This window comes from Mucilaginibacter sp. L3T2-6 (genome assembly GCF_030519355.1).
Taxonomy (GTDB): Bacteria; Bacteroidota; Bacteroidia; order Sphingobacteriales; family Sphingobacteriaceae; genus Mucilaginibacter.
On the sequence record NZ_JAUMKC010000005.1, the window covers coordinates 57,672 to 115,342 of the forward strand.

The following is a 57,671-nucleotide window of genomic DNA, read 5'->3' on the forward strand; positions in this document are numbered from 1 at the left end:
AAACCGGACACTGCGCCAGGATAATTGGGGTCAGAAAATCCTGTGCAAAGTTAAATAAACGGTTTAAACTTATAAATTGTATACGCGGTTTATCTCCCTTATTTTCTTAGACTATAGTTGGCAGAAAAAGTAAAGTCTATAAAAAAATAAAAGCCCCCCACACTTGCTGCGGGGGACTTTCAACCTAAACCTTATCACAATTGAACTGGTGAGTGCCAGTCCCGATAGTAACTAATCAATCGCCGTGCCAAATCTTTGAGATACTCCGTAAATTTTCTTTAAACTATTATATTTCCTATTAAGCAACCCTGCCAAAACCCAAAATGTGTATCAAACAGTAAATACTGTGTTTTATTTTTTAGACAGTAATTGACCTGCATTCTTACGGCGAAGGTATTTATCAAACAGGTATAACCCTAAAACCACATCGAAAAACATAAATCCCTCTACCAGCGGTTTGGAGATATGAGTGTTTACTTGTGGTAATTTAACATTCACGGATACTTTTGACACAATGTCAGGAACCTTTGCTGACGAAATGTCCATTTGGGATAGCGCATATACCAGGAACCCGGTAAGGCTTACCACAAAAAACAGTACTATCCCTAAAATTATACGTTTGTTTACCCTGGTTTTTAATGGCACCATGGCTTCCTGGGTGCGAATAGCCTCAATTACGTTATAAGTAAACGCCATTGACGGCTCGTCCAGTTCCATCGCAGCAAATTCTTTGTCAAAGGCCAGCAACTCCTGGTATTTTAAGCGCACCGATTCATCGCTTGCGATGAGCCTGCTGATATTCTGCATGTCTTCCGGCGTGCATGTCCCATCTATGTAACTCCAAAGTTTTTCCTCAATCGTATTCATATCAGTTCCTTTGCTTCATGTTTTAAATTACGCTCCAGCTTTTCTTTTAAACGCTGGCGCGCCCTGAATAATTTTACCTTCACCGTATTCGCCTCCATTCCCAGCGCCTGCGCAATTTCCTCCAGCGATTGCTCTCCTTTATAAAAAAGGGTAATTATAGCGGCATCGTCCGGCAGAAGCTGCTCAATAGCCTGGCTAAGGTAAAACGACCGCGATTTATTTTCGGCATTATTTACGTCATAAACCGATGCCTGGCTTTCTACCTGTATAAAAGTGCCTTCGTCGTCTATCGAGTCTGTATCCACCCTCTTTTTCCTTAAAAACGTCATGGCTGTAGTATATACTATACTGTACAGCCATGTAGTAAACTTGGCATGCCCCTGGAATGATGCCAACGACCGGTAGACTTTCACAAAGCAATCCTGCGCTATTTCTTCAGCGTCTTCACGGCTTTTCGCATAGCGCATCGCCAGCGTAAATACAAATCGCTGGTGCCGCTTAACCAAATCGGCATACGCCGCCTGATTGCCCGCCAGTACCTGTTCAATCAATTCGATATCTGAAAGCTTGCTTTGCATCTTCTAACCCTTCTGACTACACTTCTTCCCCGCAGGTTACAGCTGTATATAAAGATAGTTGTTCAAAATTAATTGTAGTGTTGTGCCGGCCGTAAAAAGTTATATCAATTTAAAAAAAGGCCATCTAACAATACAACTTCCCAACTTTAAAACATTTCAACTCCACGCTTGCTATCCATTATATAATAATTATTTTTGCAGCATAACATTCTCTGTATCATGAAACATCACGAAGAAGAAAAAAATATCGATTCATTATACTACCTTATCGGCATGCTTGCCGGCCTTGCAAGCGGTGTGGTTATCGATAAAACCTTAATACTGATACCTATATTAGGCGTTGTGGGCCTGCTTTTTGCCGGGTTTTTCCTGAACGTTTTTGTAAGGGGCCGTGGCAGCAAAGCCTGATCCCGAACTGCCATCGTTCATACGCAGCTGGAACCAGTTTTATGGCATTGTAGCCGGCTGGCTGGTTTTTCTAATCCTTATTTTTTCGCTCATTACCTTTTACCTTGAATGAGCTTAACCGACTGGATAGTTCTTGGCGCTACCTTGCTTACCATCATCATATACGGTGTATGGAAAAGCGGCAGCAATAAAAATATCGACCAGTTTTTAATGGGTGGCCGCTCGCTCAAGTGGTACCACGTCGGGCTTTCTGTTATGGCCACGCAGGCCAGCGCCATTACTTTCCTGTCGGCTCCGGGCCAGGCTTATTCTGACGGGATGCGGTTTGTGCAGTTTTATTTCGGCCTGCCCCTGGCCATGATTGTGCTGTGCATAACATTTGTGCCCATTTTCCATAAACTGAAGGTCTATACCGCTTACGAGTTTTTGGAAAACCGCTTCGATCTGAAAACACGGGCGCTTACTTCGTTTTTATTTCTGGTACAACGCGGCTTGTCAACGGGTATTACCATCTATGCACCTTCAATCATATTATCAACCATCCTCAACATCAATACCGTTTATACCACGCTGTTTATCGGCGGATTGGTGATATTTTATACTGTTTATGGCGGTACAAGGGCTGTTTCGTACACCCAGACATTGCAAATGAGCATCATTTTCCTGGGAATGTTTTTTGCCGGAGTGTTGGTAGTTCATTTGTTACCTGATGGGGTTGGCTTTGTTAAAGCAGTAAAACTGGCCGGCAAAATGGGCAAGATGAATGTGGTGGATTGGAAATTCGATCCGAACAACCGCTACAACATCTGGAGCGGGCTGATAGGCGGCTTCTTCCTGCAGCTTTCTTACTTTGGTACCGACCAAAGCCAGGTTGGCCGCTACCTTACCGGAAGCTCGGTTGGCCAAAGCCGGATGGGTTTGATTATGAACGGTTTGCTTAAAATACCGATGCAGTTTTTAATCCTGCTGATAGGTATCCTGGTTTTTGCCTTTTACCAGTTTAACCGGGCGCCTATGTTCTTTAACCGTTACGAGGTTGAACAGGTGAAACAAAGCAGCTACGCAGGACAGTACAATGAACTGGAAAACCAATACAACGCTGCCTTTCAAGAACGTAAAAACAAAACCGGCGATTTAATCAAGGCTTTCGACAGCCATAGCCCCGAACAAATAGCCCGCGCAAAAGATGCGCTGAAACTGGCAGATAAGCAATCCGCTGATATCCGTGCCGAGGCTATCGGCGTAATGAAAAAGAACAATGCCAAAGCCAACGAAGATGACACCAACTATGTGTTTTTGAATTTTGTTACCCATTACCTGCCGCGTGGGTTAATTGGGTTGCTGGTAGCTATTGTATTTCTCGCCTCCATGGGCTCTACGGCAAGCGCGCTTAATTCGCTTGCCTCCACCAGCGTCGTTGATATTTATAAACGCATAATCAATCCCGGCGCCAATGAGCAGAATTACCTGCTGGCGTCGCGTTTAGCTACAATATTCTGGGGCGTAGTGTGCGTGGCCATGGCGCTTTATGCAAGCAAAGTTGGTAACTTGCTGGAGTATGTAAACAAGCTGGGGTCTTTTATTTATGGCACCATACTCGGTGTTTTTATAGTAGCCTTTTATCTCAAAAAGATAAGAGGGGCCGCGGTATTTACAGCTGCTGTAATAACAGAGGCTATCATCTGCATACTGGGTTTTACTGATAAGGTAGCTTACTTGTGGCTGAACGCGATTGGGTGCATATTGGTGATTTTTATAGCGGCGTTGCTAAATCCCTTTATGTCAAAACCCAAACCAGTATTAAGGGCCCCGGAGAATTAGGATATGTTATAAACCTTTTTTCTCAAATAGAGATAATGGTATCTCGGTCTTAAAACGCTCTTTTCTCCATCCACGACTGCAGCAGGATCACCGCCGAAACTGTATCCACCAGCTCTTTATTTCTTCTGTCCATTTTTTTTACTCCGCCCTGTAAAATGGCTGCCGATGCCATTTTTGAGGTAAAGCGCTCATCCAGCATCTCTACAGGAATATCAGGGAAAGTCTTGTTTAACAGGTTTACAAAACCTTTTACATGTATGGCCGATTGGGAGGGAGTATTGTCCATTTGCTTGGGCTCGCCTACAATAAAGCGCTCCACCTGTTCGGTTTGGAAGTATTTTTTAAGGTAATCGATAATTTTGTTCGGATGGATGGTATCCAACCCGGTAGCTATGATTTGCATCGGGTCGGTAACGGCAATGCCGATGCGCTTGGTGCCATAATCGAAGGCCATGATTCTCATGCGTTATTAGAGATTAAAGACCAGAGATCAGAAATTGGTTTTTGCATGATGAATAGCATTCGCATGGCCAAAGATACTGCAAACAGTTTAATTCATGTTATCGTCCCATCGTCAGACTTTTCAAATTCAACGCATAATTGTAAAAAATGCGTTTGATTTCGGGTCTCATGTCTCAAATCTTATATCTCGCATCTAAATTCTCGTATCTATTCCCTAATTTGCACCAATGCAGTTTAAGCACATAGTAGGACAGGATGCAATAAAGCAACGCTTGATAACTTCGGTAAAAGAAAACCGGGTTAGCCACGCGCAGCTGTTTTTGGGCCCCGGCGGCTCGGGAAGTCTGCCGCTGGCGGTGGCTTATGCGCAATATTTATCGTGCGAGAACAGGCTGGAAGATGATTCCTGCGGCGAATGTGCGTCATGCCGCAAGTATCAAAAACTGATGCACCCCGATCTGCATTTTTCGTACCCGTTCTTTGCCAAACATAAGGAAGACACCGCTATTACATTTATTGAGCAATGGCGCGAGGCCTTTACAACCAACCCCTATTTAAATCTGGATACCTGGCGCGATTACCTGGATGCCGAAAATAAGCAGGCCAATATTAATATTGCAGAGTGCCACCAGATCATCAAGAAATTAAGCTTTAAGCCCTTTGAGTCTGCTTATAAAATATTAATTCTCTGGCTCCCCGAATACCTGGACAAAGAAGGTAATGCACTGCTGAAAATTATTGAAGAACCCCAACCTAATACGCTGTTTATTTTGGTGGCTCAAAACCAGGACCAAATACTGAACACCATCCTGAGCCGTACGCAGCTGATGAAAATTCCGCCACTTGAGATGGAGGAAATAAAGGCACACCTGGTTCAGCAGCATAACCAAACGGAGGACTCCGCTGCCGAAATAGCGTATTTAAGCAACGGCAGCCTTACCGACGCCATCAGCATGCTGCAGCTGGACAACAGGGGCTATCATACACAATTTGTACAATGGCTGCGGCTTTGCTTTGCCAACAAGGGGCTGGAAGTGATGAATTTTGCGGATCAGATTGCCAAAATGGGGCGTGAAAACCAAAAGAACTTTTTAAGATACGGAATAAGCTTTTTACGGGAGTGCTGCCTGCTGCTGTCAGGCGCCGGCAGCCTGGTACACCTGCCGGCAGCAGAGCTGGATACTGCCGAAAAAATGACCAAAGTGATGATTGTTGAGGAGGCGGAGGCCATTGTTGCAGAGCTGGAAAAAGCACACTATCACGTGGAAAGGAACGGTAACCCCAAAATATTATTTTTAGATGTATCTTTACAGATTATAAAAATACTAAGTTTTAAAACGATCCGCCAGGAGCGGGCCCAATATATGCCAAATTAATTATGGGATGCGGAAGTTGTTCAACGGGGGGCGGATGTACGCCTGCCGGCTGCAAAAGTAATGGCTCTTGCCTTACCAATGGTTGCAGTAAATTAGATGTTTACGATTGGCTGTCGCACATGGACATGCCGACAAATTATAAGCCCTTCGGTATAGTAGAAGTAAAATTTAAAGGTTCGCGTAAGGAGTTTTACCATAACCCGGATAACATCTACCTGGAAGCAGGCGAGCTGGTGGTGGTTGAAGCGGCTACCGGCGGTTACGATGTGGGGCATGTTTCCATAACCGGCGAACTGGTGCGGATGCAGATGGTAAAACGCAGGGTAAGGGAAGAGGATGTGGCTAAAAAAATCTACCGCAAAGCTACCGTTGCTGATGTAGAGAAATGGAAGGCAGCCAAAGACCTTGAATGGGAAACCATGCACAAATCGCGTACGCTGGCGCTGGAACTTAACCTTAGCATGAAACTGAGCGATGTTGACTACCAGGGCGATAAAACCAAAGCCACTTTTTATTATACAGCCGAGGGTCGCGTGGATTTCCGCGAACTGATCAAGAAAATGGCTGAGGCTTTCCGTATCCGTATCGAGATGCGTCAGATCGGCATGCGCCAGGAAGCAAGCCGCCTGGGTGGCATTGGTTCATGCGGGCGCGAGCTTTGCTGCTCAACCTGGCTTACTGATTTCAAAACAGTATCTACAGCTGCGGCGCGTTACCAGAATCTTTCACTCAACACCCTGAAGCTGGCCGGCCAGTGCGGCAAGCTGAAATGCTGCCTTAATTACGAGCTGGATACTTATATGGATGCGCTTAAGCACATCCCCGATAATGTAAATGTTTTAAAAACCCAGCGCGGTGATGCCCGCCTGCAGAAAACCGACATCTTTAAAAAAATGATGTGGTTCAGCTATCCGGGTGAAGAATCATGGATACCGCTGCCGATTGCACGTGTAAAAGAATTACAGCAAATGAACCGCGACGGCGTAATTCCGCCGGATCTGGGTGTTATCGTTGAAGCTGAAACCAAGCCGGTTAAAGTGCTCGATTATGAAAACGTGGTTGGGCAAGATAGTCTCACCCGCCTTGACGAGCGCCGCAACCAGAACAAAAAGAAAAACAAGAACAAAAACCGTAACCAGCGCGATGGTCAGGGAGCCGGCAATAACGCGCCGCGCCCGGATGCACAACAGGCTGGCTCAAATCAAAATAAAGGGCAGCAACAACGGCAGCAGCAGGGCAACAGGCCCGACAGCAACCGTGGAGAGACGAACAGGCCCCAGGGTAACAAGCCTAATGATGGTAACCGGACTGATGGCAGCGCCAACAAGCCACAGGGCAACAAACCCGAGGGCGACGGGAACCAGCAAAACCGCCACAAAAAATTTCGCCCGAACAAAAACAAGAACCGCAACCCCGACGGGAAAAGAGAGGGTGGCCAGCCAGGGAATAATGCATGAAAAATAAGCTGATTTTATGCTGTTCGATATTGTTGGGTTGCATAGCCCTGCTGCCAGGATGCACGGATAAAAATGCAATTATCGACCAAAATACTGAAATTCCAAATCATAACTGGACGTATAGCAACAGCGCAAAATTTTCATTTAAAATTGATGATGAAAAGCTGCCTTACAACCTGTATATGAATTTAAGGGTAACCGGCGACTATAAATACTCCAATATTTTCGTGCTGATATCACAGTCGGGCCCCGGCATAAAAAATGCGTCTAAGCGCTTCGAGCTGCGCCTTGCTGATAAAGAAGGCAAATGGCTTGGCAAAGGCTCAGGTAATCTGTACAGCTACCAGGAACCCTTCCTGGTGAATCACATGTTTCCGGCCAAGGGAACTTACACCTTTATTATAGAACAGAACATGAGAGACAACCCGTTACGAGAAGTAAGCGACATAGGCTTAAGGGTTGAGAAAGCTGGGCACTAAGTAACGGATGAAAGGGTTGTTCCTGGTTTTAAGTGGAAGAAATTTGATTTGGGCCAAAAAGCGTACGATTGTGGCAGCGAACGGTTAGTTACGCGGCTAACTAAAAATCATACCCGATACGTTTAAAATAAATCCCATTTGGTTTAATTGGTTAGCCATGACAGGCGGCAACCGCGAGTTTAGCATCAAAAAAAGATGCAGAAGAAAGACTTCCTCCTACTGGTAATCATCCTTTTTACCGGCAGGGTTTATGCTCAAACCATCCGGCCTGGGGATAATACAATTGATTATAACGTTATCCGCCCCTCGCACCAGTTTTATAAAAACGTTACCTGGGATACATCAGGGAATATAAAATATGAGTTCATGATGGAAAACGTTATAAAAATCGATTCTTCAAAACAGCGGATTACATTTTCGAGGTCCAGGCAGGTTCCCGTTGGTTTTATGTCCGCCGACACTTCGGTAACTGATTTTTCGTTTCGGCCTGTAAGTATGCATGAAGTACACATTCAGCAAAAAAGAACTTACGAGATGTCGTTTTCGGCTACGGCAGCTACTGTACGAAAGGAATTTAAAGGAGCGGTTACCAACAAGACTTATCCAATGAATGCGGGCTATTTCGAGGATAATATGATAGAATATATCTTCGGCTATCTAAAAATAAAAAGAGGAGTAACCTATACACTCAATAATTTTAATGAAGCCAGGGGCGGGAATGACCCTTATACCATCAAATACGTCTTCGACGACAGCCTGGACCTTCCGGGTTATCACCAGCTTAATTGTTCGGTACTCGCCTTTACGCACGGCGGAACCACGGGTTTGATCTGGATCGGTAAAAATACGCGTGAGATGATCAAGCAGCTTGGCCAGTTTAAGGGAGGAACTTATGTAGTAGTTAAATTATAACGTTTTCGCCTGGTAATATATGTGCATTACGCTCTGGCGGTTAACAATTCTATCAAAAAGCCGCTATTTATGAAGCAATTAATAGCCGCTTACTACTTTGGCAAGATTTGTGCTAATACATGGAAAATTACAATTATCATGAAAAAATTAGTTCAATCATTATTAGCCGTTACAGTAATAGCCATCGTATTAACCGCATGTTCTTCATCAAAAAATGCCGTTACAGGCGCCAGCAATGTATCCCGCGGTAAATTTACCGGTACGTGGACCATTAGCAGCGTAAATTATGAGGGCATTGTACAGCAAGCCGTACAGAATGTGTTCGACCAGGCGCCACCACAAGACTTTGTGGGCAGCACCTGGAAACTTACAAATAGCGGCAATGGCATATATACGCTGCCAAACGGTACGTCGCAAACCATATTCTGGTCGGTAAATAATACCGATGGCGGCGCTAACCAGTTATTCCAGTTTAAAAAGCTTTACCAGGGAGATAAAGCCCAAAAAGTTACGGAAGGTTATCAATTGGTTGTAGCCGCTAACGATGGCAGCTCAATGACACTAAAATCGCCGGTGGACCTGGGTGGTAAAACGGCATACGTGGTTTATACGTTCGCCAAGCAGTAAAAAAGCTTAAAGCGAAAGGCTAAAGCACAACGTTTATAACAGAAAGACCAAAGCTATCAGATAGCTTTGGTCTTTCTGGTTTTAGCTTTAAGCTTATTCAGCTGATGTGAATTTTAAACAAACAGGGTTCCCAACCTCTATTGCACCTTGTACCGGAGAAAGCTTACCGGTAGCTTTGTTTATTTTATATATCAGCAAATTGTCGCTATCCTGGTTGGCAACCACCAGGAAATTTCCATTTGGCTCAATGGCAAAATCGCGCGGATTTTTGCCGAAAGTTGATATCTGGTCTACCTGGGTAAGTTCGCCGGTTTCTTCGTTTATGGCAAATGCGGTTATGTTGTTTGTCTCCAAACGGTTTGATGCGTATAGAAACTTCCCATCCGGCGAAATATGAACTGCTGCGCCGGCGGTTTGTCCTTTAAAGCCCGGCGCTAAAAATGATATCTTTTGCTTTTCGGTAAGCTTACCATCGTCGTAGTCAAACACGTGAATGTTCGAGCCCATTTCTGTCAACAGGTATAAGTGCTTTTTATCGTTCGAAAAAACCATGTGGCGCGGACCATCGCCCGGCGTAATACTTACAAAAGGTGTTTTAGCGCCGGAAAGCGGGCTCTCCTTGCCGGGTTTGTAGCGATTTACAAATATTTTGTCGTTGCCCAAATCGGTATAAAGCAGGTATTTTTCATCAGGCGACAAAAGGGCCATATGCGCGTGCGGGCCTTCCTGGCGTTCGGCGTTGGGGCCTTTGCCCTCGTGGCGGATAGTCTCCGTCCCATTCGCCAGCGAGCCGTCTTTGTTTATAGGCATCACCGCTACGTTACCGCTGCTGTAATTGGCAACGAAAGCATTTTTCCGGTCTTTATCAACCGAGATGTAGCATGGATCGGCGCCAAGCGATGACTGTTTGTTAATAAATTCCAGTTTGCCCAGTCTGGCGTCAAACTTAAAGGCGCTCACTTCGCCCTGCTTGCCGTTCTCATTCACTGCGTAAACAAACTTATTATCGTCAGACACCGTAAGGTATGATGGATTGCTTACATCATCGATTTCATTCAGATACTCCAGCCGCCCTTTTTCGGCATAAAAGCGGTACACATAAATACCCTTGCTTTTTCCCTTGGTATAGGTACCGATAAGGAGGTCATATGTTGTGGGCGGCCCTTTCTTTTTTTGTGCGTACATAAATACAGGGCAGAGCGTCAAAACTAATACCAGAAATTTTTTCATCACAGGATAATTTGGTTAACAAGATGCAAGGTAGTGATTGGAGGTGAAAGGTAAAAGGCAAAAACAATGCATTTCTACAATAAAAAAGGCGAAACATTATCAATGACAAACTTTCGCCTTTATGTTTATCCTTTCGTCTTCACTACACCAAATGCTTCAGCTGGATCACTTCCTTTTCGTCAAGGTAACGCCAGCGGCCGCGGGGAAGATCTTTTTTGGTAAGATTGGCATAAACGGCACGATCGAGCTTTACCACTTCGTAGCCTAAATGCTCAAATATGCGGCGAACAATGCGGTTTTTGCCGCTATGGATCTGGATGCCGACTTCCCTTTTTGAGCCGCCGGCCACGTAGGATACAGAATCCGGTTTTATTAAGCCGTCTTCCAGTTCGAGCCCGAAACTGATTTTATTTAAATCGCCCTGCGTGAGGCCTTTATTCAGCTCGACATGATATAATTTAACGATATTATTGCGCGGATGCGAGAGTTTGTCGGCCAGATCACCGTCGTTAGTCATCAATAACAGCCCGGTTGTATTCCTGTCAAGGCGGCCGACAGGGTAGATGCGTTCGCGGCTTGCTTTTTCAACCAGATGCATTACGGTGCGGCGTTCCTGCGGGTCTTCGGTAGTGGTAATATAGTCTTTAGGTTTATTCAATAGCACATAAACCATTTTTTCGCGCTTCAGCAATTCGCCATTATAGCGCACCTGGTCTTTCACCGGATCAACCTTATAGCCTAACTCACTGATCACTTCGCCGTTAACAGAAACTACCCCCGCGGTTATCAGTTCATCGGCTTTACGGCGGGAACAAATTCCGGAGTTCGATATATAGCGATTCAGCCTGATGAGGCCGTCGTCTTTAGGTTCTGCTGTTTTCTTACGGCCGCGCATTGTTTTTGCAGGCGCTTCAAATTCCGGCGAAGCAAAGTCTGTTCGTGTGCGTTTTGGCCGGTCGGTGGAATATGGCTTATCGCTGAATGGCTTTTTAAAACCGCCGCGGGCTGCCGGTTTGTCGCCGAACTTTTTATCACCAAACTTTTTATCGCCAAAACCGCCCGATTTGCCACGTGATGAAAAAGGCTTTTTGTCTCCTTCGCCGGTGCGGCCGCTATAAGGCTTGCTTTTGACGAATGGCTTACCTTCCGGTTCTCCGGCAGTGCGGCCGGTGTATGGCTTGCTTTTAGGGGAAAATGTTTTTTTGTCGCCGGCGCCTTCCGTGAAACTGCTTTTGCCGCGCGAAAATGACTTTTTCTCGCCGGTAGTTTCGGTGTTATACTTTCTCGAAGGCCGTGCGTTGTTTGACGTATCGGAGTTGGGGGTTGATTTGCCTCTTGCCGGGCTTGCTTTTTTTGGCCTGTCACCGCCATTAGCGGGGCGGTTTGATGATATGTTCGACTTGCCGTCTCGGCCGTTACCCGGTCTGTTAAATGCCATAGTTTTTTCGTTAGCGCTTTCGCAGCGTGAGGGGTCAAAGTTACGGTTTTTCGGGAGATTTTTGGATTTTTTTTAACACAAACAAAATCGCGCTTTAAGCGTTTTAAAGCAGGTTTTTAGACTGAAAACCGCGTTGTAAAAAACGTGCCGCAAAGGTAAGTGTTTGATAATCTGACTTATATAACGTACCTTTGCAGCACATTCTACCAAATGTATTGATTATGGATAAAAAAGAAATGACGAAAAGACATCTGATTACGTGCTCCGTAATTGTGCTGCTGGTTATCATTTCCGTGTTCAATATTTGTGGTACAAAGGCCGTGCCAACCACCAGTATGAACAACCCGAAGGCTTCAGTGATCGCAAAGAAAGCTACTGAATCTGCTCCCCGCATTACAACTTTTATTTACAAAAGTCCGGATGCCGACGAGGACTACAGTTTTGCAAATGAAGCCATGCCAACAAGGAACAAAAGTGTAACCCGCAAACTGATGCTGTCGATAAAAAAGCACAGTTTTAAATGCGTGCAATCCAACATTTTGCATAGTAAAGCAGACAAATGGTTTCCCATTATCGAGCCTATTTTGAAAGCTTACGGCATCCCTGACGACTTTAAGTATATTCCTTTAGTGGAATCGGGGTTTTGTGAAAGCACCTCTCCAAAAGGCGCCAGGGGGATCTGGCAATTTATGCCCGGAACTGCCCGTACTTACGGGCTTAAAGTTGGACACGGGGTTGATGAAAGAATGAACCTCACCAAATCAACAGTTGCCGCATGTAAGTACATAAAGGAGCTTTATGGCTTGTTTAATAGCTGGACCCTTGCCGCTGCTGCTTACAACAATGGCGAGATCAAGCTGGAAAAGGCAATAAACAGGCAAAACGAGGATAATTACTTCCGCATGCACCTCAACCGCGAAACAGGTGCATATGTTTACAACCTGATTGCCATGAAAGCCATCATTACCCAGCCGAAAAAATATGGCTATGATTATTACGCGGTTAAAGATTTGAGCGCCGGAAGCTTTGAGCTGCTGGCCGTTAACTAATACGCGGAACATTATCCGCCAAATGTAAATTAATATTACGGAGCACTTTAAGGCCGGTTTCCCAGGGGGATGACCGGCCTTTTTTGCGTATATTTGTGGTTTGTAGAATAGTTGATCGGGTTGATTAAGAGCGGGGTTGATCAAGTTAAAAGAAGACCAGGCTAATGAACTCAATTTAACGCGACCGATTAATCAAGTTATGCAATATGCTAATTTTTTTAGCTAGTTTTGCGTGCCGTTAGTGCAGGATATCTCTTAATCGCTAGCTCACTAATTCACTAATTATGACAAAACCACATGTCGACCTGGGGGAACAAAACGAAGTTGAAGTGTATGGCGCCCGGGTGCATAATTTAAAAAACATCGATGTATCATTTCCGCGTAATCAGCTGGTTGTTGTTACCGGGCTGAGCGGCAGCGGCAAGTCGTCGCTGGCTTTCGATACCATTTATGCTGAGGGGCAGCGCCGTTATATGGAGACATTTTCGGCATACTCGCGGCAATTTATGGGTGGCATGGAGCGCCCCGATGTAGATAAGGTGTCGGGCCTAAGCCCTGTTATCGCTATCGAGCAAAAAACTACCAGCAAAAACCCGCGATCTACCGTAGGCACTATTACCGAGATATATGATTTTATGCGCCTGCTCTTTGCCCGCACGGGCGAGGCTTACTCTTATGTAAGCGGCGAAAAGATGGAGCGCATGTCTGAAGATCAGATACTTAAAACTATTCACGAGAAATTTGACGGCCAGCCGGTAAACATTCTTGCGCCGGTGGTTAAAGCCAGGAAAGGGCATTACCGCGAACTGTTTGAGCAGATACGCAAGCAGGGCTTCCTGAAAGTTTGGATTGACGGCGCCATTGCGGATGTTGAGCCTAAAATGCAGGTTGACCGTTATAAAATACACGATATAGATATTGTTGTAGATCGCTTGGTTGTTAGCGAGGCAGATAGTAAGCGTTTATATACTTCGGTGCAATCGGCGCTGAAGATCGCCAAAGGCATTATCAGGATAGCTGATAAGGATGGCAACGTTTATTACTACAGCAAGTACCTGATGGACCCGGTTTCGGGCATATCATATGATGAGCCGCAGCCCAATACGTTTTCGTTCAACTCGCCTTACGGGGCTTGCGAAAAATGTACCGGCTTAGGTTATATTTTCGAGGTTGATGAGGCTTCTGTTATACCGAACCCCAAACTAAGTATTTTAAATGGCGGGCTGGCCCCGATAGGAGAATACCGCGAAACCTGGATATTCCAGGTATTGAAGGCGCTTGCCAAAAAGTACGAATTTTCGCTGTCGACGCCTATAGAAAAACTTTCGCGTGAGCACCTGGATATCATCCTGAATGGCGCCAGCGACATGATAACCGTGGCCGTTGAGTACAATAAATGGAATGTACAAAGTTACCAGGTAGCTTTCGACGGTGTTATCCGTATGCTGGAAGAACAGCAGGAACGCCGCGGCGAAGAAGGCATGGACGATATGGAGAACTATCGTGTGCTGCGTACCTGCCCGGTTTGCGGGGGTGCAAGATTGAAAAAAGAGTCGCTGCATTTTAAGGTTGACGGTAAAAACATATTTGAACTGGCTTGCATGGATATCCGCAATCTGCAGGAGTGGTTTGCCAACCTGGAAGACCGGCTGACCGAGCGTCAGAATGTTATCGCCAAAGAAATATTAAAAGAGATAAGGGCAAGAATAGTGTTTTTGCTGGATGTTGGTTTGAATTATTTAACACTTGACCGTACAGCCAAAACCCTTTCAGGCGGCGAGGCCCAGCGTATCAGGCTGGCTACCCAAATCGGCTCGCAGCTGATGAATGTAATGTACATCCTGGATGAGCCCAGCATTGGCCTGCATCAGCGCGATAATGAGCGCCTGATAAATGCCCTTAAAGATTTGCGCGATTTGGGTAACACGGTATTGGTAGTTGAGCATGATAAGGACATGATCCTTCATGCCGACCACGTTATTGATATGGGCCCTGCCGCAGGCGTGCATGGCGGCGAGATTGTGGCCCAGGGAACGCCCGATGAATTGATGAAGGCGCATACGTTAACCACATCCTACATAAACGGCGAGCGCGAAATTGCTATCCCTAAGAAAAGAAGGGCCGGTAGCGGGAAGGTGCTGAAACTGAAAAAGGCAATAGGGCATAACCTGAAAAACGTGTCGGTGGATTTTCCGCTCGGTAAGCTTATTGGTATTACCGGCGTATCAGGCAGCGGTAAATCGAGCCTGATCACAGAAACATTGTACCCCATTCTGAACCATCACTTTTTCAGGGCCAAGAAACACCCGCTGCCTTACGAAAAAATTGAAGGCTTAGAGCATATAGATAAGGTGATTGAAATTGATCAGACGCCTATAGGCCGTACCCCGCGCTCGAACCCGGCAACTTATACCGGCGTATTCTCGGATATCCGTAACCTTTACGTGCAATTGCCGGAGGCCCGGATAAGGGGCTATAAGCCTGGCCGTTTCTCATTCAACGTAAAGGGAGGCCGCTGCGAGACCTGCCAGGGGGCCGGTCAGAAAGTTATCGAGATGAACTTTTTGCCGGATGTGCAAGTTCCATGTGAGGAGTGCGGCGGCAGGCGGTATAACCGCGAAACACTCGAAGTGCGTTACCGTGGTAAATCCATCAGCGATGTTTTGGATATGAGCATTGAGGATGCCACGGCATTTTTTGAGCATATACCATCCATCTATCGCAAAGTAAAAACCCTGCTGGATGTTGGACTGGGCTATATTACGCTGGGGCAGTCATCAACTACCCTGTCTGGGGGGGAGGCGCAACGCGTTAAGCTGGCAACCGAATTATCAAAAAAAGATACCGGCAACACCTTTTATATTCTCGATGAGCCTACCACAGGCTTGCATTTCGAAGATATTAATGTGTTGCTTGGGGTATTGCAGCAATTGGTTGACAAAGGCAATACCGTATTGGTAATTGAGCATAACCTGGATGTTATAAAAGTAGCCGACCATGTAATAGACCTGGGTCCTGAAGGAGGCTCTGGTGGCGGTACCATTTTGTTTAGTGGCACACCCGAGGGTTTGTGTAAGGTTAAGGAAAGCTTTACGGGGCAGTTTTTGAAGAAGGAGATGGGGATAAAATAAGCCGCCTATGTACGAGCAATTGAAGAAATATCTGCGGCACAACATCACTGTTGACGGCGATATCTTAAACGAAATTGTGCATAGCTTTAAGCCGGTCCATTTTAAAAAGAATTCCATTTTACTGTCCAACGGAGACGTATGCGACACCTTCTATTTTGTAAATAAAGGCTGTATGCGCACCTACTATCTTACTTTAAATGGCAGTGAAAAGACACGATACATTGCTTTGGAGGGTATGGTAATAACGGCGCTTAATAGTTTTATCGCCCAGACACCCTCGTTCGAGTTTATTGATACCCTGGACGATGTTGAAGCACTTTGTATTAGCCGTACTGCATTTTACGGTCTTGCAAAGAGGTTTTCAGAATGGAGGAAATTCTATATCAGATTGCTTGAATTTGCCTACATCTATCAAAATAAAAAGATCGAAGAGCTGGTGACGCTATCAGCCGGCGAACGGTATGCATTATTAATGAGGGAACATCCGGACTATATCAAACGGCTCCCGAATAAAATATTAGCTTCTTATCTCGATGTCACACAGGAAACATTGAGCCGGCTGAAATCGCGGTAGCATTATTTGATTTACATCAATGTTTTGCAAATTGCAGCTCCATAGTTTTACGGTCACCAACAAAATTCAAAGATGCAATTCGACCCAAACAATAGCGTAGTAAAACTATGCGCGGAAGGCATGCAAGCCGAGGCGGAAGGAAATATTGAGCACGCCCACGGCCTCTTTCAACAAGCCTGGGATATTGCTGAAAATGACTTTGAAGCCTTTACTGCCGCACACTACCTGGCACGCAATCAAAAAAATCCTGAAGATGTTTTAAAATGGAACCTTGAGGCGCTGGAAAGAGCAAAAAAACTACCCGACGATACAGTAAATGCCAGTTACCCGTCTCTGTACCTGAATGTAGGTAAATCATATGAACAGCTGAATGATTTAAGACAAGCCAACACATATTATCAATTTGCGGCCGACTCCGCCGGCTTTTTGCCCGCAGGCAGATATAGCGACATGATACGTTCGGGCATCGGCGAGGCTTTGAAACGCACCGGTACCGTTAAATTTGCCAATACAGTTTTGGATGGTATGATCAACACGTGGTGCGAAAACAAAAACCTGAGAGCATTAGCCCTGGTGCTGCCCGCTTATGTTGGTAATTTAGGAACTGAAAATGATATTAATAAGCTGATATCAGCCTTGAGTTATTTAAGTGCGACGCAATGGCTGGATGAGGGGGAACAAGTTCTGTTGGATGGGGTGGTGAGGGAGCTGGCAGCCCCAACGCACGAATAGTGAGTTTTGACCAGGCCTAAAAGTTTCAAAAACTTCGTCTTGCACTGCGGCAAACAAAACCAAACAATCGTAACTTTAACCTATATGCTGCCATTGTTAACCTCACCCCAGATCCGTGAAGCGGATGCCTATACCATAGCTAATGAACCCATAAGCCCGGTTGATTTAATGGAGCGCGCCTCCAGGGCTTTTGTAAGCTGGTTTTGCAACCATTTCCCGGACAAAAAGAATGGGATAACGGTGTATTGCGGCACCGGCAACAATGGCGGCGATGGGCTGGCCATCGCCAGGATGCTAAATGAACACGCCTATAAAAGTATAAGCGTTGTTATAGCCCGGTTTTCAGACAGAGCGTCTGACGATTTTAATGCCAACCTTAAAAGATTACAGCAAAGCAGTATCCCGGTAACAGAATTGAAGCCTGGCGAAAATCCTCCGGATGAAAATAGCCCGGTGATTATAGATGCATTGCTTGGCACAGGCTTAAACAAACCGCTGGAAGGTGATTTTAAACGGCTGGCTAATTACATCAACAGCTTGCAAAGAACAGTTGTTGCGGTGGATGTGCCGACAGGCTTATTTTCAGAAGGAGAAATACCTGCGGATGCTGTCGCGGTAAAGGCGGACCTGGTAATTACCTTTCAACAACCTAAAATTAACTTCCTGCTGCCAGACTCCGCACGATATATCGATTGCTGGGAAGCGGTTAATATCGGCATCGAAGAGAATTTTGTGCGATCGCTCAACTCACCTTACCAGGCCGTAGAGGACAAGGATGTGCGTAAAATGCTAAAACCGCGGCATCGCTTTAGCAACAAAGGCACTTACGGGCACGCATTAATTGTAGCCGGACAGGAGGAAACCATGGGAGCTGCCTTATTGAGTGCATCGGCCTGTGCATATTCGGGTTCAGGATTAACCACAGCGTGCATTCCAAAAAGCGGCCTCACAGCTCTTAATGCTTCCATGCCCGAATTGATGGCTATCCCACGAAACAGTGCGGAAGTGCCTGCAATTGAGTGGGATAAATTTAGCGCAATAGGTGTTGGCCCCGGCCTTGGGAAGGGCGAGGACGCTAAGGCCTTACTGGCAGATATTTTGACTAATTATGAACAGCCTGTTGTATTAGACGCTGATGCCCTCAACCTTTTATCGGCAAACAGGGAGTTCTGGCTTGAGCTGCCTGAAAACAGTATCCTTACGCCGCACATGAAAGAGTTCGACAGACTTTTCGGTGAGCATAAAAGCTGGTGGACGCGCGTGCAAACCGGAATTGAAAAAGCAAAAGAATATAAGGTGAATATCCTCCTGAAAAACGATTATACCATCATCATCAGCCCTGATGGAAAAGTTTATTTCAATACAACAAGCAACCCCGCTATGGCTTCGGGTGGAATGGGCGATGTGCTTACCGGCATCATAACATCATTGCTTGCTCAAAAGTATTCGCCGGAAGAAGCTTGTGTCATCGGCGCCTACATTCACGGAAAGGCCGGAGATGAACTGGCGCTGCCCGGCAGGCTTAATGTAGTGCTGCCTTCGCAGGTTGCGGCGCGGCTGCCGCTTACCATGGCCAAATTAATGACATAAAAAAAGCGGTCGTAAGTATCGTACAACCGCTTTCTACTATTAACTGATCTTATAAAGAACAAAATACTCAATGGGGTGGTTGAACTTGTTCTCACTCATCTTCGTCTCATTTTCGCTTTCAAGTTCATCTTATATTTATAAGACGTTTTCACTATTTATATAGTTACAAAAAAACGGGCAATTATTTTTTTTATTGCCGACGGCCTATAATGAGAATAGTAACAACTTGATTACAGTATTGTTTGAAGGCGATTCAGAAAAAACTGCAAACCAAAATCTTTAGCTGCAACCCGCACACTAAATCTTCTGCTGCTATTTAACAGGCATTTTCCTCAACAGCTGCCTTAAAGAGTTATATAGCCAGGAACACAAAGCTTTTTATAAAAAATTTCACATCTTCAACAAAAATAGCGCTAACTTGTACTTCAATAAACACACCTGCTATGGAAGACGAAAGAGCGCATATTTTGCCCGAAGCTGACTCCGGGACAAGCGAGAATTCACGCCGCAATTTCTTAAAACAGAGTACGCTTTTAACCGCCATTGCGTTAACCCCCGCAACCGCCGTTAAAGCAGCAGAGGCGCATGTGGATGAGAAAATTGCCGGGGCATTTGAAAAAATGCCCGTAAAACTGGAGGTGAATGGTATTAATCATAGCCTGTCTGTTGAGCCACGCGCTACTTTACTGGATATTTTACGCGAGCAATTAGACCTTACCGGTACCAAAAAGGGTTGCGACCACGGCCAGTGCGGTGCATGTACTGTGCACGTGGATGGCAGGCGCGTGAACAGCTGCTTAACGCTTGGCGTAATGGTTAACGGTAAAAAGATAACCACTATTGAAGGGCTTGCCAAAGGAGATGAACTGCACCCTATGCAGGAAGCATTTATTAAACACGATGGCTTTCAGTGCGGGTATTGCACACCGGGCCAAATCATGTCGGCAGTGGCTTGTATCCGCGAAGGGCATGCGAATTCGGAAATGGAAATTCGTGAGTATATGAGCGGAAACATCTGCCGCTGCGGAGCTTATCCGAACATTGTGAATGCTATACAGGAGGTAAAGGAAGGAGGCTTTAAGGTATGAAGCCATTTCAATATACAAAAGCTGTAACCCAGCAAAGCGCTATAGAGGCCATTGCCAAACCGGGAGTAAAGATTATTGCGGGCGGCACCAATCTTGTCGACCTAATGAAACGGGGAGTGACTGCGCCCGATAAACTGGTGGATATTAATAATCTGCCCCTAAAAAGTATCAGCCTTGATAAGGCGGGCCAGCTGCATATTGGGGCATTGGCCTTAAACAGCACGGTATCCGAAAGTCCGTTAGTGCTTGAACAGCAACCTTTACTGGCCATGGCGCTCAAAGCAGGGGCATCGCCGCAACTGCGCAATATGGCTACCGTTGGTGGTAATATGATGCAGCGCACACGTTGCGCTTACTTTTACGACACCACGATGCCCTGCAATAAACGCCAGCCCGGAAGCGGGTGCGGTGCATTAGAAGGATATAACCGGATGCATGCCATTTTTGGCACAAGCAACAAATGCATTGCCGTTCATCCGAGCGATATGTGTGTGGCGTTGGCAGCGCTCGGGGCCGAGGTAACCGTCAGCAGCCGCAAAGGCTCACGGGTAATTCCTTTTACGGACTTCCATCGCTTGCCGGGTGATCACCCTGAAAAAGACAACACGCTGGCCGATGGCGAGCTGATAACCGGTGTTGTCATCAGCAATAACAAATTCGCCAAAAACAGCTATTATTTGAAGATACGCGACAGGCAATCGTATGCCTTTGCGCTGGTATCTGTAGCTGCCGCCCTGGAAATAAATAACGGAACAATTAAAGAGGCGCGTTTAGCTATGGGTGGCGTGGCGCATAAACCATGGCGTTTATATGATGCCGAGAAGGCCTTAGCAGGCAAACCTGCAAACGAAGAAAGCTTTAACCAGGCCGCTCAAATTGCGATGCAGGGCGCAAAGGGGTACCAATTTAATTCGTTTAAGCTGAAGCTCGCGCCGGCAGCTATTACTGAGGCGTTGAAGCATGCGGCCGGTATAGCGTAAATGATGCATGGCCCCAATTGATATAATGGAAGCAACCGGCCCTAGGGGCCAAATATTGGCAGAATAGAACAACGAAGCACTCACCGCCCGATAGATGCGGCGTTCATGCATAATATCATGTTGCGCACCGGCGCCCGGATATCGTTAATTGCGTTTTGCTAATACCAATATTGAGGCTCCTAACGGAGCCAAAAATGTACACTTAACGGAATGACATCAAATGACAAATAACCAATCAACCAAAGGCTTAAGCCGCATCGATGGCCGCCTGAAAGTTACCGGCGCTGCACGTTATTCCGCGGAATTTGCGCCAGCCGGGATGGTTTATGGCGTATTGGTGGGCAGCACCATTACTAAAGGGACAATCAAGTCGATCGACAGCAAGGCGGCTGAAAGGGCGCCGGGAGTTTTATCAGTGATTACTCATCAAAACTGCCCGAGAATCGCAGGATACCAGGTTGAGCCCGGAAAAAAAGAACCGGAAAAGGGCACTTACAAGCTTTTTTATAACAATAAGATTTTATTTAACGGGCAGCCTATCGCTATTGTAATTGCTGATACGTTCGAGCGGGCGCTGTATGCGGCATCATTGGTAAAGGCGCAATATAACGCAGCGGAACATAACACCCGTTTAATTGACCAGAAGCACGAGGCTTTTGCACCGGAAGGCGATGGTACCAGTAAGCGCGGGGAAGCCGACGCCTGGAAGACGGCGCCATTTAAACTGGAGCAGGAATACATTATTCCATCAGAAGTCCACAGCCCGATGGAACTGCATGCCATAATAGCCAAGTGGGATGCCGCGGACAGGCTGACGGTATGGACGAAAACACAGGGCGTGCAGGACACCCGCGACGGCATTGCCAGTATATTTAAGCTGCCCAGGGAAAACATACAGGTGAACTCCAAATTTGTGGGTGGCGCTTTCGGCAGCGCATTACAGGTATGGCCCCATGAAGTGGCAGCGATCGTTGCAGCAAAATTGGTTAAGCGACCGGTAAAATTAGTGCTTGGCAGGGCCGACATGTTTACATCGGTTGGCTATCGTCCGCATACCTGGCAAAAAATAGGTATTGGCGCTACAGCTGATGGTAAACTGGTTGGAATAACCCATGAAGCCATTGGACAAACCTCTGCTTACGAAGATTTTAATGAAGGGCCGATTGGTGTTAGCCGCGCAACCTACGCGTGTGCAAACGTAAATACCCTTTATAAATTAAGCGCACTGGATATTGGCTCGCCCACCTGGATGCGCGGTCCGGGCGAAGCAACGGGCGCATTTGCCCTGGAGTCGGCCCTGGATGAATTGTCTTACCAATTAAATATTGATCCGGTTGAATTGCGTATCATCAACCATGCGGATACCGACCCGGAAAGCGGGAAGCCATTTTCGAGCAAATATTTAAAGGAGGCTTATAAATTAGGAGCAGACGCTATCGGGTGGAGCGACCGGAAAACTAAACCGGGCGCGACCGCCCAGAACGGCTGGCTGGTTGGTTATGGCATGGGAGGCGGCATGTTCGGCGCTTACCGCGATAAGGCGGCAGCCCGGGTGGTGATGAAGGACGACGGCACTTTGCTGATACAAACGGCGGTAAGCGATATAGGCCCGGGAACAGGTACGATGATTGTGACAATAGCATCAGAGGAGATGGGCCTGCCGGCGGAAAAGATTAAGTTTGACCTGGGCGATTCATCGCTTCCGCTGGCGCCAAGCCAGGGCGGCTCGGGCACCACGGCAACAGTAGGATCTGCAGTTTACCAGGCTTGTACCGACCTGAAGGAAAATTTTCAAAAACTGGCAGGTAATGGCGGCACCGACAAGCCTGACTATGCTGCCATATTGAAACGCAATAACCTGCAAAAGCTGGAAGTTACCAGCACCACGAACGGTGGACCGGAACGCGATAAGTACGCCATGTACGCGTGGTCGGTCCATTTTGTGAAGGTTTTGGTACACCCGGCAACCGGTGTGGTTAAAATAGATAAAGCCGTATGCGTGGCGGATTGCGGCCATGTAGTTAGCCCTAAGACTGCGCGAAGCCAGCTAATAGGAGGCGCCATCGGCGGCATAGGCATGGCGTTGATGGAGGAAGTGGTAATAGACCACCGTTATGGCAGGCTGGTTAACAATAACTTTGCTGACTACCATGTGCCGGTTAATGCGGACATCCCGCAAATAGAGGCCATTTTTGTGAACAAACCGGACCCTTATATCAACCCAATGGGTGCTAAAGGCATGGCCGAAATAGCCTTAATTGGTATGGCGCCGGCTGTTGCTAATGCTGTGTATAACGCTACAGGCAAGAGGGTTAGGGAATTACCGATTACACCTGATAAGTTGTTAGGCAAAGATGGTGCGATGGAAAGTTGAACTGTTGTAATGTTAGAATGTTATGAAAGTTAAAGAGACGGCAATACCTGGAAACCATAACTTAATGCCCGATGACAGGACAGGGAAGTCTGCCCTAAGCCGTGTTGACGGCAGACTAAAAGTTACCGGCAAAGCCAAATATTCTGCAGAATACAATGTTAAAGATTTGGTATATGGAGTGATGGTTGGCAGTTCTGTCACCAAAGGAACCATTAAATCCATCGACACAAAAAAAGCAGAAAATGCGCCGGGTGTGCTTTCTGTGCTTACTTACCTTAACGCGCCTAAAATTCCGGGGTACCAGGCGGATAACCCTTCGCCAAAAGGCCCGCTCAAGATATTTTACAATAACCAGGTTTATTTTAATGGCCAGCCCATTGCGCTGGTAGTAGCCGATACGTTTGAGCGGGCGCTCTTTGCATCGACCCTGGTCACCGCGACTTACGATACCGAGGCCCACCAAACTAACCTGCTCACCAATCTCGACAAAGGGGTTTCTACCCGCCGGGAAGATAAAGACTTTGTTAAGGGGCAGGCAAACGCGTGGCAGTCGGCGCCGGTGAAGGTGGATGCAGAGTATATCATCCCGACAGAGGTGCACAACCCCATGGAGCTGCATGCTATAATTGCCCGGTGGGATGCGGGTGATAAGGTGAGCGTTTATACTAAAACCCAGGGCGTTAAATCTTCGCAAAGAAGCATTGCGCAGGCATTTAAGCTGCCACCAGATAACGTACAGGTTACCGCGCCATTTGTCGGCGGAGCATTTGGTTCGGCCTTACGGACCTGGCCTCATGAGATAGCTGCTGTACTGGCATCAAAGGTAGTGGGTAAACCTGTTAAGCTGGTGCTGAGCCGCGCTGATATGTTTACGTCAGTAGGCTATCGCCCGTTTACCTGGCAAAAGGTTAGTTTAGGTGCGGGCGCGGATGGTAAACTTACCGGCATTACGCATGAGGCTACCGGGCAATCATCCGTTTATGAAGATTTTACGGAAGGAGTGGTGAATATCAGTCAGCTGATGTATGCCTGTCCGAATATCAATACCCGGTACAGGCTCGTATCGCTCAATGTAAATACTCCGACGCCGATGCGCGGGCCGGGCGAGGCCACGGGCGCCTTTGCGCTGGAATCGGCGATGGATGAATTATCGTATGCCTTAAACATCGACCCCATTGAGCTGCGCATGCGCAATTACGCCGAAACCGACCCATCAAACAACAAGCCTTATTCGAGCAAATTCCTGGCAGAGGCCTACAAAATAGGGGCAGAGAAAATTGGCTGGACCGAACGCAGCCAAAAGCCGGGTACAATATTGCAAAATGGCTGGCACATAGGCTATGGAATGGCGGCAGGCATGTTTGGTGCACATCGCAGCTCATCAACCGTTACTGCAAAAATGCAGGCCGACGGAACGCTGGTTTTACAAACAGCAGTTACAGATATCGGGCCTGGTACGGGAACTGCAATGGCCTCGGTAGCAACCGGGGTAATGGATATTCCCGCTGACAAAATTAAGATCGTGCTGGGCGACTCGTCACTGCCTCCTTCGCCTACGCAGGGCGGCTCGCAGATTGCTGCCACAGTGGGTTCGGCCGTGCACGATGCCTGCACTGAACTTAAAGAGAAATTTAAATCGATGGCCGGTAATACCGACCCGGCTGACTATATAAAGATACTAAAGCAGCAGGGGCTGGACCACCTGGAAGTTACCACCACTTCGAAAAGCGGACCGGAGCAGGGGAAATATTCCATGTATTCCTGGTCGGTTCATTTTATGCGTGTTTTGGTGCACCCGGCTACCGGGGTCGTTAAAATCGATAAGGCGATTTCTGTAGCTGATGCCGGACAAATATTAAGCCCTAAAACCGCCCGCAGCCAGATGATCGGCGGTACTATTATGGGTATAGGCATGGCGCTGATGGAAGAAGCTGTTATAGACCACCGCTACGGCCGCCTGGTAAACAACAACTTTGCCGATTACCATGTGCCTGTACAAGCTGATATTCCCCAGGTGGAAGCCTACTTCGTTAATAAGGCCGATAATATACTAAACCCCATCGGGGCCAAAGGCATGGGCGAGATTGCGACCATCGGCGTTGCGGCAGCTGTGGCTAATGCCGTTTATAATGCTACCGGAAAACGGGTGCGGGAACTGCCAATTACGCCGGATAAGCTGTTGTGAACAGGACTAAATTCCCAATATCCCAACTCCAGGAATAAGTATCGTTTTTAAGTATTATATCCGGCGGTATTGGGCTTACCGTAACTAGCAACTTTTACTTATCACTCAGCATTATCGGGTTATTTTTTCCGCCGATGATAATTACCTTGGTATTTGGTGACAATGCTATTTCCTTTTGCGCCTTGATGCTCTCGTACATCAATTGCTTGTCTGACAACCCGGTTGAAAGTATCTTCTGATAGTCGGCTATACCCTGGGCCTCTACGCGTTTGCGGTCGGCCTCCTGGCGCTCTTTCTGAAGCACGAACTGCATTTTTTGCGCATCCTGCTCAGCCTGTATCTTCGACTCAATGCTGGCGCGAACAGTAGCTGGCAAACTGATATTGCGCACTAAAACCTGTTGCACCAGCAGACCGTTTCGTGCAAAATTATCTATAATGGTTTTGTTGATCCTGGCCTGAAACTCGCCGCGCTTGGTTGAATATAAGTCGACCGCAACATAGTTCACGGCATTATCGCGGATGGCGGTACGGGTAATGGGGCGCACAATTTTATCCTCGTAGTTTGCGCCGATATTTTGCAGGATGAATGGCGCTTTAGCGGAATTTATTTTATATAGAACAGAAAGGTCGATGGTTACCTCAAGCCCGTCGGAAGAAAGCACCCGGATGGCATCGTCGCCCGGTTGCTGTCCTTCATTCTCTTTGGCGCTCATGGTATAATTTTCCGTTTGAACGCTAAAAGTTGTTACTTCTACAAAAGGGTTAATTATGTGCAGGCCGCTTTCAAGCACACCATCCTGCACCTTGCCGAAAAGCACCTGTACGCCAACTTTACCAGGATCAATGATCTTTATGCTGGATACCAGTATTCCTAAAAGGATAACCAAAACAGCTATTCTGTTAATTGTACCGGCAAAGCGGCTTCCCGGCTCGGGGGAACGTTTGAGTACTATGCCCACTATAAGGGCAATAACTCCTAAAATTGCAATAAGCATGGCGTTAGTGCTAAGGTTTTTTCTGAGCGTTTTTTACATCTTTTAAAAGCCTCACCTTTAGCACTACTAATATAACAATAATTGCAGCGGCCGGGAGCAAATAAATATAATGCCCCTGGGCTATGCCGTAGTTATACCCGGCTATAATACAAAGGAATATGCCGATGGTGTACAGCACATTCAAAAACATTTTTAACGCCATGGCTTAATACACGTTGATGGTTGGGTCAATCTGGTCGGCCCAGGCTAAAATGCCGCCCTGCAGGTTATACAAGTTGGTATATCCCTTCTGTTCAAGCTGCATAATGGCCGCGGCACTGCGTTTACCGCTGCGGCACATTACCACTACCGGCTTATCCTTTGAGATCTTTTCTGCTTCAATTAAAATCCCCCCCAACGGAATCGACAGCCCGCCAAGGTTGCTCATTTCATACTCGAAATCCTCGCGCACATCAATCAGCTGAAAATCCTCGCCGCTGTCTTTTTTATCTTTTAATTCCTGTACTGTAATTTCTTTCATGTCTTTACGATGTAATAAATGTCAAAGGTAGCTGTTATCATTCAAATATTTAAGTCTGTTGTTTGTAACATTCAATCCCTTATGGCGTTTCATATTAAATTGTATTTAAGATAATACTAATGAAGAAGGTTACGCGCTTTTTCTGGTTCTGTTCCGGAGCACATATAGGCACTTTAAAGAAATATCCCCTCGAGCATAATAAATACGTTGGAATTGGCGCTACTATATTTTTTACGGCATTGTTTGCCTCCTTATCCGGCGGGTACGCTATGTACTTTGTTTTTGCAGGAAACCACGCCGCCTGGGTTTTCGCTATTTTATTCGGTTTGTTATGGGGAACAGCTATTTTTAATTTAGACAGGTATATTGTATCCAGCATTGATAAAACCGGGACAACCAATCAGCAGATCTTACAGGCGTCGCCCCGTATCCTGCTGGCGATAATGATAGGTATTGTAATATCCCGTCCCCTGGAATTGAAAATATTCGATAAGGAAATTCGCCAGAAGCTAAAGACCGCCTACCTTAAAGGCCAGCATCGCCGGATTGATACCCTGACAAAAACATACAACGACAAGTATGCCATGGAGCTGCGTAAGAGCGCTGAGCTAAAGCGTGAAAAAGACTCACTCGAAAACGACATTAATAACTCGCGCGTGCAGCTTAACCAGGAAGTTTTCGGCGAGAAAAACGACCAGACCTCGGGCATTGTGGGTTATGGCACTTATGCCAAACAAAAGCAGCAGGTGTTACAGGAAAAAGAAGACCGCCTGAAAACCGTAATGGAAGACCAGGGAAAAATGGAAGACTACCTTAGCCGGCGGAAAGATTTTGAGGGCGTAACCAATACCCGCCTGTTTACCGAACATCAATTGGACAGCCTTTCGAACGTTGCGGGTTTCAGCGACCGCAACTGGGCCCTGGGGCAGCTGTCGTACAACGAAAACGGCACGCGTGATTTAGACACCTTCCTGGCCGAATCGTTTATTAGCTGGCTGTTTATTTTGTTCGAGTGTTTGCCGGTGTTTGTTAAGCTGATGTCGCCACGGGGTGCGTATGATATTGCTGTAGCCAAAATTGGCGAAGCGGACATTCACTACGCTGAGCGGGATAAAGAACGGCACATAAGGGTGACAGACGAAGTTTATGACCACCGCCTGGAGCGCGATATAGATAAAGAGAAAAAGATTATTTCAGCACAGTCTGATTATGATTTTGAGCGGCACCGGTACGATTGATGGCGGAGCTGCGATATCAGCCATATTTTTTTATATTTATATTTTTTAACAAACGACAATCCGATGGAAACCGCTGGAAAGTTAACGAATGTGCAATTGGAATTATTGAAATTGTTTCAATACGATTTGCCCGATACGCAATTAGCGGAAATCAAGAATATATTGGTTCGTTATTTCGCCAAGAGTGCAGCTGACGAAATGGATAAGCTATGGGCAGAGAACGGTTGGACCAATGAAACAATGGAAGCCTGGGCCAATGAACATTTAAGAAAAAGTAACCAATGATTGTAGTGTTGGACACGAATGTCCTGCTAATTTCAATTGCCCCAAAATCGGTATTCAGACCAATTATCGATTCCCTGATAAATGGCAGATTTAACCTTGTCCTAACGAACGACATTTTATCTGAATATACTGAAATATTAGAGCGAAAAGCCAATGCCATAGTGGCAAACAACATTGCAGAAATGCTCCTTAGCCTTGACAATTTGAACAAGGTTGAGGTATATTTTGAATGGAAGCTTATAGAAAATGATCCCGACGATAATAAATATGTCGACGATGCAATTGCAGGCAGCGCCGACTTTATTGTTAGTAACGACCAGCATTTCAATGTTTTGAAGAACGTCGACTTCCCAAAAGTAAATGTCGTCAGTATTCATGAATTCATGGGGCTCATCTCCGGGAAATTAATTTAACTTGGCGGGATATTTTTAAGATGAAAAAACTAAAAACTATCCGGCATTTTCTTTTTGTGCTTGCAGGCGCCTTGCTTGCGCAGTACACCTATGCGCAACAAAAGCAAGTTGAGTTAACAAATGGCATGGTTATCAGCCATTCAGTCACTATAAAAAAGCAGGTTTACCATTTTAACGGGACTGATTCTTTATCCGCAGCCCATGTAACCATAAAGGGTAATAATATCACGATTGATTTCAATGGCGCTGTAATTCAGGGAAGTAGTAATATTGAAAATCAGGATACATTTAAAGGTATCGGTATAATCATTAAGGGCGGTGAAAATATTACCATAAAGAATTTAATAGTAAAAGGTTATAAAGTTGGCCTGATGGCCCGCGGTGTAAATAATCTGCACATCGATAACAGCGATTTCAGCTTTAATTACCGTCAGCATCTGAACAGCACCCGCGATCGGGAAGATCTGGCCGACTGGCAAAGCTATCATCACAACGAAAATGGTGAATGGCTGCGCTACGGCGCCGGCGTTTATATGCAAAATTGCAACCATTTTGATGTAAGGCATACTACCATTACCAACGGCCAGTGCGGACTGATGCTTACCAATTGTAATGACGGCATCGTAACAGAGAACAACTTTTCGTTTAACTCCGGATTGGGATTAGGCATGTACCGCAGCAGCAGGAACGTTGTTTTATATAACAACCTCGACTGGAATGTACGTGGTTACAGCGATGGCGTTTATTACAGGGGACAGGATTCGGCCGGGATTCTTGTTTTTGAACAGTGTAATGATAACCAGTTTCTGCGTAATTCGGTAACGCACTCAGGAGATGGCTTTTTCCTTTGGGCCGGGCAATCAACCATGGATACAGGCAAGGGCGGCTGCAACGGCAATATACTTTATGGAAACGATTTTTCTTATGCTCCCACAAATGGCGTAGAGCTGACGTTTAGCCGGAACAGGATATTAAACAACATCATACACGACTGCTGGCATGGCGTATGGGGTGGCTTTAGTTATAATTCTGCCATCGCTAATAATGATTTTGCAGGCAATATATCTGCCATCGCTATTGAACACGGAATGAAAGATACTATCGCCCAAAATAAATTTGAGGGCGATAAAGTGGCGATTGAGCTATGGTCGAACCCGAAAATGGCAAAAACTTATGGTTATGTTCAGAAAAGAGATACCCGGAGCGTGGATTACCTGGTAAGCGATAACACTTTTACCAATGTCAAAAAAACACTTAACATCAAGCATACCGACAGTATTACCATTGTAAACAATAAGTTATTGCAAAGCAGTATGCCTGAAAAGCTTGATTCAACCGTTACACATGTTACGTTTAGTAAAAATGACGAACACGCGGAACCGGGTCATAAAGATTACAGCTATGGAATTCCGGGTATGGTGCCAGCAACACCTAAAGCACTGCCAAAAGGCTTTCCGCGCGGCCGCAAATACATCATGATGAATGAATGGGGGCCATATAATTTCAGCTACCCAATAGCCTGGTGGCAAAAAACCGAGAACAGCGGCAAAATGCATTTTGACATGATGGGGCCTTCCGGGCAATGGAAAATTTTGAAAACAAAAGGCGTGTCGCAGCCTTCGGCTACTTCGGGCAAATTCCCGGGGGAGCTTACTTTGCAAAGGGACAATTCATCACTAACTGATATCGACATAGAATTTCAATATACGGGCAGCGCAGTAACTTCGCCATTTGGTGTAAAATACAACGCGGGGCAGCCATATATATTTCATTACCGCGAGTTTGCCATTCCTTACAACTGGCAGATGAAATGGTTTACATTTGACGATAGCAACGACCCTGTAAAGCATGCGGCAGAATTTAAAAAGCTAATTTCGGGTACCCCTGTTAAAACCACCGAAGGGAAAGAGCTGCATAACGTTTTCGGAAAGAACTTCGGTAAGAACATTGCCCGCCAAAAAATAGCGACGGTTTCTACAACTGATATAGATGTTCCTGAAGCTACTTATAAAATCGGCATCAGCGCTTCAGAACTGGTGAAGCTGTATGTAGATGACAAACTGCTTATTGAGAACTGGGACCCAGCCAAATTAAAAAACGACGAAGACAACCATAAGGATGGCATCATTCATTTAAAAGGAAAGCATACTATCCGAATTGAACAGGCGCAGTACGGCGATTATGGAATGCTGAATCTGGTGGTGAAGAAGCTGTGAGATTGCTAAAATTGAAACGAAAGAAGCTATACTTGTGTTGCTATGCAGTTTATCTTCTAATGATATCCAGATTGTTAAGGATTACTTTTCCGGTCAGCCGGTATTAAAGGCGTATCTTTCTGGTTCATATTCCCGGGATGAGGCTGACACCAACAGCGATATTGATATTTTGGTTGACCTTGATTACTAAACGCATATAGGCCTCAGCTTTGTTACTATGCAATCTGAACTCCAGCAGCGTCTTCAAAAGAAAATTGATTTAGTATCGTCAAGGCGCGTTTCTAAATATATTAAGCCTTTATAGACAAAGACAAGGTGCTGATATATGAAAGGTAAAATTGGCCGCAACAACCTGACAAACGGGCGTATTGCATATACTCTCGCCAACAAAAAGGTGATTGAATAATACTTAAGGGCGTATGCGATACGCCCCTACAATTACAGACCGACGACTTCGGACTTTTCGGTCTTTCCTGTCTTTGCTAACTTCCCGCCAACTTATTACACAACAATTCCCATATAAATAGTAATTTCAACTTTTTAACTGACTTCATGAAAAAACTATTACTCTCAGCGGCGGCCGGGCTCATGGCAACCGCAGCAATTGCACAATCACCAACCAGGCCCATATTTTATTCTATATCATTCGCCAATGCAGCCCATCACGAAGCGGAAATTGTGATGTTTGTGCCACAGGTGCCGGATGGAAATTTCAAAGTCCGCATGAGCCGCTCATCGGCAGGGCGTTATGCCACGCATGAATTCGGTAAAAATGTTTACAATGTAAAGGCTACCGATGCCAAAGGGAAAGAACTGCCATTGAAGCAAATAGAGGGCGATGTGTATGAGGTTGGCTCTCATCCCGAAACAGTAAAAATAAGCTACACGCTGTTTGCTAACCATACCGATGGCACCTACGCCAGCGTTGACCCGAGCCATGCGCACTTAAACATGCCGGCCGCATTTATGTGGATCCCCGGCCTTGAAAACAGGCCCATACAGTTTGAATTTAACGACCTGGATAAATACGGCTGGCGTGTGGCCACCCAGCTTAAGCATGAGAGCGGCAAAATTTACAGTGCGCCCAATATGCAATACATGATGGACAGCCCGACCGAGCTTTCCGCTTATAAGGAAAAAAGCTGGGATGTAGTAAACACCGATGGAAAAACCGAAAAGATAAACCTGACCATACACTCTGACGATAACCAGGGCGTAATAGATAATTTCGCTGCCATGCTGCAAAAGCTGGTGTTGGAAGAAAAGGCGGTTTTCGGCGAGCTGCCAACTTATGATTATGGTGAATACACTTTCCTTGACGATGTTTATCCAACCGTGTCGGGCGATGGTATGGAGCACCGCAACTCCACCTGCATTGTGCAGCCTGCGCCAAAAGTTGAAGGTTATGAAAATGATTTATTGGGAACCTTTGCACATGAATATTTTCATAGCTGGAATGTGAAGCGGATCCGCCCTAAATCACTGGAGCCGTTTAACTTTGAACATGCCGATATGAGCAGCGAGCTGTGGTTTGCAGAGGGCTTTACCCAATACTATGGCGAACTGCTGCTGGTGCGCTCAGGTTTTATTAAGCCTGATGATTATACAGGTACTATAGCAGGCCTGGTAAATTCAGTGCTGAATAAGCCTGCATCAAAACACTATACCGCTCCGCAAATGAGCCGTTATTCGGTTTTTGCCGATGCTGGTGTCTCTATCGACCCAAACAATAACAATAACATTTTCACCAGCTATTATTTTTATGGCGACGCGATAGCCCTGGCGCTTGACTTGCGCCTGCGCAGCGACTTTAACCTTACGCTTGACGATTACATGCGTACCGTTTGGCTTAATCGCGGCAAGGTAATGAAACCCTACACCATCCCGGATTTGCAGGCTGATCTTGCCCAGGTAACCAAAAATCCAAAATTCGCAGCAGAGTTTTTCAGCAAATACATCAATGGTTTAGAAAAGAATGATTACGAAGCACTCCTGGCCAAGGCTGGATTTGTGTTGCGTAAAGCCGCTCCCGGCAAAGCCTGGGCAGGGCCGCTTTCCGTTGCGCAAAACCGCGGGCGCTCGGGTGTGGCAAGAACGACTGGATCGGCAGGACTGCCAATACAAGCGAGCACTGTACAGGGCACGCCCATTTACAAGGCCGGGCTGGATGCAGGCGACGTGATTATAAAAGCTGATGGCAAAGAGGTGACGGACGCCAAATCGTTTACAGACATTGTGGCTGCAAAAAATATAGGTGATAAAATTGTGGTTAACTACCGCAATCGTACAGGCGACCATGAAACCACGATAGTACTGGAAGAAAACCCTGCGCTTGAGGTTGTCCCCGCCGAAAAAGCCGGAAAGACTTTAACTAAAGAACAGGAAGCATTCCGTAACAATTGGCTGTCAAGCAAAGTCAAATAAAACGATTATGAAAAAAAGTATAATAGCAGCGGCCTTAATGGCCATAACATCGTACAGCTTTGGCCAGGATGTAAACAAATTGATTAAACAGGACCAGGTGGAAAAGGTTATTAAAACCTTGTCGGCCGACGACATGCAGGGCAGGGCAACCTTTACGCCCGGTATCGAAAAAGCCGCCAAATATATCGAAAGCCAATATAAGGAAGCCGGCCTGGTTCCGCTGAAAGGAAATAAAGATTTTCGTCAGAACTTTACCATGATGCGCAACACCTCCCTAAAGGCGCTGGCGAGTATAAACGGCAAGGTAATATCACAGGATAGCGTATTAGCCATGTCGAACGCAGCATCGTTTAACTGGAGCAACAACAGCGATGTACAGGTAGTAAAGCTTGACGCCGGAAAAAACTTCCGTACCGAGTATATGAGCTACATCAAGAACGGCAAAAAAATGCTGATACTGGTAGACCCGCAGTTTACCAACATGTTTAAGGCCATTAAAGGCCGTGTTGCGCACGGCATGACGAGCTTTAAAAAAGCGGAGGAACAGGAGTTGGTTTTTGTATTAGGTCATTTTGACGACGTTAAATCATTCGAGGTAAGCTATACGGGTAAATCGGAAGAACTACCCTTGTTTAATATTGCCGGCATGATCCCGGGCAAATCAAAACCGGATGAATATGTTGTTTTCTCGGGTCATTATGACCACCTGGGTATCATTAAACCTGTAAAAGGCGATAGCATAGCTAACGGCGCGGACGATGACGCATCCGGAACAACGGCAGTAATAACGCTTGCCAAATACTACAAAAAGCTGAACAACAATGCCCGTACGTTAATATTTGTAGCTTTCACGGCCGAGGAAATCGGTGAATTTGGCTCACAATATTTTGCAACTACTGTCGATCCTGATAAAGTGGTAGCTATGTTTAATATCGAAATGATTGGCAAGGCATCGAAATTCGGCGAGAATTCCGCATTTATCACCGGCTTTGAGCGGTCAGATTTTGGTACCATCCTGCAAAAGAACCTTGAGGGAACGGCGTTTAAATTCTATCCCGATCCGTACCCTCAGCAAAACCTGTTTTACCGAAGCGATAACGCATCGCTCGCAGCTGTTGGCGTACCGGCGCATACCATATCGACAGATCAAATCGATATAGATAAATTGTACCATACAGTAGGTGACGAATTTAGCTCACTCGACGTTGCGAATATCACTTCAACAATCCGGGCAATTGCGTTAAGCTCGAGAACGATAGTTTCGGGCCAGGACACACCTAAACGGGTGCCTAAGCTGGAGCGATAGCTCTCGGTTTTGAAAAAGATGAACAAGCTCTCCGCGTGGTTTCCGTGCCGGGGTTTGTTCATCTTGTTTTTTGACTTTTGCTCTCTCCATTATTTTAAACAACCTTTTCCGTCATTCGGGAAGGCGGGCACTAACGCCCGGCCCATTAACAATTTAATAACCTTATCCTCCGCGCACATATCGTATCTTTACTATATGAAATTACGCGTACTCGTTTTTTTTAATGCTTCCGCAGTAGCCGTTACGCTGTCGGTAGTAAATTATTATTTCCAGCATAGCTGGTATAATGTTGCCCTTACTTTTATTATCACGCTTGTTACCAGTTTCCTGGTCTTCTATTACATGATAGAAAAGTATGTCTATTCAAAAATTAAGCTGATTTATAAACTCATACACAACCTGAAGCTGGGTCGCGACTTGCGCGATGCCCTGGGCGAACATGTAAGTGCCGACCCTATAAACGATGTGGAACATGAGGTAAAAGAATGGGCCAAGGAAAAAAAGAGCGAAATAGACGAGTTGCGCAAACAGGAAAAATTTCGCCGGGATTTTTTATCTAATATTTCGCATGAATTTAAAACACCGCTCTTTGCCATACAGGGCTATATTGAAGCCTTGCAGGATGATGATTTTGAAGATAAGGACATGGCCAGGCAATTCCTTTTAAAAGCTTCAAAAAATGTAGACAGGCTAAGCTACCTGATCAAGGACCTTGACGAAATATCAAAACTCGAATCGGGCGAAATACCTATCAATTTAACCCGCTTTAAAATAAATGATCTGATAAAAGAAGTTTTTGAGACATTTGAATTAAAGGCCCGTCAGCAAAATATAAAGCTGATATTTAAACATGACGAACCCATACTGGTAAATGCCGACCGCGAAAAAATACGCCAGGTATTGGTAAATCTTATCGAAAACTCCATAAAATATGGTAAAGAGGAGGGCAGCACCTCCGTGAGCCTTTTTGAATTGCATGACCAGGTGCTGGTTGAGGTTACTGATGACGGTATTGGTATAGAAGAAAAGTTTCTGCCCAGGCTGTTTGAGCGCTTTTTCCGTACCGACACCAGCCGTTCCAGGCAAATTGGCGGTTCGGGGCTTGGTCTGGCCATAGTAAAACATATTATTGAAGCGCATGAGCAAACCATTAATGTACGTAGTACCGAAGGAATCGGCTCAACTTTTGGCTTTACCTTGCAATTATCCAAACAGAGTTTACATTTGCCTAACATACCAGTCCTCAAAAATTAACATTAACTTAACATTGCAAGATTACCTTTGCGTAAACTTAATGTTAAGCAAATGTCATTAAACAGTATTTTTCAGTACTTCGTTCCCAAAGACAAAAAAATTTTTTCGCCATTATTTGAGCAGGCTGCCAGCAACGTGGTAGCAATGGCTACATTTTTGGTTGAGGCTGTAAACTCAAATAATCCGCAAACACGCGAAGAGCTGTTTAAGCAGATTGACAAGCTTGAGAATAAAGGCGATGAAATAACGCACCAGGTTCACCTTGAGCTTGGCAAGAATTTTATTACGCCGTTTGACCGCGAAGACATTCATGCGCTATCGTCAGCGATTGATGACGTTGCCGATTATATACAGGGCGCGGCCAACCGCATGAGCCTGTACCGGATTGAAGATTACAACGAACACATCCGTAAACTTTCGGAACTTACGTTACAAGCCAGTATGGACCTTGAAAAAGCCGTACGTGAACTTAAAGACCTGAAAAACGTGCGCAACATTGCCGACTCCTGCATCCGCATCAACAGCGTTGAAAACCAGGCCGATTATGTATTTGACCGGGCTGTGGCCGACTTGTTTTTGTATGAAAAAGATGCTATCCGCCTGATCAAATACAAGGAAATATTATCCGCATTAGAAACTGCAACCGATATGTGCGAAGATGCGGCCGATGTAATGGAGTCAATTTTAGTTAAACACGCATAAGCTGATGGTAACTCCTATTCTTGTTGTAATAGTTGTGCTTGCCCTGGCTTTCGACTATACTAACGGCTTTCATGATGCCGCCAATTCTATTGCCACCATTGTATCAACAAAGGTATTAACCCCCTTCCAGGCTGTTTTGTGGGCAGCATTTTTTAACTTCCTGGTTTTCTTTTTTGTTAAGGAACACAAGGTTGCCGCCACGGTATCCAAAATTGTTCATGAGCAGTTTATAACACTTAATGTAATTCTTGCGGGGTTAATATCGGCTATTTCATGGAACCTCATTACATGGTGGTTCGGCATACCTTCCAGTTCTTCACATACTTTAATAGGCGGTTTTGCGGGCGCAGGTATAGCCAATGCCCTGTATATGGGTTCAAGCGCTATGAGTGCTGTAAATAACAGTTATGTATTTACCATATTGGCTTACATTGTGCTGGCGCCGGTTATTGGCCTGGTTGTGGCCTATATCGTTACTATAATTATTCTGCACATTTGTAAAAATGCCCGGCCTGCTGTAGCAGAGCGATGGTTCAAGCGGCTGCAGCTGGTATCATCTGCGGCGCTTAGCTTTGCACATGGCGGTAATGATGCCCAAAAAGTAATGGGTATTTTATATGTGTCGATGGTGGCGTCGCATATTGTTGCACCCGGCGGCGCTATGCCGGATTGGATCCCGCTGGCCTGTTATTCCGCAATAGCGCTTGGTACAATGTCGGGCGGGTGGCGTATCGTAAAAACTATGGGATCGAAAATCACCAAGATCACCCCATTGGAAGGCGTTAGCGCCGAGACCGCCGGCGCCATCACGCTGTTTTTCACCGAAAGGTTCGGCATACCCGTTTCAACCACGCACACTATTACCGGTTCGATTATAGGTGTAGGACTGACCAAACGTTTATCTGCCGTACGCTGGGGATTAACCGTTAATATCATTTGGGCATGGGTAATTACCATCCCTGTGTCTGCCCTTATTGCTGCCGGCGTATTTTCACTGCTGAGGATATTTTTGAAATAGATACGAGGAGTTAAACCGGAGATTTAAGACTAATCGATCAGGGAAATTTCTCGCTGGAAAGTCCGGCGCCTTCGGTTCAACTTCACGTAAAAATCTCAATACTCAGACCGGCATTTCATTTCTATTATTTATTTTGGCGGCGATAAAACTTATTGCTTAGCTGTACCTTATAGATAATAAGAACCATATTCCGAAAACTGCCATCATGAAAAAAACGCTGCTAGCCGTCCCTTTATTTACATTATTTATTCTTTTATCAAGCTGCGATCAGCTCAACAAAGTTGCACAAACTGCCGGTGCACAATTAGGAAACCCTTCAACCCTAGAAATCGCCAACGGCCTTAAGGAGGCCTTACAGCAGGGTACGTCAAAGAGCGCCAATCAGTTATCTGCGGTAGATGGTTTTTTCGCGAATGCGGCTGTTAAAATTCTGTTCCCACCAGAGGCCCGGAAAGCCGAGAGCACATTGCGCAGCATAGGACTGGGGAAACTCTGTGACGATGTTATTCTGTCGCTTAACCGCGCAGCCGAAGACGCTGCCAAACAGGCCAAGCCGATATTTATCAACTCGATAAAGCAAATGACGCTTACCGATGCGACAAATATTTTGTTCGGCGCCCAGGATGCCGCCACACAGTATTTTAAACGTACCACTACTGTACAGCTAACGGCGTCATTTAAGCCGGTGATCCAGAACAGCCTTAACAAGGTCGGCGCGACCAAATATTATGGCGATGCAGCCAATGCCTATAATAAGGTTCCGTTTGTTACCAAAATAAACCCCGACATCAGCGCCTATGTAACTCAAAAAGCCATAGACGGTTTGTTTTTAGAAATTGCAAAAGAAGAGCTGAATATCCGTAAAAATATCAGCGCCCGTACTTCGCCGCTACTGCAAAAAGTGTTTGGGTATGCGGATAGGAATAAAAACAACTGACACCAGTTTTTATAAGCCTTATTCTTCCTTAATTAACCATATTGATTGTACTGTAAACATCAACCCGCTCCTGCATGGGCATATCGCGGCTGTATTTCCTGCGGTAATCCTGGGGGGTTAGGCCGGTTATCTTTTTAAATACCTCGCGGAAAGTTTTGATATCGTTGTAGCCGGCATCATACATCAAAATATTGATATTCTGCGCACCCTTTTCAAGCGCCTTTTTTGCCGCTTCTATTTTTACACGCTGCAGGTATTCAAATGGCGTATTTTGAGTGGCTTTTTTAAAGCGGCGTATAAAGTTGCGCTTACTCATGTTGCTGTGCCCGGCAATATCATCTATGTTAAGCTGCTGATGGTGGTTTTGCTCGATGTATTGCTGCGCTTTTAATATGTCCTCATCGCTATGCGAATGCTGACCCATAAAAACAGAAAAATGCGACTGGCTGGTACGGTCCATGTCCAGGCTAAACATTTTGCTGGCCCAAACACCCACATCCCTGCCGCAAAACTTATCGATAAGGTATAATACCAGGTTAAGCGACGAAAAGGCCCCGCCGCTGGTATAAATACCCCGGTCGTCTGTTATCACCATATCCGAAAGGAAATTAACGTCGGGATAACGGCTTACTATGTCGTCCCGGTCGAACCAGTGTGACGTACAGGAACGGCCGGCAAGCAGGCCTCCCTCGGCAAGAAAATAGCTGCCGGAGCAAAGACTGGCTACCTCTGAGCCGGTTTTATTTTTGCTGCTAACCCATTCAATCAGGTTTTTATGCTTTTCCAATGAAAGGGTGCGGTCGCCGTAAAATGCCGGAACTATAATAAGCCCGGGCTTTTCAAGCTTATCTATAGGGCAATAGCTAACATACGGCTCGGGGTTACGCAAAAAACGATTTTCCGGCTCCTGCCCAACCAGCATTATTTTAAATGGCAGCGGTTTGCCTTTTTCGTGAAAAAACCGGTTGGTATGTATCAGCATATCCATGGCACCGGAAACCGTTGACAACACGGCATCTTCGTGTATTAAAATCGCAACGTCTTTCATGGTTTTATAATTGTGTAATTCAAAGATAATGGCTTTTGGCACATCTGCAACCGAAGGGGGCCGGTTTACACAAAGATAACATGATTCGGGAGCAAAGCAACACCGATAGATAAGCGGACCATACCTATCGATGCTTGCTTTGCTAAATTCGTAATACCAATAGGCTTTAAAGCTTGATATTAGCTCAATGCATTCTTTGCATATTCGCGGCATTTTATAACTTCTTTTACCGCGTCAGAACCATCCGGAATTTTATACTCCAGCTCTATAGTTGCCGGGAACTTGTATTTGTTAGCCTTCATTAAAGCCAGCACTTCCTTAATTGGCGTATCGCCTTCGCCCCACGGCGCGTTGGGGCCATTGTTAAACTTGCGGTCTTTAATATGCAGACTCACAATACGGCCTGCGTTTTTCTTTATGAAATCAATCGGGCTGCTGCTTGTGCCGGCAACGTAGTGGCCAATATCAAGGTTGATAGCATTATATTTTGACTGACTTAAGGCTGTGTCCCAAAGCGTTGGGGTGGCCTGCGTGTGGGCATGATAACCTACGTACATTTTGTGTTCGGCCGCCTTGTTGCCCAGGCGTTGAGTTTGTTCGTGGTCTTCAGGCAGCTCAACGGTAACATGCGTACAGCCTAAAGCCTTGCCCGCGTTAAAAGCATAATCAATCTCGGCATCTGTATTTTTCTTATTCAGCGCATTTGGCTTCCAGGCGTAAATCTTAACCCCGGCGTCGTTGTACATTTTTCGAAGTTCCTTAAACTTATCCATCGGTACGCTGGCACGCCATTCCGCCATTTTTGTCTGCCAGTCGGTATTGGGCGCATATTTTGGCGCACCGGCAAAAGCTTCGGCAGCTTCGCCCATCAATTCAATAGCGTTGATATTACAATCTTTACAATATTGCAGCAGCTGCTCGGCGCTGCCCGGCATACTGCGGAACGAATAAGTGATCACGCCTATCTGTACGCCATTGATCATGGAATTTGGTTTGTCATCAGACAAAATTGATGCGGCAAACGACGCTCTTGAAGCCAGCGCAATGCCCGCTGCGGCAAACAGACCGGTACCGATAAAGCGCCGCCTGGATAAATTTTCTGTTTTCATAAACAATATCAGGTTAGGGAATAATTGGTTGGTTAATTTTGATTATAACCAAAGCTAACATTTTATCCCGTTGCGGGCAAGGCGGGCTTGGTAACGTTTTTATGGGAAACTGTCAAATACCAGGCATCGCTATGCATCTGACTTTTGAAAAAACCCAATTGTGACTGTTGTTCCCGATCCTTGGGCAGATTTTATGTCGACAGTGCCGCCAAACAGTTGTATAATCTTTTGGGTTACATACAGGCCGATGCCATTTCCCGCAAAGTTTCGGGCATTATAGCTGCGGTAGAAAGACCTGGTCACTTTCTCCATATCCTCCGGTGGTATCCCGATGCCTGAATCAATGATCCGGATGCGGATGATCTGCTCATCCGCATAAAAGTTGCAGGTAACGGGCTTGTTGTCCGAAAATTTAAATGCATTGCTGATGAGGTTATTGAGCGCGATGAACATTAGCTGCCGGTTGGCATATATAGTCAAAAGGCCTTCGTCAGCAGGCAGATGCTCTATATTTATTTTTAGCTGGCCTTCGCCGGGCCTGGTCACCCAGTGTTCATCTACTTCCCATAATAGTTCATCAATACGCACAGGTGCTAGTTCAGCCGTGCTGAAGTCCATATCTACCTGGGCAAGTTCCATCAAGCCTGTTATGGTATCGCGCAGGCGTTCTGATTGTTCCAATACCAGTTGCAGCGTGCGCTCATGCTGTTCTGCTTCGCGCTTTTTACTAAGGGCCAGCTCTACTTCACCTATGATGCTGGTAACAGGTGTCCGAAGCTCGTGCGAGGCGTTGGTAACATAAGTCTTTTGCAGTTCAAACGCATTTTCCAGGTGGGCAAGCAGTCGGTTAAAATTTTGTGCCAATTCGCTTATTTCATCGCGTCCGTTTCCTTCATTTATCCGCTTATTCAGGTTATTGGCATTAATCAGCTTCATTTGCTGTACCACGTTACTTATCGGCGAAAGCGCTTTTGTGGCCAGCACGCGGCCTACAAAATACAAAATACTGCCTACCGCGAAAAACACCACCAGCATGGCTTTCAGCATACCGTCCAGCCGCCTCATACCGTCCCTGTCTACGGCAGATACCAGGATAACAAAATTCCCCTGGTTATCTTTGTAATAGATCCCCACAATTTGACGCTTATTCTCGCTGTACTGCAGGAAATGACGCTTCCGGACGGCCTCTATAGTGCGTGGCCCCCAGTATTTTTTTTCGTCGGGAATAAACGCGGCGGTATTACGGCTGTCGTAAAAACGGATCACCTCGCCGGGCAGATTTTTGATATAGCGGTTACGGACCTTGCTTAATGAGTCGGCGGTAATTTCATCCGCCTTCAGATAAAGCTGTGCGGCTACGTTGGCACGATCGTTAAGATGGGTGAAAAAATCGTTGCGCACCAATGAATAAACAGACAGGTAGGTAGACACCAGCACAACCAGCAGTACACCCGACCCGAGCAGTGTAAAATACAGCGAAAGCCTGTCCTTTATCTTCACCTAAATATGTTGTTTTATTTTGCTTTGCTTTTTATTTATTAATGTGCATATCATATAGTAGGATGGGCATATAACTGCGGTTCTCTTCCAACAAACTTCTTCGGCTGCCTCACCCTGCCCTCTACAAAGGAGAGGGTTCTAAACATTTGTGCAGCTCAAGTCCTCTCCTTTGGGGAGGATTAGGTGAAGCCGGTACAAAGCTCAGCAGTTTCTGCCCTTATATCGAACGCACGTTACTAACAATTTAACTTACGGGGCTATTCACTCCGTCTTAAAAATATAGCCCTTCCCGATAACCGTATGAATGTATTTGGCATCAAAGCCTTTTTCAATTTTATTGCGAAGATAATTAACGTACACATCCACCACGTTGGTGCCGGTATCAAAATCGATGCCCCACACCTTTTCGGCGATAGTCTGGCGGGAGAGGATCTTGTTGGGGTTTCGCATCAAAAGTTCCAGCAGTGCAAATTCCTTGGTAGTTAAGTTAATGCGCTGGCCGGAACGTTCTGCGGTGCCGCTATGCGTGTCGAGCGTAATATCGGCAACTACAATATGGCTATCCGGCTCAATAGACTTTCGGCGTAATAATGCCTCAATGCGGGCCTGTAGTTCACGGTAGTGAAAAGGCTTCACCAGATAATCGTCGGCGCCGGCATTCAGGCCGTTTACCTTATCGTCAATATTGCTTTGCGCCGTTAGCATCAGGATGGCGATCTGCTTGTCCTTTTGGCGGATATGCCTGCAAACCTCAATCCCGCTGAGGTTGGGAAGCATCAGATCTAAAATTATGAGATCATAGGGTTTTGCAGGGAACATCTTCACTGCCTCAGCCCCATCGCGCGCAAGGTCTACCGCATAATTATTTTCAGCAAGCGCCTTTTGTATGAACGAGGCAACGCGCTCATCATCTTCAACTAAAAAAATCTGGGCCATTGTTAAAATTAAGCAAATATAACGGGTTTTACAGGGCTTAATTATCACGAAAAACGGAAACCCGGGCAAAAGTACCAAATGGCGCAATGGCGGTTCAACCGGGCATAATTACCCTTCTTTCATGTCGCCGGTTTTATTGCATGCCGGTATTCAACCGGCAGCCCGGGCGGCGCCGTATAATTTCTGCACCGTTCCAAACGTTTGTCTTAAAGGATTTTTATAACATTTTATAGCTTGCCTTGTTCGGTAATAATGGAGAAATTTGCAGCGATGACGGACCTGAATGAATATGAATGCGAAATGCTCGACGCCATGCTCGAAGCTTTCGGTATCCCCGACAGCCTTACCCGCGACCAACTGCTGGAGCTTTTCGATAACGACGAGGCTGCGGCATTTGCCATGGTACAGGCGCTGATCCGAGAAGACCTGGTAGCAGCAACAGGCCGGCAGAATGATTACGAGCTGCCCGAGAAGCTTGTTCTAAAACCCAAGGGCGAAAAATTTTTGAAGGATGGCGGTTTTACCGCCCGGTTTCACCGCGAACAGCAGCGCCCGTTGGAAGTAGGCGGCACCCTCGCCAAGCTGCAGCAGCAAAATATGCGGCTGCAAAACGAAAAACTGGCCAACCAGACCGAACTCAGCGCACTTAAAAAGCGCATGGCTGCCCGGCAGGCCCGGTTATATTTTATGTGGGTGCTGGTGTTGGTTGCCCTGGTGGTGGGCTATATGCTCGGGCATATGAGGAAGTAAAATAGTCTGAAGCCGATAGTCTTGAGTCAAATCTTTTTTTACTATCGACTCCGGACTTCCGACTCCAGACTTACCCCCGAGTCTACTGCTTCGCAATCCTATACAATTTCCCGCCATCCGTACCTGCATAAATCGCACCGTCTTTCCCGGTGGCTATGCAGCGCCAGCGTTCGTTCTTATCGGCAAGCAGGCGTTCTTCGCCTACCACCTTGTTGTTTTTAATTACCAGGCGGGTAATAAACTGGCTGCTCAATCCGCCCAAGAACAGGTTGTTTTTCCATTCGGCTATGTTGCCGGTGTAGAACATCATGCAGCCGGGCGAGATCACCGGGTCCCAATAGTAAACCGGTTGTATGGTGCCCGCTTTTTGCTGTATGCCGTCGTAAACTTTTTCACCGCTGTACTCAATGCCGTAGGTAACCACGGGCCAGCCATAGTTGCCCCCGGGTTTGATCAGGTTGATCTCATCCCCGCCCCGCGGACCAAACTCGCACTCCCACAAACCGCCGTCAACAGGGTTAAAGGCAAACCCGTCCGGGTTACGGAAACCGTAGGCATATATCTCAGGTTTCGCATTGGCCTTGCCGATAAACGGATTACCCGCCACCGGTTTACCCTCTTTGGTAATGTGGATGATCTTGCCGGTGGTGGCGCTCAGATCCTGCGCCTTTACGCGCATCTCGTTGGCCATGCGGTCGCCGCTGGTTACAAAAAGGTTGCCTTTCTTGTCGAACAACAAGCGCGAACCAAACTGCCCGCTGCCCTTAAAGCGCGGGGTAGCTTCCCATATCACCTTCACATTTTCCAGTTTGGTTTCGTCGGCCGACAGCTTGCCCTTGGCCACAGCAAGCGTTGCCCCGTCGCCAGGCTGGGCGTAGGTCCAGTAGATCATGCGGTTGGTGGCGAAATCCGGGTCGATGTTCACATCCAGTAACCCGCCCTGGCCGGCAAACTGTACCGCGGGGAACCCGGTGATGTTTTTAACGATCTTGCCGTCGGTGGTCAGTATCTGCATCGTGCCGGGTTTACTGCTGATGAGCAGGCGGCCGTCGGGCAGTACGTGGATGCCCCACGGACCGTTCAGCGATGAGTTGATAACGGTAGCGGTGTACCGTGTTTTGGTTTTAACGCTGCCAATGCGCGTTTGCCCCGCAAATGCCGGTTTGTAATTGGTGTTGGCCGCTTTGGTTTCAACGGGCGCGCCGGTTTGCGCCACGGCCGTTGCCGTAACCGATAAAGCCAGCGCACCCAGCATCAGGGGCTTATAAAGTTTTGAAAGCATAGTATTGATTTTTAGATTGATGTAATTACAATACAAGTTTAAGAGTTATATGTTTAATTGCAGCAAGATTTTTACCCTTAGAAACAAGGATGTTACGTTGGGGGGCCACGCTTAAGAACTCTAAGTGATAAAAAATACCGAACATCGAATTTTAAACATCGAATAATGAAGGAAAAGCACTTCGGCGTTGGATATTCGAAATTCATTATTCGATATTATTTCCCTTAATTTAAGACAATGGTCGTTAGATAAGCTTTTAAGTGATAAAAAATACCGAACATTGAATTTTGAATACAGAATAATGAAGGAAAAGCACTTCGGCGTTGGATATTCGAAATTCATTATTCGATATTATTTCCCTTAACTTAAGACAATGGTCATTAGTTAAGCTTTTGAGTGATAAAAAATACCGAACATCGAATTTTGAATACCGAATAATGAAGGAAAAGCGCTTCGGTGTTGGATATTCGAATTCATTATTCGATATTATTTCCCTGAACTTAAGACAATGGTCATTAGATAAGCTTTTAAGTGATAAAAAATACCGAACATCGAATTTTGAAGAAAAAAACACTTCGGTGTTGGATATTCGAAATTCATTATTCGATATTATTTCCCTTAGTCCCCCCAACCGGGAAACATCACCTCTTTCCGCTAACTGTAGTTCAGCCTCTTTACCGCTTGCGGGAGAGAGGGTTGCCGGGCGAAGCAATGGCGGGATGAGTCCCTTTCCGTAAACTGCAACTCACCCTCTTTACCGCGTGCGGGAGAGAGGCGCCGGGCGAAGCCATGGCGGGGTGAGTCCCTTTCCGCAAACTGTAGCTCACCCTCTGGCAACGTTATAAGTTAAGCCAAGAATGCGCCGTAGGTGCAAAATATTGGTAGAAATAATAAAGGGTAAGGCAGCGTGCCGTAGGTACGCAACCTGGGCCGCTGCTGACATCTATGCGCAGTGTATCGTACCTATGGCACGAAATGGAGAGCGGCATTTTCTACCAATATTTGACCCCGATGGGGTCTTACTTCTTACCTTAATGACATTGCGCCTGCAGAAGAGAGGGTCGCCGGGCGAAGCATTTGCGGGATGAGTTTCTTTCCGCAAACTGCAGCTCACCCTCTTTACCGCTTGCGGGCAACGTTATTAAGTTAAGCCAAGGATGCGCCGTAGGTGCAAAATATTGGTAGAAATAAAAAAGGGTAAGGAAGGGTGCCGTAGGTACGCAACCATGCCCGCTGATACCTATGCGCGGTGTTTCGTACCTATGGCACGAAATGGAGAGCGGCGGCATTTTCTACCAATATTTGACCCCGATGGGGTCTTACTGCTTACCTTAATGACATTGCGCCTGCGGAAGAGAGGATCGCCGGGCGAAGCGATGGCGGGGTGAGTCCCGTTCCGCAAACTGCAGCTCAGCCTCTTTACCGCTTGCGGGTAACGTTATTAAGTTAAGCCAAAAATGCGCCGTAGGTGCAAAATATTGGTAGAAATAATAAAGGGTAAGGCAGCGTGCCGTAGGTACGCAACCTGGGCCGCTGCTGACACCTATGCGCGGTGTTTCGTACCTATGGCACGACATGGAGAGCGGCATTTTCTACCAATATTTGACCCCGATGGGGTTTTACTTCTTACCTTAATGACATTGCGCCTGCGGAAGAGAGGATCGCCGGGCGAAGCGATGGCGGGGTGAGTCTCTTTCCGCAAACTGCAGCTCACCCTCTTTTCCGCTTGCGGGAGAGAGGGTCGCCGGGCGAAGCGATGGCGGGGTGAGTCCGGCGGCGACAGGCAGCAAGCTATGTTCCGCCAGCGTTCCGTTTCCGCACACACGAACACGCCCGAAAAAGATGGAACATATTGATTATCAAAACAATACAATTTACGCCACTCGCAATACACTGATAGTCAATGAGTTCCTTCGGGGTTTACATACCGGGTTTACAGTGTAAACCCCTCTAACATTAATAATTCATTACTAATCAATGCGTTATATCATAAAGGGCTTTACACCTGTCAACCCCGCTGTAATTATTTTCCGGGCAACTTGCTGATTTCAATATATTTCTTTGTTTTTACATAAAAATACAGAAAATGAAGTCAAACGCAGACGTTAACACGGACGATTACCTCGCCAGCATGAAAAAGATCAACGCGGTTTGGGCACTGCCGCGCATCACTAAAAAAAACCTGGAAGGCCTCACCCAAATGGAAACCGACTACCTGTACGAGCAGGTCGACTACACGTATCACAGCCTGGAGGGCCGGGAACGCAAACTGTTTATCCGCAAGATCCAGCCGCTGCTTACCGGTAAGTCCAACAAGGAAGCCTGGGAACACAACCATTCGCAGATCACCGGCGCCATCGAAAAGCTGACCGGCCAAACCGGCGTTATGCCATCCCACGGCGCGCTGGCCCGCGAAACCGGCCTGAGCCGCCAAACCATTGTAAGGCACGTAAAAGCTGGCCATAGCCCCGACTCCTGCGCCGGGAAGGACCCGTTTAAAAAGAATGTGCGGGAGTTAATTTCGAGAATTTACGCATCCGCCCTTGAAGGCAACATAGAAGCCGCCCGCCTTTATCTCCAGGTTACCGGGGCAATGCCCGTTGCCCCGGCAGCGGTATGAACGGGAGAGCAACTACAGGAAGATAAAATTTCCTTGGTTATCCAGGGAGGTCTTAAGAAGCGCGGCCGGCCAGTAGCGGAATAAATTTGAAGATGAGTTTTTGGGGGGGATTTGCGGACAGGTAAATGCTGGTTTCAGTTTATTGCAGTATGGCTTTAGATCAGGCGGGATAATGAGTTCCTATGTGTGTCTGTAGATTAGTTACGCTTCCTTATTTTATTTAACAGTAGTCTGCCATCAAGCGAAAAGTCCTTTATTTCGAACCCTTCATCAAATGAATTTCCACAATTTCTGCACTCATAACTGGTTCTTTTCTTCAACAAGGCACAGAGCAAATAGTAAATACTTACCGGCGCACAAATAATGCCCAGGACAATATACAGCAGAGCTCCTAAATTTGCGGGTGCATCAAGCTCATCGATGATCGTAAAGGCCAAGTAGGCGAAACCCACTGAAGCCATGCAGACGCCCATCTTAATAAAGTATTTAGCCTTGCTGAATTTCCTAATATTATAACTTTCGCATTTAGGGCAAATTGCACGTAGCATCTGGCTGGTTTTTTTTCTAAACTACCGAACTTTCATTTAAAAACAAATGCTGCTCTAAGTTTAACGCAGTACCAACACCTAAAATATTTTAGGTGTTTGCTTGAGCAAATAAAAATTTTTTGTCCCCGCAATTTTTTGTCCCCGCAGGTTCTCTCCGTGAGGAACCTGCGTTCCGTATTGCTAAAGTGAAACAATATTTCCGGGGCACTGTGAGACAGCGCAGTCCACAGATTAATGCGCCCCCTTGATGCTGTATCTATCGCAGGTTCCATTTCAAGAGAACCTGCGGTAACGGACAAAACTCTTTCATCTTATCCCGAACTCACGTTAAATTACTTTTTTGTCATTGCGAGGAACGAAGCAATCTCGTCGCCATCCTATGCGTCCGCCCGCAACTATGCACACTATGGTCTATCGTCCATGACTATGGCCTCTGCTACAATATTTCCGGGGCAGCGTGAGCCAGCGCAGCCCCACAGATTAATGGTCACCGAAAACTGTATCTATCGCAGGTTCCTTTTCAAGAGAACCTGCGGTAACAGACAAAACTCTTTCATCTTATCCCGAACTCACGTTAAATTACTTTTTTGTCATTGCGAGGAACGAAGCAATCCCGTCGCCATCCTATGCGTCAGCCCGCAACTATGCACACCATGGTCTATCGTCCATGGATTATGGACTCTGCTACAATATTATCTATCGCAGGTTCCTTTTCAAGAGAACTTGCGGTAACAGACAAATATGGCTCAGGCAATCTCCCTGCTTTACTCCACCTTATATCTCAATACGCGCCTCTCCGGGTTTCCATCTGAATCAATCCCCCCAGCTGGCGCACGCGTGCCGCGTGTGCTTTGTGCAAGTGCTAATGATAGTTTATCGGCTTAAACCTGCTTACCCCCGCAGGTTCTCTCCGTGAGGAACCTGCGTTCCATATTGATAAATTGAAACAATATTTCCGGGGTCACCGTGAGCCAGCGCAGTCCACAGATTAACAGTCCCCTGAAAGCTGTATCTATCGCAGCTCCCTTTTCAAAAGAACCTGCGGTAACGGACAACAATCAGCATCAACGGCAAATCGTGAATAATACATTTTTGTCATTGCGAGGAACGAAGCAATCCCGTCGCCATGCTATGCGTCCGCCCGCAACTATGCACACTATGTTCTATCGTCCATGGATTATGGGCTCTGCTACAATATTTCCGGGTAGTGGGAAACAGCGCAGTCCACAGATTATCTATCGCAGCTGCCTTTTTAAGAGAACCTGCGGTAACGGACAACAATCAGCATCAACGGCAAATCGTGAAAATACTTTTTTGTCATTGCGAGGAACGAAGCAATCCCGTCGCCATCCTATGCGTCCGCCCGCAACTATGCACGCTATGGTCTATCGTCCATGGACTATGGACCTTACTGACTTTACCGACTCTTACTTCACCAGCGTCCCGATATGCTCACCATTGGCAATCTTCATAAAGTTGCCCGGCTTGTTCATATCGAATACGATGATAGGCAGGTTGTTTTCCTGGCAGAGGGTGATAGCCGTCATGTCCATCACGTTCAGGCCTTTGTCATACACTTCCTGGAAGGTAATTTCATCGTAACGGGTGGCGGATGGGTCCTTTTCCGGGTCGGCGGTGTAAATACCGTCAACGCGGGTGCCTTTCAGCACTACGTCGGCTTTTATTTCGATGGCGCGCAGGGATGCGGCGGTGTCGGTAGTAAAGTAGGGATTACCGGTGCCGGCGCCGAAGATCACAATGTGGCCTACCTCTAAATGATGCATGGCGCGGCGGCGGATGTACGGCTCGCAGATCTGCTCCATCTTGATGGCGCTTTGCAGGCGGGTTTCCACACCGATGCTTTCGAGGGCGTTTTGCAGGGCCATGCAGTTAATTACAGTGGCCAGCATGCCCATGTAGTCGGCCTGGGCGCGTTCCATGCCCGATTTTTCGGCGCTTAGTCCGCGAAAGATGTTGCCGCCGCCAACTACAACGGCAATTTCCATGCCCGTGTCTTTAACTGCTTTAATATCCTTTGCGTACTGTAAAACCTGGTTATTGTCGATGCCGTAAGTTTTGTCGCCCATCAGCGACTCGCCGCTAAGCTTTAGAAGAACTCTCTTGTATGCCATTCAGAGGTAGTTAAAATTGGACAAATGTAGGAAAAAAAGTGGAGAGAGAAATTAAATCGAAAATCATGAAGTTGAAAAGATCCTGATACTCATTCCATCTCAAACGTGCGAAAAATATTTAAAAGCTATATCCACACGGTACAGGTTCGCCTGCGATCCAATACCTGGATCATTCTGCTGTACTTTCAATTGCATGTTTAAACATCTATTTTATTCCTAAAATAAATATTCCGTATTTTTGCAAAAATTTGGGCGCCAAATGTTTAACAGGGCCATTATAGCGGGTGCAAGCGGCTTAACCGGCAGCGAATTGCTTGATATTTTGCTGAATAGCGGGCAATATAATGAGGTATTGGTTTTAGTGCGGAAGAAATTGCCGGCAGATCACCCGAAACTGCGTCAGCTGGTAGTAAATTTTGATAAGCCGGAAAGCTTTTCGGAAGCTATAACCGGCCACGCGCTTTTTTGTTGTTTGGGCACAACCAGGAAGAAAACCCCTGATCTGAGCGTTTATCGCAAGATAGACCACGATTACCCATTGCAATTAGCGCAATTGTGTAAACAAAACGGTGTGGAGCAGTATCACCTGGTATCGGCCCTGGGAGCAAATAAAGACGCTTCTAACTTTTACCTGAAAATGAAAGGCGAAACCGAGCGCGATATCGCCGGTACTGGTTTGCCTGCGCTTTGCATTTACCAGCCGTCGTTTCTTACCGGAAAGCGTGCCGAAAACCGGCCTGTGGAACGCTTTTTGGAACCGGTAATGAAGGTAATAGATGTGCTGCTGATTGGCGGCCTTAAAAAATACAGGAGCATTGCTGCCAGAACGGTCGCGCAGGCCATGTATAATCAATCATTAAAAAACTTAAGCGGGGTACATATTTACCCCTCGGATATTATAAAGGAACTAGCGTGAGCAATTTTATTTCAGCGGAAAATCTTGGCCATTCGTTTCACGACAAATGGCTGTTCAGGAATGTGTCGATAGGGATTAACCGCGGTCGGCGGGTGGCATTGGTGGGCATTAACGGCGCAGGTAAATCTACCTTGCTTAAACTGCTGGCCGGTACATTACAACCTACGGAAGGCAAGGTAGCCCGCATGCGCGACCTGAATGCCGGTTACCTGGAACAAGACCCGTGGTTTAAAGACGCTGTTACCATAAGCGATTACATTTTTCATGCCGATGACGTGCAGCAGCAGTTGATCCGTCAATACGAGGAGTTACTGGAGAACGACCCGGAGAATTCCAAAGCCATTGAAAAGGTGATGGAAGAAATGAGTAATGTTGACGCATGGGAATATGAGTACAAAATTAAAACCATTCTCGGACGGCTGGATATCCACCACCTCAACCAAAGAATAAGTACGCTTTCCGGCGGTCAGAAAAAAAGGCTGGCGCTGGCTAAACTGCTCATTGAAGACCCGGAGTTGTATATTTTGGATGAGCCCACCAACCACCTGGATATTGACACCATTGAATGGCTGGAAAAGCTGCTCACCGAGGGTAATAAAACTATCCTGATGGTTACGCACGACAGGTATTTCCTGGATAATGTGTGTAACGAGATATTGGAGATTGACAAGGGAAAGATTATCCCCTATGCAGGCAACTACGGTTATTACCTGGAAAAGAAGGCCGAACGGGAAAGCGCTGATGAAGCCGCCTTCCAGAAAAACAGCAATTTGCTGCGCAAAGAACTGGAGTGGATGCGCAGGCAGCCGCAGGCCCGTGGTACAAAGTCTAAAGCCAGGATTGACGCCTATTACGAGCTGGAAGAAAAAACCAAAAATGGCGGGCCTAAGCAAAAGGTTGAGCTGAGCGTAAAAACCGCACGGCAGGGCAACAAGATAATGGAGATGAATCATCTTTATAAGTCTTTCCGCGGGCAAACGTTTATCAGGGACTTCAGCTATGTGTTTAAAAAAGGCGACCGCATTGGCCTTGCCGGCAAGAATGGCAGCGGCAAATCTACGCTGCTTAACCTGATCACCGGTAATTTAGAGCCTGACAGCGGCAAAATAGATAAAGGCGAAACAACGGTTATCGGTTACTTCCACCAGGCGGGGATCACATTCAAAGAAGATGAGCGCGTAATAGATGTTGTAACAAACGTTGCTGAATTTATTACGATGGCTGATGGTAAGCTGATTTCAGCATCCCAATTGCTCACCTTATTTCTTTTCCCTCCCGCCAAACAGTATGGGCTTGTTTCAAAGCTAAGTGGTGGTGAAAAAAAGCGGCTTCAGTTGATGAGTATTCTCATCAAAAACCCCAACTTTTTAATACTGGACGAGCCCACTAATGATTTGGATATAGATACCCTGAACGTACTGGAAGAATTCTTAACGAATTACCCCGGTGTACTGATGATCGTATCTCACGACAGGTATTTATTAGATAAGCTAACCGACCAACTTTTCATTATGGAGGAAGGCGGCAATGTTAAGATATATAACGGCAATTATTCATCGTACAGGCTGGAACTGGAAGAAGAAAAGCAGCAAAGTAAACGTAAGCCGGTAGCAGAGCCAGTTCCGGCGCCTGAAGTAAAAAAGAACAGGCTGAGCTTTAAAGAACAAAAGGAACTTGATACGCTGGAACGCGAAATAACAGATCTAGAGAAACAAATATCAGCTAATAACGAGGCGCTCAATACTACAGGAATAGACACAGAACGCCTGAATAAAATACTGGAGCAGAACAGTCATTTAAGCAGTAGTTTGGAAGAAAAGACCTTCCGCTGGATGGAATTAACCGAGTTAAAAGAGGCCTAAATGAAGTTTCCGGATGTATTGGCTTCTATCGGCGTAATTATTTTACTGATAGCTTTTCTGTTGAATCTTTATAGAAAACTGTCAGCAAAAGATAAAATATATGCCTTGATGAACTTTATTGGAGCAGGCATTTGTTGCTATTCTTCGTATTTAATAAAATTCTACCCGTTTGTAGTGCTTGAAGCGGCTTGGGGTTTGGTGGCGCTATTATCATTATTCAATGTTCCACGTGGAACAACAGGTAATGATGAATTAAAATAATATATTAATGTTCCACGTGGAACGTAAGTAAAATGTTTAAGAAATATAATGTTATAGTGGTAGGCGCCGGACATGCTGGTTGCGAAGCAGCGGCAGCGGCGGCCAATCTGGGTTCTTCTGTTTTATTGATAACCATGAATATGGGTGTTATAGCACAGATGAGTTGCAACCCGGCAATGGGCGGAGTAGCCAAGGGTCAAATAGTGCGTGAGATTGATGCGATGGGCGGCTACTCTGGTATCATTACCGATAAAACCTCGATACAATTCCGTATGCTTAACCGCTCTAAAGGCCCTGCCATGTGGAGCCCGAGAGCGCAAAGCGACCGTATGCGCTTTGCCGAAGAATGGCGTTTAGCGCTTGAAAGAATCCCAAATGTTGATTTCTGGCAGGATACCGTAACATCGCTCCTGGTAAAAAACAATACCATTAAAGGGGTAAAAACTTCTTTGGGTATCGAAATTGAAGCCGATGCCGTTGTCCTAACCAATGGTACTTTCCTGAATGGATTGATACATATCGGTGAAAAACGTTTTGGCGGCGGCCGAACAGCAGAGAAAGCTGCGACAGGCTTAACGGAGCAACTGGTAGGATTAGGGTTTGAATTCGGCAGAATGAAGACCGGTACTCCTCCCCGGATTGATGGCCGAAGCTTAAATTACAGCTTAATGGAAGAGCAATGGGGCGACGAAGAACGCGGTCGTTTCTCCTTTACAGACGTTCCATTAGCTACCGACCAACGTTGCTGCTGGATAACATACACTAATAAAAACGTCCATGAAACCCTAAAGGAGGGTTTTGAAAAGTCACCCATGTTTACCGGGCGGATAAAAGGCCTTGGCCCCCGTTACTGTCCGTCTATAGAAGATAAAATAAACCGTTTTGCAGAGCGCGACCGTCACCAGATATTTGTTGAACCCGAAGGCTGGAACACGGTAGAAATTTATGTCAACGGTTTCTCTACCTCTTTACCGGAAGACATACAATACAAAGCCTTAATACAAATCCCCGGCTTTGAGAATGCAAAGATGTTCCGCCCCGGATATGCAATAGAATATGATTACTTCCCCCCTACTCAACTAGGCCTGACACTGGAAACTAAACTGATCAGCAACCTATATTTTGCAGGGCAGATAAACGGCACGACCGGTTATGAAGAAGCGGCTTCGCAGGGTTTTATTGCGGGGATTAATGCACATCAAAAGATTAACGATAAGCATGAACTGATCATGAAGCGCTCTGAATCCTATATCGGTGTGTTGATTGACGACCTGGTAACCAAAGGTACCGAAGAACCATACCGCATGTTTACCTCCCGTGCCGAACACCGCCTGCTTTTGCGCCAGGATAATGCCGACATACGGCTAAGCCCTATTGCTCATGAATTAGGATTGATCAGCGATGAACGATTAGAAAAAGTAAAAGACAAGATCAAAAACTCTGATAATATTGTAGCTTACACCAAATCAAAATCTATCGAACCGGCGACGGTAAACAGTTTACTGGAAGAGTTGGAGACAAGTCCGCTCAACCAGAACACAAAACTGTTTAACCTGGTTAGTCGTCCGCAGGTTGGTCTGAAAGATTTAAGAAAGGCCGACAAAAACCTGGATGAACTTCTTTCTGTATACGACAAGGAAACTATTGAGCAGGCTGAAATAAAAATTAAGTACGAAAGTTATTTCGAGAAAGAGATGGAGATCATCGACAAGATGAAAAAAATGGAGGACAAAGAAATTAACCCGGAATTTAATTACAACCAACTAAATTCCCTCTCTAAAGAAGCGCGTGAAAAACTGATGAAGATCAAACCGCGGACTCTGGGACAGGCATCAAGGATTTCGGGTGTTACACCATCAGATATATCTGTTTTAATGGTTCATATCACAAAATAATGATTTAACTAATTGATATTTAATTATTTATAAAAATTTTGTTTTAAATCAATTATTTCAGATTTTTAATATTGCGGTTCATTAAAATATAAACGTCGCTTATAGCGTTTAAAAACGATGTTAAATAGAAAAGGTACTTTTTCCGGGTTTGTTTTTACCATTTTTTGCCTCATTTTGCTCAATTTTGGCTGTGCTAACCGCCAGTTGCCTCAGGGAGGCCCTCGCGATCATGACCCGCCTAAACTTTTGAAGGCAACCCCGGAAAACATGACCCGCTTTTTTAAAGACAAAGTGATCAGGCTTGATTTTGACGAGTACTTTAAATTGAATAACCCCTACTCCGAAATCAGCATGAGCCCCACCCCGGCCAAATTGCCGGAGTACAAAGTGAAAGATAAGAGCATCGTTGTTACTCTAAAAGATACGCTCGAAAAAAATACAACCTACGTTATCAATTTTGGTAAGGCCATCGCCGACGTGAATGAGTCGAACGTTTTAAAAAACTTTACATACGTTTTTTCAACAGGCGCACACATCGACTCGCTTAGTGTTTCCGGAACAGTCATCAATACCTCAACTCAGAAAAAAGAAAAAGATGCCACGGTTATGCTTTTCACTTTAAAGCAGGACTCCGCCTTATTCGGAAAAAAGAAACCAACAATTTTTGCAACAACAGACAGCGCCGGAAACTTTAGTCTGAATAATCTTCACCCTGATGACTACAGGATCTATGCCCTTAAGGAAACCAGTCCGGACAAGATTTATAACAAAGATGATGAGTTGATAGCATTTACAACTAAGCCTATCCACCTGGAAAAAGATACAGCCAATATCCAGCTTAATTTATTTAAGCAAACACCGGCAAAATTCAGGTTTGTTGAGCAGCGTTTTGATTCTGACGGAAAGATGTTCTTCACATTCAATCGCCGCCTGGATAACCCATCGATGAAAATTATTTATCCGCCGGATTTTGATAAAAATAAAATAGTAGATTTTGCACCAACGCATGACACTGCTACGGTATATACAAAAACAATGGACTTTGATTCTCTCCGCTTCGTGTTGTATGACAATGGCAAAGTAGTGGATTCTGTATCCAAGAAAAAACAACGGAAGGAAACCTTTGCCAACGGAAGAACCTTTATTCTTAATTACAATATAACTGCAGACAGTAAATTAAAACCAGGTACCGACTTATTAATAAAAGGATTATACCCCATCGCCTCTTTCGACAACACTTTGTTTACTTTGAAGGAAGACTCGGCCGAAGTAAGCAATTTTACCATCCAGCAGGACACTGCAGCCAGTAAGAAAAACCTGGTATTTAAATACCGCTGGAAACAAAACAGGAACTATGCATTAACGATAGAAAATAATGCGATAACAGATATTTATGGCGATAAAAATAAAAAGGTGATCAAAAAATTCACGATAGACAAGCAGGAAAATTATAGTTTGTTAACGCTCGCCATGACAGTTCCGGATACTGGTAAATCTTATATTGTTGAATTATTGAACGAACAAAAGCAATTGTTACGCAGTGACGTTATCACTAAAAATACATCGCTGGTTTATAAAGATTACATAACCGGAAAATATACCGTTCGTGTAATATATGACGCAAATAAAAACGGCAAATGGGATAGCGGTAACGTAAAGCAAAAAACGCAGCCCGAAAATATTTGGGTTGATGACACACCCATAACATTACGCCCAAACTGGGAGCAAGTGACGCCGGTAACTATACCAAAAGAACCGTCGAACCCCTGATTACTGGAAATGATTATATTGGTAATAGTGCGCAGAAATATCACGCACTATTCCTTAAACCAACCGGAATACATTATATACCGGCCAGGCAAATTTGTAAGCATTTCGCGTTGCTCCGGTGTAACCGGTTTGATCTTTTTTGCGGGAATACCAGCATACAGATACCCGGACTCGCAAACCGTTTTTTCGAGCACGATTGCCCCTGCCGCAATAATTACAAACTCCTCAACAATGGCATGGTCCATTACAATAGCGCCCATACCTACTAATACATTATCTTTTAATGTACAGCCATGCACCAGTGCATTATGGCCGATAGAAACATTATTGCCAATATTGGTAGGCGCGTACATGTAGGTACAATGTATACAGGC

Annotated in this window: 51 protein-coding genes (1 of these 51 only partly in view); 35 read left to right on the plus strand and 16 right to left on the minus strand. The window is 45.9% G+C overall.

Going from position 1 to position 57,671, the window contains the following annotated elements; translation table 11 throughout:
• Nucleotides 1-351 precede the first annotated feature (351 nt).
• Nucleotides 352-867 carry a hypothetical protein gene (locus Q3W13_RS07465; RefSeq protein WP_302862568.1) on the minus strand — a complete coding sequence of 172 codons (516 nt, stop codon included), beginning with the start codon at nt 865-867 and terminating at the stop codon, nt 352-354.
• Entirely contained in the window at nt 864-1,445 is a 582-nt protein-coding gene (locus tag Q3W13_RS07470; protein WP_302862569.1) for an RNA polymerase sigma factor, read from the minus strand. The genes Q3W13_RS07465 and Q3W13_RS07470 overlap by 4 nt, the downstream gene beginning before the upstream one ends.
• Nucleotides 1,446-1,664: 219 nt before the next feature.
• Here Q3W13_RS07470 and Q3W13_RS07475 point away from each other — a divergent pair, with 219 nt between their 5' ends.
• A complete protein-coding gene (locus tag Q3W13_RS07475; protein WP_302862571.1) occupies nt 1,665-1,853 on the plus strand; it encodes a hypothetical protein in 189 nt (62 codons plus the stop codon).
• A 108-nt stretch (nt 1,854-1,961) separates the two neighbouring features.
• Nucleotides 1,962-3,674, plus strand: a complete 1,713-nt coding sequence (locus tag Q3W13_RS07480) for a sodium:solute symporter (protein ID WP_302862573.1) — start codon at nt 1,962-1,964, stop codon at nt 3,672-3,674.
• Nucleotides 3,675-3,723: 49 nt separating this feature from the next.
• Here the strand turns inward: Q3W13_RS07480 and ruvX are convergent, their stop codons facing one another.
• Nucleotides 3,724-4,137 carry a Holliday junction resolvase RuvX gene (gene ruvX / locus Q3W13_RS07485; RefSeq protein ID WP_302862576.1) on the minus strand — a complete coding sequence of 138 codons (414 nt, stop codon included), beginning with the start codon at nt 4,135-4,137 and terminating at the stop codon, nt 3,724-3,726.
• 226 nt (nt 4,138-4,363) lie between these two features.
• On the opposite strand from ruvX, the gene Q3W13_RS07490 reads away from it, so the two are divergent.
• The 5 genes from Q3W13_RS07490 to Q3W13_RS07510 all read left to right on the plus strand — a co-directional run bounded on the left by Q3W13_RS07490 (nt 4,364) and on the right by Q3W13_RS07510 (nt 8,987).
• Nucleotides 4,364-5,512: an ATP-binding protein gene (locus tag Q3W13_RS07490; RefSeq protein WP_302862578.1), complete on the plus strand. Its 1,149-nt coding sequence runs from the start codon at nt 4,364-4,366 to the stop codon at nt 5,510-5,512.
• A 2-nt stretch (nt 5,513-5,514) separates the two neighbouring features.
• Nucleotides 5,515-6,969, plus strand: coding sequence for a regulatory iron-sulfur-containing complex subunit RicT (locus Q3W13_RS07495; RefSeq protein WP_302862579.1), 1,455 nt, complete (start codon nt 5,515-5,517; stop codon nt 6,967-6,969).
• Nucleotides 6,966-7,448 (plus strand): gliding motility lipoprotein GldH, encoded by a 483-nt coding sequence (locus Q3W13_RS07500; protein WP_302862581.1) that lies wholly within the window; start codon nt 6,966-6,968, stop codon nt 7,446-7,448. Before Q3W13_RS07495 ends, Q3W13_RS07500 begins: the two co-directional genes overlap by 4 nt.
• A gap of 195 nt (nt 7,449-7,643) precedes the next feature.
• Nucleotides 7,644-8,360, plus strand: a complete 717-nt coding sequence (locus Q3W13_RS07505) for a hypothetical protein (RefSeq protein ID WP_302862583.1) — start codon at nt 7,644-7,646, stop codon at nt 8,358-8,360.
• Between the two features lie 138 nt (nt 8,361-8,498).
• Nucleotides 8,499-8,987, plus strand: coding sequence for a hypothetical protein (locus tag Q3W13_RS07510; RefSeq protein ID WP_302862585.1), 489 nt, complete (start codon nt 8,499-8,501; stop codon nt 8,985-8,987).
• A gap of 93 nt (nt 8,988-9,080) precedes the next feature.
• Here Q3W13_RS07510 and Q3W13_RS07515 read toward each other — a convergent pair whose 3' ends face one another.
• Both Q3W13_RS07515 and Q3W13_RS07520 read right to left on the minus strand, forming a co-directional pair.
• Entirely contained in the window at nt 9,081-10,217 is a 1,137-nt protein-coding gene (locus Q3W13_RS07515; RefSeq protein ID WP_302862586.1) for a lactonase family protein, read from the minus strand.
• A gap of 142 nt (nt 10,218-10,359) precedes the next feature.
• Complete coding sequence (locus tag Q3W13_RS07520; protein WP_302862588.1) at nt 10,360-11,655, minus strand: pseudouridine synthase; 1,296 nt, start codon at nt 11,653-11,655, stop codon at nt 10,360-10,362.
• A gap of 236 nt (nt 11,656-11,891) precedes the next feature.
• On the opposite strand from Q3W13_RS07520, the gene Q3W13_RS07525 reads away from it, so the two are divergent.
• From Q3W13_RS07525 to Q3W13_RS07565, 9 genes are all read left to right on the plus strand, one after another.
• A complete protein-coding gene (locus Q3W13_RS07525; protein ID WP_302862589.1) occupies nt 11,892-12,704 on the plus strand; it encodes a lytic transglycosylase domain-containing protein in 813 nt (270 codons plus the stop codon).
• Between the two features lie 284 nt (nt 12,705-12,988).
• A complete protein-coding gene (gene uvrA, locus Q3W13_RS07530; protein ID WP_302862590.1) occupies nt 12,989-15,835 on the plus strand; it encodes an excinuclease ABC subunit UvrA in 2,847 nt (948 codons plus the stop codon).
• 7 nt (nt 15,836-15,842) lie between these two features.
• Nucleotides 15,843-16,409: a Crp/Fnr family transcriptional regulator gene (locus Q3W13_RS07535; RefSeq protein ID WP_302862592.1), complete on the plus strand. Its 567-nt coding sequence runs from the start codon at nt 15,843-15,845 to the stop codon at nt 16,407-16,409.
• Nucleotides 16,410-16,481: 72 nt separating this feature from the next.
• Entirely contained in the window at nt 16,482-17,141 is a 660-nt protein-coding gene (locus Q3W13_RS07540) for a hypothetical protein (RefSeq protein ID WP_302862594.1), read from the plus strand.
• An 84-nt stretch (nt 17,142-17,225) separates the two neighbouring features.
• Nucleotides 17,226-18,731 carry an NAD(P)H-hydrate dehydratase gene (locus Q3W13_RS07545; RefSeq protein ID WP_302862596.1) on the plus strand — a complete coding sequence of 502 codons (1,506 nt, stop codon included), beginning with the start codon at nt 17,226-17,228 and terminating at the stop codon, nt 18,729-18,731.
• Nucleotides 18,732-19,174: 443 nt separating this feature from the next.
• Nucleotides 19,175-19,819, plus strand: coding sequence for a (2Fe-2S)-binding protein (locus Q3W13_RS07550; RefSeq protein WP_302862598.1), 645 nt, complete (start codon nt 19,175-19,177; stop codon nt 19,817-19,819).
• The gene (locus Q3W13_RS07555) at nt 19,816-20,799 is read left to right on the plus strand and encodes a xanthine dehydrogenase family protein subunit M (RefSeq protein WP_302862600.1); all 984 of its coding nucleotides are present in this window, start codon (nt 19,816-19,818) and stop codon (nt 20,797-20,799) included. Before Q3W13_RS07550 ends, Q3W13_RS07555 begins: the two co-directional genes overlap by 4 nt.
• Before the next feature lie 220 nt (nt 20,800-21,019).
• Nucleotides 21,020-23,173, plus strand: a complete 2,154-nt coding sequence (locus tag Q3W13_RS07560; RefSeq protein ID WP_302862601.1) for a xanthine dehydrogenase family protein molybdopterin-binding subunit — start codon at nt 21,020-21,022, stop codon at nt 23,171-23,173.
• 22 nt (nt 23,174-23,195) lie between these two features.
• Complete coding sequence (locus Q3W13_RS07565; protein WP_302862602.1) at nt 23,196-25,358, plus strand: xanthine dehydrogenase family protein molybdopterin-binding subunit; 2,163 nt, start codon at nt 23,196-23,198, stop codon at nt 25,356-25,358.
• 94 nt (nt 25,359-25,452) lie between these two features.
• Here Q3W13_RS07565 and Q3W13_RS07570 read toward each other — a convergent pair whose 3' ends face one another.
• From Q3W13_RS07570 to Q3W13_RS07580, 3 genes are read right to left on the minus strand one after another with little or no spacing between them, the layout of a single operon-like run.
• On the minus strand, nt 25,453-26,355 hold the full coding sequence (locus Q3W13_RS07570; protein WP_302862603.1) for a prohibitin family protein: 903 nt from the start codon (nt 26,353-26,355) through the stop codon (nt 25,453-25,455).
• Between the two features lie 10 nt (nt 26,356-26,365).
• The gene (locus tag Q3W13_RS07575) at nt 26,366-26,557 is read right to left on the minus strand and encodes a DUF6358 family protein (protein WP_302862604.1); all 192 of its coding nucleotides are present in this window, start codon (nt 26,555-26,557) and stop codon (nt 26,366-26,368) included.
• 3 nt (nt 26,558-26,560) lie between these two features.
• Nucleotides 26,561-26,875: a rhodanese-like domain-containing protein gene (locus Q3W13_RS07580; protein ID WP_302862605.1), complete on the minus strand. Its 315-nt coding sequence runs from the start codon at nt 26,873-26,875 to the stop codon at nt 26,561-26,563.
• Nucleotides 26,876-26,994: 119 nt separating this feature from the next.
• Here Q3W13_RS07580 and Q3W13_RS07585 point away from each other — a divergent pair, with 119 nt between their 5' ends.
• From Q3W13_RS07585 to Q3W13_RS07630, 11 genes are all read left to right on the plus strand, one after another.
• Nucleotides 26,995-28,113 (plus strand): DUF4407 domain-containing protein, encoded by a 1,119-nt coding sequence (locus Q3W13_RS07585; protein ID WP_302862606.1) that lies wholly within the window; start codon nt 26,995-26,997, stop codon nt 28,111-28,113.
• Between the two features lie 63 nt (nt 28,114-28,176).
• Nucleotides 28,177-28,398, plus strand: coding sequence for a hypothetical protein (locus Q3W13_RS07590; RefSeq protein ID WP_302862607.1), 222 nt, complete (start codon nt 28,177-28,179; stop codon nt 28,396-28,398).
• Nucleotides 28,395-28,811, plus strand: a complete 417-nt coding sequence (locus tag Q3W13_RS07595; protein ID WP_302862608.1) for a putative toxin-antitoxin system toxin component, PIN family — start codon at nt 28,395-28,397, stop codon at nt 28,809-28,811. The genes Q3W13_RS07590 and Q3W13_RS07595 overlap by 4 nt, the downstream gene beginning before the upstream one ends.
• Before the next feature lie 20 nt (nt 28,812-28,831).
• A complete protein-coding gene (locus Q3W13_RS07600) occupies nt 28,832-31,027 on the plus strand; it encodes a right-handed parallel beta-helix repeat-containing protein (protein WP_302862609.1) in 2,196 nt (731 codons plus the stop codon).
• A 34-nt stretch (nt 31,028-31,061) separates the two neighbouring features.
• Nucleotides 31,062-31,217 carry a nucleotidyltransferase domain-containing protein gene (locus Q3W13_RS25215; protein WP_368077626.1) on the plus strand — a complete coding sequence of 52 codons (156 nt, stop codon included), beginning with the start codon at nt 31,062-31,064 and terminating at the stop codon, nt 31,215-31,217.
• 362 nt (nt 31,218-31,579) lie between these two features.
• Entirely contained in the window at nt 31,580-33,451 is a 1,872-nt protein-coding gene (locus Q3W13_RS07605; protein ID WP_302862610.1) for a M61 family metallopeptidase, read from the plus strand.
• A 7-nt stretch (nt 33,452-33,458) separates the two neighbouring features.
• On the plus strand, nt 33,459-34,757 hold the full coding sequence (locus Q3W13_RS07610; RefSeq protein WP_302862611.1) for a M20/M25/M40 family metallo-hydrolase: 1,299 nt from the start codon (nt 33,459-33,461) through the stop codon (nt 34,755-34,757).
• A gap of 195 nt (nt 34,758-34,952) precedes the next feature.
• Nucleotides 34,953-36,011 carry a cell wall metabolism sensor histidine kinase WalK gene (locus Q3W13_RS07615; RefSeq protein ID WP_302862612.1) on the plus strand — a complete coding sequence of 353 codons (1,059 nt, stop codon included), beginning with the start codon at nt 34,953-34,955 and terminating at the stop codon, nt 36,009-36,011.
• Nucleotides 36,012-36,062: 51 nt separating this feature from the next.
• Nucleotides 36,063-36,713, plus strand: a complete 651-nt coding sequence (locus tag Q3W13_RS07620; protein WP_302862613.1) for a DUF47 domain-containing protein — start codon at nt 36,063-36,065, stop codon at nt 36,711-36,713.
• Between the two features lie 4 nt (nt 36,714-36,717).
• A complete protein-coding gene (locus Q3W13_RS07625; RefSeq protein WP_302862614.1) occupies nt 36,718-37,731 on the plus strand; it encodes an inorganic phosphate transporter in 1,014 nt (337 codons plus the stop codon).
• Nucleotides 37,732-37,936: 205 nt separating this feature from the next.
• A complete protein-coding gene (locus Q3W13_RS07630; protein ID WP_302862615.1) occupies nt 37,937-38,668 on the plus strand; it encodes a DUF4197 domain-containing protein in 732 nt (243 codons plus the stop codon).
• 28 nt (nt 38,669-38,696) lie between these two features.
• On the opposite strand, the gene Q3W13_RS07635 is transcribed toward Q3W13_RS07630, so the two are convergent.
• The 4 genes from Q3W13_RS07635 to Q3W13_RS07650 all read right to left on the minus strand — a co-directional run bounded on the left by Q3W13_RS07635 (nt 38,697) and on the right by Q3W13_RS07650 (nt 43,261).
• On the minus strand, nt 38,697-39,716 hold the full coding sequence (locus tag Q3W13_RS07635) for a GlxA family transcriptional regulator (protein WP_302862616.1): 1,020 nt from the start codon (nt 39,714-39,716) through the stop codon (nt 38,697-38,699).
• A 179-nt stretch (nt 39,717-39,895) separates the two neighbouring features.
• Nucleotides 39,896-40,825 (minus strand): sugar phosphate isomerase/epimerase, encoded by a 930-nt coding sequence (locus tag Q3W13_RS07640; RefSeq protein WP_302862617.1) that lies wholly within the window; start codon nt 40,823-40,825, stop codon nt 39,896-39,898.
• Between the two features lie 129 nt (nt 40,826-40,954).
• On the minus strand, nt 40,955-42,325 hold the full coding sequence (locus Q3W13_RS07645) for an ATP-binding protein (RefSeq protein WP_302862618.1): 1,371 nt from the start codon (nt 42,323-42,325) through the stop codon (nt 40,955-40,957).
• A 261-nt stretch (nt 42,326-42,586) separates the two neighbouring features.
• Nucleotides 42,587-43,261 (minus strand): response regulator transcription factor, encoded by a 675-nt coding sequence (locus Q3W13_RS07650; RefSeq protein ID WP_302862619.1) that lies wholly within the window; start codon nt 43,259-43,261, stop codon nt 42,587-42,589.
• Nucleotides 43,262-43,513: 252 nt separating this feature from the next.
• On the opposite strand from Q3W13_RS07650, the gene Q3W13_RS07655 reads away from it, so the two are divergent.
• Complete coding sequence (locus Q3W13_RS07655) at nt 43,514-44,011, plus strand: hypothetical protein (RefSeq protein WP_302862620.1); 498 nt, start codon at nt 43,514-43,516, stop codon at nt 44,009-44,011.
• 82 nt (nt 44,012-44,093) lie between these two features.
• On the opposite strand, the gene Q3W13_RS07660 is transcribed toward Q3W13_RS07655, so the two are convergent.
• Nucleotides 44,094-45,293 carry a PQQ-dependent sugar dehydrogenase gene (locus Q3W13_RS07660; RefSeq protein ID WP_302862621.1) on the minus strand — a complete coding sequence of 400 codons (1,200 nt, stop codon included), beginning with the start codon at nt 45,291-45,293 and terminating at the stop codon, nt 44,094-44,096.
• Nucleotides 45,294-45,730: 437 nt separating this feature from the next.
• Here Q3W13_RS07660 and Q3W13_RS07665 point away from each other — a divergent pair, with 437 nt between their 5' ends.
• The gene (locus Q3W13_RS07665) at nt 45,731-46,030 is read left to right on the plus strand and encodes a hypothetical protein (RefSeq protein ID WP_302862623.1); all 300 of its coding nucleotides are present in this window, start codon (nt 45,731-45,733) and stop codon (nt 46,028-46,030) included.
• A gap of 1,349 nt (nt 46,031-47,379) precedes the next feature.
• Nucleotides 47,380-47,913, plus strand: a complete 534-nt coding sequence (locus Q3W13_RS07670) for a hypothetical protein (protein WP_302862626.1) — start codon at nt 47,380-47,382, stop codon at nt 47,911-47,913.
• Between the two features lie 197 nt (nt 47,914-48,110).
• Here Q3W13_RS07670 and Q3W13_RS07675 read toward each other — a convergent pair whose 3' ends face one another.
• Together Q3W13_RS07675 and pyrH are read right to left on the minus strand one after the other, a co-directional pair.
• On the minus strand, nt 48,111-48,461 hold the full coding sequence (locus Q3W13_RS07675; RefSeq protein WP_302862627.1) for a hypothetical protein: 351 nt from the start codon (nt 48,459-48,461) through the stop codon (nt 48,111-48,113).
• 1,427 nt (nt 48,462-49,888) lie between these two features.
• Complete coding sequence (pyrH, locus tag Q3W13_RS07680; protein WP_302862629.1) at nt 49,889-50,593, minus strand: UMP kinase; 705 nt, start codon at nt 50,591-50,593, stop codon at nt 49,889-49,891.
• Nucleotides 50,594-50,852: 259 nt separating this feature from the next.
• Here pyrH and Q3W13_RS07685 point away from each other — a divergent pair, with 259 nt between their 5' ends.
• The 5 genes from Q3W13_RS07685 (at nt 50,853) to Q3W13_RS07705 (ending at nt 57,297) form a co-directional block, all read left to right on the plus strand.
• Nucleotides 50,853-51,509 (plus strand): oxidoreductase, encoded by a 657-nt coding sequence (locus Q3W13_RS07685; RefSeq protein ID WP_302862631.1) that lies wholly within the window; start codon nt 50,853-50,855, stop codon nt 51,507-51,509.
• Entirely contained in the window at nt 51,506-53,371 is a 1,866-nt protein-coding gene (locus Q3W13_RS07690; RefSeq protein WP_302862633.1) for an ABC-F family ATP-binding cassette domain-containing protein, read from the plus strand. Before Q3W13_RS07685 ends, Q3W13_RS07690 begins: the two co-directional genes overlap by 4 nt.
• Nucleotides 53,372-53,632, plus strand: a complete 261-nt coding sequence (locus Q3W13_RS07695; RefSeq protein WP_302862634.1) for a hypothetical protein — start codon at nt 53,372-53,374, stop codon at nt 53,630-53,632.
• Nucleotides 53,633-53,664: 32 nt separating this feature from the next.
• A complete protein-coding gene (gene mnmG / locus Q3W13_RS07700; RefSeq protein ID WP_302862636.1) occupies nt 53,665-55,527 on the plus strand; it encodes a tRNA uridine-5-carboxymethylaminomethyl(34) synthesis enzyme MnmG in 1,863 nt (620 codons plus the stop codon).
• 117 nt (nt 55,528-55,644) lie between these two features.
• Nucleotides 55,645-57,297 (plus strand): Ig-like domain-containing protein, encoded by a 1,653-nt coding sequence (locus Q3W13_RS07705; RefSeq protein ID WP_302862637.1) that lies wholly within the window; start codon nt 55,645-55,647, stop codon nt 57,295-57,297.
• A gap of 47 nt (nt 57,298-57,344) precedes the next feature.
• Here the strand turns inward: Q3W13_RS07705 and Q3W13_RS07710 are convergent, their stop codons facing one another.
• On the minus strand, nt 57,345-57,671 hold the 3' portion of the coding sequence (locus tag Q3W13_RS07710) for a gamma carbonic anhydrase family protein (protein WP_302862639.1). The gene runs 186 nt beyond the window's last position; only the last 327 of its 513 coding nucleotides appear in the window; the start codon falls outside the window, past its right edge — the gene reads right to left on this strand; it ends in the stop codon at nt 57,345-57,347.

Coding starts and splice junctions, on each gene's coding strand:
- Q3W13_RS07620 (WP_302862613.1), top strand. CDS start 36,063: ATGTCATTAAACAGTATTTTTCAGTACTTCGTTCCCAAAGACAAAAAA.
- Q3W13_RS07600 (WP_302862609.1), top strand. CDS start 28,832: ATGAAAAAACTAAAAACTATCCGGCATTTTCTTTTTGTGCTTGCAGGC.
- Q3W13_RS07500 (WP_302862581.1), top strand. CDS start 6,966: ATGAAAAATAAGCTGATTTTATGCTGTTCGATATTGTTGGGTTGCATA.
- Q3W13_RS07665 (WP_302862623.1), top strand. CDS start 45,731: ATGAAGGAAAAGCGCTTCGGTGTTGGATATTCGAATTCATTATTCGAT.
- Q3W13_RS07675 (WP_302862627.1), bottom strand. CDS start 48,461: ATGCTACGTGCAATTTGCCCTAAATGCGAAAGTTATAATATTAGGAAA.
- Q3W13_RS07515 (WP_302862586.1), bottom strand. CDS start 10,217: ATGAAAAAATTTCTGGTATTAGTTTTGACGCTCTGCCCTGTATTTATG.
- uvrA (WP_302862590.1), top strand. CDS start 12,989: ATGACAAAACCACATGTCGACCTGGGGGAACAAAACGAAGTTGAAGTG.
- Q3W13_RS07545 (WP_302862596.1), top strand. CDS start 17,226: ATGCTGCCATTGTTAACCTCACCCCAGATCCGTGAAGCGGATGCCTAT.
- Q3W13_RS07575 (WP_302862604.1), bottom strand. CDS start 26,557: ATGGCGTTAAAAATGTTTTTGAATGTGCTGTACACCATCGGCATATTC.
- Q3W13_RS07580 (WP_302862605.1), bottom strand. CDS start 26,875: ATGAAAGAAATTACAGTACAGGAATTAAAAGATAAAAAAGACAGCGGC.
- Q3W13_RS07625 (WP_302862614.1), top strand. CDS start 36,718: ATGGTAACTCCTATTCTTGTTGTAATAGTTGTGCTTGCCCTGGCTTTC.
- Q3W13_RS07505 (WP_302862583.1), top strand. CDS start 7,644: ATGCAGAAGAAAGACTTCCTCCTACTGGTAATCATCCTTTTTACCGGC.
- Q3W13_RS07510 (WP_302862585.1), top strand. CDS start 8,499: ATGAAAAAATTAGTTCAATCATTATTAGCCGTTACAGTAATAGCCATC.
- mnmG (WP_302862636.1), top strand. CDS start 53,665: ATGTTTAAGAAATATAATGTTATAGTGGTAGGCGCCGGACATGCTGGT.
- Q3W13_RS07615 (WP_302862612.1), top strand. CDS start 34,953: ATGAAATTACGCGTACTCGTTTTTTTTAATGCTTCCGCAGTAGCCGTT.
- Q3W13_RS07560 (WP_302862601.1), top strand. CDS start 21,020: ATGACAAATAACCAATCAACCAAAGGCTTAAGCCGCATCGATGGCCGC.
- ruvX (WP_302862576.1), bottom strand. CDS start 4,137: ATGAGAATCATGGCCTTCGATTATGGCACCAAGCGCATCGGCATTGCC.
- Q3W13_RS07630 (WP_302862615.1), top strand. CDS start 37,937: ATGAAAAAAACGCTGCTAGCCGTCCCTTTATTTACATTATTTATTCTT.
- Q3W13_RS07605 (WP_302862610.1), top strand. CDS start 31,580: ATGAAAAAACTATTACTCTCAGCGGCGGCCGGGCTCATGGCAACCGCA.
- Q3W13_RS07570 (WP_302862603.1), bottom strand. CDS start 26,355: ATGCTTATTGCAATTTTAGGAGTTATTGCCCTTATAGTGGGCATAGTA.
- Q3W13_RS07610 (WP_302862611.1), top strand. CDS start 33,459: ATGAAAAAAAGTATAATAGCAGCGGCCTTAATGGCCATAACATCGTAC.
- Q3W13_RS07685 (WP_302862631.1), top strand. CDS start 50,853: ATGTTTAACAGGGCCATTATAGCGGGTGCAAGCGGCTTAACCGGCAGC.
- Q3W13_RS07540 (WP_302862594.1), top strand. CDS start 16,482: ATGCAATTCGACCCAAACAATAGCGTAGTAAAACTATGCGCGGAAGGC.
- Q3W13_RS07525 (WP_302862589.1), top strand. CDS start 11,892: ATGACGAAAAGACATCTGATTACGTGCTCCGTAATTGTGCTGCTGGTT.
- Q3W13_RS07565 (WP_302862602.1), top strand. CDS start 23,196: ATGAAAGTTAAAGAGACGGCAATACCTGGAAACCATAACTTAATGCCC.
- Q3W13_RS07640 (WP_302862617.1), bottom strand. CDS start 40,825: ATGAAAACAGAAAATTTATCCAGGCGGCGCTTTATCGGTACCGGTCTG.
- Q3W13_RS07470 (WP_302862569.1), bottom strand. CDS start 1,445: ATGCAAAGCAAGCTTTCAGATATCGAATTGATTGAACAGGTACTGGCG.
- Q3W13_RS07695 (WP_302862634.1), top strand. CDS start 53,372: ATGAAGTTTCCGGATGTATTGGCTTCTATCGGCGTAATTATTTTACTG.
- Q3W13_RS07705 (WP_302862637.1), top strand. CDS start 55,645: ATGTTAAATAGAAAAGGTACTTTTTCCGGGTTTGTTTTTACCATTTTT.
- Q3W13_RS07655 (WP_302862620.1), top strand. CDS start 43,514: ATGGAGAAATTTGCAGCGATGACGGACCTGAATGAATATGAATGCGAA.
- pyrH (WP_302862629.1), bottom strand. CDS start 50,593: ATGGCATACAAGAGAGTTCTTCTAAAGCTTAGCGGCGAGTCGCTGATG.
- Q3W13_RS07495 (WP_302862579.1), top strand. CDS start 5,515: ATGGGATGCGGAAGTTGTTCAACGGGGGGCGGATGTACGCCTGCCGGC.
- Q3W13_RS07535 (WP_302862592.1), top strand. CDS start 15,843: ATGTACGAGCAATTGAAGAAATATCTGCGGCACAACATCACTGTTGAC.
- Q3W13_RS07555 (WP_302862600.1), top strand. CDS start 19,816: ATGAAGCCATTTCAATATACAAAAGCTGTAACCCAGCAAAGCGCTATA.
- Q3W13_RS07650 (WP_302862619.1), bottom strand. CDS start 43,261: ATGGCCCAGATTTTTTTAGTTGAAGATGATGAGCGCGTTGCCTCGTTC.
- Q3W13_RS07475 (WP_302862571.1), top strand. CDS start 1,665: ATGAAACATCACGAAGAAGAAAAAAATATCGATTCATTATACTACCTT.
- Q3W13_RS07670 (WP_302862626.1), top strand. CDS start 47,380: ATGAAGTCAAACGCAGACGTTAACACGGACGATTACCTCGCCAGCATG.
- Q3W13_RS07550 (WP_302862598.1), top strand. CDS start 19,175: ATGGAAGACGAAAGAGCGCATATTTTGCCCGAAGCTGACTCCGGGACA.
- Q3W13_RS07635 (WP_302862616.1), bottom strand. CDS start 39,716: ATGAAAGACGTTGCGATTTTAATACACGAAGATGCCGTGTTGTCAACG.
- Q3W13_RS07520 (WP_302862588.1), bottom strand. CDS start 11,655: ATGGCATTTAACAGACCGGGTAACGGCCGAGACGGCAAGTCGAACATA.
- Q3W13_RS07465 (WP_302862568.1), bottom strand. CDS start 867: ATGAATACGATTGAGGAAAAACTTTGGAGTTACATAGATGGGACATGC.
- Q3W13_RS07660 (WP_302862621.1), bottom strand. CDS start 45,293: ATGCTTTCAAAACTTTATAAGCCCCTGATGCTGGGTGCGCTGGCTTTA.
- Q3W13_RS07595 (WP_302862608.1), top strand. CDS start 28,395: ATGATTGTAGTGTTGGACACGAATGTCCTGCTAATTTCAATTGCCCCA.
- Q3W13_RS07585 (WP_302862606.1), top strand. CDS start 26,995: ATGAAGAAGGTTACGCGCTTTTTCTGGTTCTGTTCCGGAGCACATATA.
- Q3W13_RS07480 (WP_302862573.1), top strand. CDS start 1,962: ATGAGCTTAACCGACTGGATAGTTCTTGGCGCTACCTTGCTTACCATC.
- Q3W13_RS07490 (WP_302862578.1), top strand. CDS start 4,364: ATGCAGTTTAAGCACATAGTAGGACAGGATGCAATAAAGCAACGCTTG.
- Q3W13_RS07590 (WP_302862607.1), top strand. CDS start 28,177: ATGGAAACCGCTGGAAAGTTAACGAATGTGCAATTGGAATTATTGAAA.